A 57,671-nucleotide genomic window follows, 5' to 3' on the forward strand; every position below is an offset into this window, starting at 1 on the left:
TGCGGGTTGCCGACCAGATCGACCGGGCGCGGGGCATCGAGCCGCTGCGCTACGACCTGTTTGATTGACGTCGAGGATTCTGCCATGCCTTCGCCCACTCTCCTCCTCTGCCGTCGGTGGCCATGCTGGGTCTGGCTGCTGGGGGTGGTGATTGCTGGCCTGCTCGTGCTCTGGCTTTGGCCGTGGGCCGACGAGTCGCATGAGTCAACCCACACGTCGGACGCCACCGCTGCGCAGCACCCGGCCGGCCCACCTTGGCGCTATGGACGCACGAATGCGCGCTTCACCATTGTCGAATACGCCGACCTCGAATGCCCCTACTGCAGGGCCTATGACCCCATCCTGCGGCATTGGATCGACCAGCACCCGGAGGTGAATCTGCAATGGCACCACCTGCCGCTAGCCATGCACGAGCCGGCAGCGACCCGACAGGCGCGTCTGGCCGAATGCATCGGCGAGTCCCACGGACATGACGCGTTCTGGCAAGCCATCAGCTGGATCTACCAGCATACCCGTAGCGATGGCCAGGGCCTGCCGCCCGACACCGAGTACCACGGCCAGAATCCAACCGTGCAAGCCTGCCTCGCCAGTAAGAGACCCGACACCATCATCCAGGCGCAGGCCAACGAAGCACGCCACAACGGCGTGAGCGCCACCCCGACCCTGCACCTGATCGACCACCACAGCGGCCAGTCACTGACCCTGGCCGGCCCGGCTGAAGGCGACGCGTTGCTGTCGGCATTGGACCTATTGGTGTCCAACGGTACAGCGCCAAACGCAGCACAACTTCATCACCAAATGCCTGCCGACGTTGTCGGCGACATGCCCAGATAGCCCGCGGTCTTCAAGGCTATGCCGCGGTTTCGACCGCGTTGACTGCACGCCAGTTCGCCACGCATCCCCCGAGCGAACGGTCATCCGCGCAAGCGGTGGCGGATGCCTATCGTCACTGTCTCCGGAGGGTCCGCCCTCCAGGGACGGCTGCCTCCAATTCCTAAAGGAGGTTCCCATGTCCACATCCCTCGCCATGATCAGTGGTAATGCTTCACTCAATCCCGTCGGCACACCGGACGACGACCAAATCATCGAACAGGCGTTGGTCATCCTTGAGCAGCGAGTGTTCACTCGCGGCCCCTCGCTGCAAAGCCCGGAGGATGTGCGCAATTTCCTGCAGCTGAAAATCGCAGCACAGCCGCATGAAGTCTTTGGCGCCGTGTTCCTCGATTCGAAGCATCAGGTGCTGGCCTACGAGCCTTTGTTCCAAGGCACTATCGACAGCGCCAGCGTCTATCCACGGGTGGTGCTCAAGCGCTGCCTGGACCATAACGCCGCCGCTCTGGTGCTCTGCCACAATCACCCTTCCGGCTGTACTGAACCCAGTACGGCGGACGAAACGTTGACCCAGAGATTGAAGGAGATATTGGGACAGGTCGATATCCGTCTGCTGGATCACTTCATCATCGGGAAAGGCGATCCTTATTCGTTCGCCGAACACGGATTGATCTGATCCTCTTCGCGCCAGCTTGCTGACGCTCCAACCCCCCATCGGAAGCGATGCTTTCGATGGGGTATCTGCTGTCCACGAAATACCGCGATTCGTAGGCGCATGGAAACCGGGCACCTCCCATTTCCGATTGTTTGTTGTCGCGTTAAGCGCGATGCGTTGCACTACCGAGGTCATGAACCACCGGATGCTGCGCCATGTTGTGTTCTCTTTCCCCCGGCCCGATCAGGTGCCTGGCCTTGGCCATTGCGCTGTGTGCCTCTGCGGCTAGTGCAATGGATATCTGGGTCATCACCGACCGCCAACATCCCGTGCAAGGTACACCTGACCGACTGATCGAGCTGGATGCACCCGCGCGTATTGAAGCCGAACTGTCGACCGATCTTCCAAGTGATGTCCAGCAAGCGTCACTCTTGGTACAGCAGCGCCTCAAGCACGGCGGCCCCGCGCTGGAGCAGCGTCTGGCCAGGACCTACCAGGACGTGACCGATGCCTGGAGCCTGGGCATTACCACCCTCCCCGCCATCGTTATGGATCAACGCTACGTAGTTTATGGCGAGCCGGACGTCGCCAAGGCGATCGCACGCATCGAGGCCTACCGGAGGACTCAACCATGAAGTGTGCCCGCCTTCGGCGTACCGGCATCGCCACCATTTTATTGGCGACCGCATCGTCATCGTTCGCCCTCAACACCGCGACCATCGTGTCTTCCACTTTGTCCCCATCGTGCCTGGAATACCGAGTGATAGGGATCTGCTATTGGCTGTTCTGTACGCCGTTCGGCTGCTCGGTGCGGACGTCCACCAAGGTGCGCCACTACATTCCGGATGCCGTGGTTTCGAATTACTCCAACACCGGTGAGAACCCGTGGATCGAAGTGCGGGTCATGAGCGCCCCCAACGTGACGGCCCAGGCAGGCGGCGACGGCACGACGAACCATGACAATGAAAGCAACATGGCGAAGTTCAAGAACGCCGACGTGATCGGCCATCCCGGCGGCCATGTGTTCGGCCAATTCGCCAGCACCTCAGGTTACGCCTGCAAAGGTGCCGGCACCGCGTTTATGCCATACCTGCTGAGCACGCTCGACACTATCGCGTGGCGCTACAACATCCCCGAAATGGTGTACCCCGAAGCACTGACGCCCGGCGAGCGCGAGGTCGGCACACGCAGCACGTTCAACCTGTGGGGCGCCGTCTATCCGCGCGGCGGATTTCTGCATCAGGTCGACGATTACAAGGCCGGCGCCGTGGTCGCCCAACGCGCCGGGGACATCGTCACCCGGCGGGGGCAATTGCATGTCTATCAGCCATTGCTCGCGAACTCGCAGCCCGGTTACTGGCCGGCCGGAGCGCTGGAGGAAAGCAATGCCTCGACCGGCAAGTGGCAGGAGCTGACGCCGCGTCTTTCCAACCGCTGCGTGGTGTTCCCCCACAGCGAACCGCTGACCCAGGCCCAGCAAGGTGATTATGCCTGGGCGCTTTGGCGCCCATACAGCTGTTGCGAACGCCGCGGGCAGACGTTCCTCGGCAGTACAGACTTCAACTGAGGGGAAAACAATGAAGCGTCCTGTCACCCTCTTCCACCAATTGCCGTTGCGGTGGCAGGTGGCCCTGCTGGCCAGCGCGCTGGTGCTGGTCAGCAACCTGGTATCGGCCCGAACCGACGGTTTCCAAAACAGCGGCAGCGTGATTGGCGACGACCTCATGTATTCAATTGGTGGCGGCAGCGCGGTATCCATGAGCCGCGCGGCCGGCATGCATTCTCTCGGTGTGGGCGCGGGCTGGAACAGCAATCTGATGTGCGGTGACATGAACATCAGCACCACAATCCAGAACCAGCTCAACGGCCTCACCAATGGCTTTCAGAACATCATGAGCAGCGTGATCCAGAACGCGACGAGCGCGGTCGCATCGTTGCCGGCGCTGATCATTCAGCGGGCAGACCCCGGCCTCTACAACCTGTTGACCAACGGTATTCTTCAGGCCAGGCTCGATTTTGATCGTTCCAAACTGACCTGCCGCGCGATGGCCGAGAAGATGGCCGACACGGCAGGCGGCCAGATGGGCTGGAGCCAGCTCGCCGAGGGCATGGCGTTGCGCCAGGCGGTGGCGAGCACTGACGCGGTGTCGGCCATCGAACAGGCTGAAACCAGCCGGGGCAAGGATGGCGTGCCTTGGGTGGGCGGCGGCAATGCTGGCGGTGCCGGCCAGCCGTCGATCAAAGTGATCAGCGACGTAACGCGTGCCGGCTACAACCTGGTCAATGGCCGCAGTGCAACCGACCCAACATCCATCGACCCGACGAGCTGTAATAGCCTGGCCTGCCAGACCTGGTCGTCGCCGCAAGCGGCCACCGACTGGGCCACACGCGTGCTCGGCGAACAGGAGCAGCGCACCTGCGAGACCTGCACCAAGACCCAAACCGTGCCAGGCGTCGGGTTGACGCCGCTGATTCAGGAAGAGTACGAGACCAAGCTGGAAACGCTGAAGGAATTGATCAGCGGCGCCCGCCATACCACCGTTGAGAACTTGCGTGCAGCCGGCAGTACATCCTTGCCGGTTACCCGCGGCGTTATCGAAGCCCTGCGTGACGAGCCCGACCAAGATGTCCTCGCCCACCGCCTGGCGTCCGAGGTAGCGCTGGCGTCGGTACTGGAGAAGGCTCTGCTGCTGCAGCGCACGCTGCTGACCGGAAAGAAAGAACCCAATGTCGCGGCCAACCAGTTGGCCGTCGATGCGGTCAATCATGAAAGCGACACACTCGACCGCGAGATCCTTAACCTCAAAACCGAATTGGAGATCAGGCGCGAGCTGGCAAACAACTCGCCTATGACGATCATTCAGCGCCATGGCACGCGCGCGTCAGGCTCGCGTGGTATCTACGAGGGCGACCCGGTGCCGGATCGCCTCGACCAGTTACAGCGCTCCCATCCAGGAGGCACGCCATGAACGCAGCATGGCTACGGCCGCGCGGGCTCCTCAACAGCCGCGTCGCCAGGGCATTGCTATGGACGCTGCTGCTCGTTGCGCTGGCAGCGGCGGCCAACATCGCCGGCCTCTATCTGGTCGGCAGCATTGTCGGCTGGGAACGCTGGCTGGCGGACGCGGCTGGCTACTTCCTGTTGTGGCGGCTCTGTCTCTACGGGGCAACCGTCTATGGCTGGGTATGGATGCGCCGTCGGCTGCTGACACGCGAGTCGGATGCCTCGGCACGGCGCCGGCTGCTACGTACCGAGATCGCCGGCCTCATCGTGATCGTCGCACTGGAGGCCGGCCTGCTGATGCAGGCGGTCTAACGGGAGACCTCGAACATGACGCTTTTCACCACTGACTATCTGGAGTATTACCTGACCCTCGTGGGCTGGATCGTCCACAACGGCATCTGGTCGGTGCTGGTCTCCAGCGGCGTGTTTGCCATTCCCTTTATAGCCATTATTATCCAGGAATGGCTCAAAGCACGTACTGAAGGGGCCGACGAAGGCAACAAGGGCGTACTGTCCTCGATGCGCATCGAGAACCGCATCTGGGTGGCCATCGTCGTGCTGATGTTCGCCGGCATCCCGTTTATCGATATTGACCTCGGCACGATCAAGTACGACCAGGCGCGATCGGCACAGTGCCAGGTTAATGTTCCGCAACCTACTGATACCGGCTGGTCGCAGTCATTCAGCACGCTCAACAACCAGAGCGCCAAGGTGCCGGTGTGGTGGGCCTTCATGCATGCGCTCTCGCGTGCGGTGACGGGGGCCTCGGTGGCAGCGATCCCGTGCGGAACAGATCTGCGGCAAATGAGGATGGAGATCAACGCCACGCGCATTAACGACCCTGTCCTTGCGCAGAACGTGGCGGACTTCACCCACGACTGCTATGGACCCGCCAGGGCGAAATTGTTCATGAACCGCCCCCCACTCGACGACGCGCAGATGCATGACGTGACCTGGATCGGCTCGACCTACTTCGTCAACACTGGCGGCTACTATGACACCTACCACTCACGCACGCCGCGCGATGCCTGGCCCTATGACACTGACCGCGACGCGGGCCTTGCGCAGGTGCCCGGCGGGGGCGGCTACCCGACCTGCCAGCAATGGTGGAGCGACAATGGCAATGGTCTGCGGGCACGTCTGCTGGGCCAGGTCGATCCCAGCTTGCTTACACGCCTGGCCGGCTGGGCAGGCTTTCTGAGCCGCAGCGAGGTTGATGACTCGGTCATCCGCGCAATCGCCTCTCCGCGCCAACAGAAGCTCAACCAAGGAACGGTTTACACCGATTATGGTGGCCAGATCGACAAGACCTTGCCGAACATCGTTACCCGCACGGCGGGCGACGTAGGTCTTGCGGTGGGAGCCATTCCTGCATTTCCGGCGATGGACGCGGTGCGCCAGGCCCTGCCGATGGTGTTGTCGCTGCTGAAAATGGCCTTGGTGATCTGCATCCCGCTGGTGCTGTTGATGGGCACCTACGACCTGAAGACCGTGGTCACCGTCAGCGTGGTCCAGTTTGCGCTGTTCTTCGTCGACTTCTGGTTCCAGCTCGCTCGCTGGATCGACAGCACCATCCTCGACGCGCTCTATGGCTCGGGCTGGGGTTGGAACCGGCCCGTCACTAATTTCGATCCGGTGATGGGGTTGAATAATGCCTTGGGCGACCTTCTGCTGAATTTCGTCATGGGGACAATGTTCTTGGTGCTGCCTGCGTTTTGGATGACTGCGTTGGGCTGGGCAGGCTTCCAAGCCGGTGCAATCACTCAGGCCCTCGTAAATGGCAGCAAGGACGCGCAAACGGCAGGCGGAAAAGGGGGTACCTCACTGATGAATGTCGCCAAGAAGTAAAATGAGTTACTCCTACATTTCGTCGTTGGGATCGTGAGGATCGATCCTTGAGCCATCAGGATGGTAAAGGCCAAATCCGAGATTGCCGCTCCGCCATTCAGTTTGCGGCTCATCCCAATCGGTATTGCGGGCCACCCAAGCTGCAGCCACGCCGAACACCAGCAGCAGAGCCAGCCAGAAAGCGGTATAGAGCAGCACAGCCAGCACCGCGAGTTTGACGACCCAGATCAACACAGCCACCGCTGGCGGAGGCACGCCTTGCGCAACCAGCCATCCCGATACCCGCCGTTCTCTGCGCACATAAGCACGCCATCCGCGGCCGAGCCAGCGGCCAAAGCGTTCTGCATTGCTGATGCGAGTTCTTGTGCTCATAGTCATCACCTGCTACGCGCGTTAAACAATTACTCCAGTTTGCTCCAATTCTGCCGGCTGGCAGTTACCAATGCGTCCCAGTCGTCTGGCGGATTTCCACGACCCAGCATCTTCTCAAACACCGCATACGGATCGGACTTGCTCCCCGAGGCACGCAGCGTTTGCTCATCGTTGACCCAAGCGTAGACAATCACTTTCGCCCTCGAGTCATAACGGAAGAACAGCCGAAATCGTCTCCCGATCTTGGCCCTTCGCCAATGGCGGTATTCCGGCCCCAGTGTGTTTCCTTGACGGTACTCATCGCGCGCCGGCTCACCAGGAACGACTTCAAGCACCAGTTGGCTCAGGGCTCGGAACAGCTTGACGTTGGCATTGGATGCAAATCCTATCGGGTCATTCTGCTCCGCGCGCTGCGCGGCGGTATACAACCTCTGCAACTGCTCGATCACACAGTCGTGGAAGAGTAGCGTCCATCCATGCCGCTGCATCAGAGCGCCACTTCGCCGTCAATCTCGTTGGTCAGATTCACGTCATGCCCAGCCTGCATCAGCATGGCGTGAGCCAGTTCGTCCGGCAACCCGCGAACATGCCGGCCAGCCTCGATATCGCGGGCCAGCAGACTCAGAAACGCGCCGATGGCCGGATCTTCATGCTCGGTATTCGCGCGGGTGACGACAATCTGCCCATCCTCGCCCAGGTCGAACGCTACCTTGCCGCCGGTATCGACGCCCAACGCCTGACGGATCGGCTTGGGCAGCGTGATCTGGCCCTTCGATGTGAGCGTGGCTAGTTCATGAATGGCTGGCATGGCGTGCTCCTTGGATGACAGTTTTTCCGATAGTAAGGAATATTCCTTTCCGCGTCAAGACAGATTGGCGAGATCTTCAGACGCCGGTAGGCGGATCGCGTTTACCTCAAAAAAAGGACTGACACCGTGTCGGATAGCTTGTAGAGCGACTCCCCGAGCCGAAGTACATGTAAAGGCTTCGATAAAGGTCAAAGGGCTGGGAAGGGCCAATGGAATGGGCGCAAGGGGAAAGGCTCTAACCGGAAAAGGAAAAGGCTCTCCCGTCCACCGCAACTTCAGGTGACATCATGTTCGAGCTGTTCCAACGAAAACGCTCGGTGTCGGCACCGATGGCGCGCACGGAAGCGGCTGTAAAAGGTAAGGGGCTGACGCGGCCGGAGTCGGCTGCATCGCTGCTGGCGACCCCACGCCGGCAGAAGCTGCTGGAACACATCTGGCAACGTACTTCGCTCTCACGCAAGCAGTTCAGGTCCCTGTATCTCGCACCCCTGGAGCGCTACGCCGAGTTGGTCCAGCAATTCCCCGCGTCGGAAAGCCACCATCACGCCTATCCTGGGGGCATACTTGACCATGGACTGGAAGTCGTCGCCTATGCGCTGAAGCTGCGGCAATCGCACCTGCTCCCTGGAGGTGCCCCTCCGGAAGACCAAGCAGCCCAGTCCGAGGCCTGGACAGCTGCAATATCTTATGCCGCGTTGCTTCACGATATCGGCAAGATCGTCGTCGACCTGCATGTGGAATATTCGGACGGTACAGTCTGGCACCCCTGGCACGGCCCCCTGACCCAGTCGTACCGCTTCCGCTACCGGGACGACCGTGAATACCGGCTGCATGGCGCAGCCAGTGGCTTGCTCTACCATCGGCTGCTCGATAAGAACATCCTTGACTGGCTCAGCGGCTATCCCACACTTTGGGCATCGTTACTGTATGTGCTGGCCGGGCAGTATGAACATGCCGGCGTCCTCGGTGAGCTCGTGGTCCAGGCCGACCGCGCATCAGTGGCCCAGGAGCTCGGGGGTGATCCGACCAGGTTGATGTCGGCCCCACGGCATGCCCTGCAGCGCAAATTGCTCGATGGCCTGCGCTACCTGCTGAAGGAAGAGTTCAATCTGAACCAGCCGGGCCCGTCGGATGGATGGCTGACGGAGGAGGCGTTATGGTTGGTGAGCAAGACGGTCTCAGATAAGCTGCGCGCACATCTTTTATCCCAGGGTATCGACGGCATCCCGGCGAACAACACTGCCGTGTTCAATGTACTGCAGGATCATGGCATGCTGCAGCCTACCGAGGCAGGCAAGGCCATCTGGAAAGCGACAGTGACCAGCGATGCTGGGTGGTCGCATACTTTTACGTTGTTGCGGTTGACCCCAGCCTTGATCTGGGAACCCACCGAGCGCCCCGCTCCCTTCCAAGGCAGCGTGACGGTGGAGACAATGCGGGCAGCGGAGGTCGACGCCAACCCCGCACCCGCCAAGGTCTCTCCCGAGATGGTCGCGCCAGCTATATGCCCACTGCCGGAAACCGGCACCCAACGCGGGACCGAGGGAGATCAGCCAGAAGCCCTGGAAGAGTTGTTGTCGATGATCCGCCCACACGAGATGGAGGCTTCGCCCCCCTCTCCCGACACCTCTACAGTGCCGGAACCAATACTAATCATGCCACAAAGCCCCGCGCCAATGTCCGTTCCGTCAGCGTTCCTGTTGCCGCTTGAGGCCGCAAGATCCACAGCCGAGCACCTCATGACCTGGCTTAAGCAGTCCATCGTATCGCGCCGGCTCATCATCAACGATGCCAGGGCACTAGTGCATACGGTGAGCGGTATGGTCTTCCTGGTCACCCCCGGCATTTTCCAACGCTATGCGCAGGAACACCCGGAAGTTGGCGCGTTGGCGCGCCAGGAAAAACAGCAGGATTGGGAATGGGTACAGAAGCGTTTCGATAAATCCTTGTTACACCGAAAGCAGAAAAACGGTTTGAACATCTGGACCTGTAAAGTCACCGGGCCACGCAAATCGCGACGGCTGCACGGCTACCTATTGCTAGAGCCCAAGCAGCTGTTTGATGAGGTACCTCCAAATAACCCGTATCTGACCGTCATTAACGGAAACGCAAGCTCCCAGATATCGCCAACGCCTTGACCCCTCGTTGATCTTGTCGCGCATCAACGTTCATTGCTGGCGCAGCCCCTTCAGCGACTCACAAGCTGCTCAATTACCCTGGTCGGGCACGCGGGTCAGCTGGCCTGCATAACCTTCGCACATTAGGATCAGCGCGTTTCTTTGATTTACCTGTTGGCGCTGATACGGTTTTGACCCAAGGGGGATGCGGCGGAAATCTTGGACTACCTGGAGGTAGTTCATGTACTCATACGAAGACCGTATCCGAGCGGTCAAGCTCTACATCAAACTGGGCAAGCGAACCGGGGCAACTATTCGTCAGTTGGGCTACCCGACGAAGAACTCTTTGAAGAGCTGGCACGCAGAGTATGAGCGATGCCTCGACCTGCCGCGTGGCTACGAGAACTCGAAGTCGAAGTACTCACTGGCCCAAAGGGAAAAGGCTGTCGGGCACTATCTCGAATACGGTCGCAACATCGCCGCTACCATCAAGGCGTTGGGCTACCCCGCGCGGGATTCGTTGCGTGCCTGGATTTACGAAATGCACCCCGAGTTGCATACGCGTATTGTCGGTCGATCAGACGGGTTAGCCCGGCCGCCAGCGGTGAAGCAGGCAGCCGTCATCGCGCTGTGCACGCGAAAAGAAAGTGCGAAAGCCCTGGCTCAAAAGCTGGGCGTGTGCAGGCCGACCTTGTACAACTGGAAAAACCAGCTACTCGGCCCAGAGGTATCCCCATCCATGAAGTGTCGGCTTGAACCCTCATGGTCACCGGAACGAGAGGAGTTGCAGCGGCAACTCGAATCTCTCCAGCTCAATGTTCGCCGTTTGCAGCTTGAACATGACCTGTTGATGAGGGCGAATGAACTCATAAAAAAAGAGACGGGCATCAACCGGCAAGTCCTGACCAATCGGGAGAAGACATTGCTGGCTGATGCCCTGAGGCAGACATACTCCTTGTCAGAGCTGCTTGAAGCACTGAGCTTGGCCCGAAGCTCCTATTTCTATCATCGAGCCCGAATGCAGGTCGCGGAAAAGTACACCGAAGTGCGTCGTGCCATGGCGGACATATTCGAGCGCAATCATCGTTGCTATGGCTACCGTCGGATGCAAGCTTCGTTGAGCAGGCAGCGTGTGCGCCTTTCAGAGAAGGTGGTGCAGCGCTTGATGAAGGAGGAGTGCCTAGTCGTCGCCAAGCCGAAACGGCGTCGATACGGTTCCTACCTCGGGGAGATCAGTCCGGCGCCGGAAAACCTCCTCAACCGCGACTTCACGGCCCTAGCTCCGAATGAGAAATGGCTGACCGACATCTCGGAGTTCCAGATCCCGGCCGGCAAGGTGTACCTGTCCCCCATGATCGACTGCTTCGATGGGAAGGTCATCAGTTGGTCGATCGGCACGCGTCCCGATGCCGAGCTTGTGAACACGATGCTGGATGCCGCTGTCGAAACGGTGGTCAGCAACGATAAACGGCCTGTTGTTCACTCCGATCGTGGCGCTCACTACCGCTGGCCCGGCTGGTTATCGCGCATCGCTGATGCGAAGCTGATTCGTTCGATGTCGCGCAAAGGCTGCTCACCTGACAACGCGGCTTGTGAAGGTTTCTTCGGCCGACTGAAAACGGAGCTGTTCTATCCTCGCAACTGGCAGTCAACGAGCATCGAGCAGTTCATTCAGGCCTTGGATTCATACATTCGCTGGTACAACGAAAAACGTATAAAGATTTCCCTCGGCGCGCTCAGTCCCATTGAGTATCGTGAAAGCCTGGGCTTCGCGGCATAACCAGTCCAAGTTTTTGTCCGCATCCCCACTGGATCAATTCGGCATCGGCGCCAACACCCAGAACTTACTAGCATCGAAGTCAAAGAACTATTGGCGCGCACTGCGCGAAAAATTGGCGATGCTCAAGATTATCAAAACGAACACTCTCCCCAGTTCGGCTATGGTTGTGTAAATGCAATGAGCGCTGTTCTTCAGGTTCTGCCACCTAAGGATCAGTAGTTTTCACCTGTTTTTTGTTGTTTAACAGCTCTCGAATTGGGGAGGTGCGTATTTCGCTCATCGTGACCGGTCATTTCGCTAACAACGTGACCGGTTTCTCCACCCGATTGCGCGGGGTCTAAATTCTAACCGCATCGGTCACGATGCCGCTTCCTCTTCCGTCTTTTTGCGTCGCAGCGACTCCCCTTTCATCACGATTCGATACGCGCTGTGCACCAACCGATCCAGTAAGGCATCGGCTACCGTTGGGTCGTTGATCCAGCCGTGCCAGTGATCGACCGGCAGTTGACTGGTCAGTACCGTCGACCGGGAGCCGGCGCGGTCGTCGATCACTTCCAACAAGTCGTGCCGGGCATTTTCTTCCAGCGGGGCCAGGGCCCAGTCGTCCAGTAATGTTGAGCTCAACATTATTGGACGACTGGGGCTTGGCTCCGTTTACCGCCGCGCAACGGCGCGACATGCTGGAACTGCTCGACGACCGTTATGGTCACCGCTCAACGCTGGTGACCAGTCAGATGCCGGTGGACAAATGGCACGAGCTGATCGGCGATCCGACCTTGGCTGACGCGATCCTTGACCGGTTGGTGCACAACGCTTACCGCCTCGAACTGAAGGGCGAATCGATGCGCAGACGCTCGACGAAATTGACGACAGCGGGTACTTCAAACTAACAATGCAAACCTGCGTCGCTGCGCTCCGACTGCCCGGCCGGATAAGCGTGGAACAGGTGGCCGGATGCTGGTGGAATGAGTGGCCGGATGGCGTGGAATCCGCAGACAACTACCCGATGTCGATGGGTTTGTGATAATTTCGCGTGCATCTGTACCTTCACCCACCCTATTTAAGGCCGATGTGACGTTGTCGATGGTTATTTTCGAGCCGAGCAGCCTAGATACATCGCTGACGTTTCAGCGTTGTAAGGAAGAGTCCGTGTGAGTATCGCTTTCCCTCCCGCCGTGATTATTAGTCGACGGCGCGTCAAGCTGGGTTCGTTGGCCAGCACACCCGGACGGAGAACTTCTCCCCAGCATCATTTTTCTTTCAATGTATTGAATGAGCGCCAATAAATGGACTTTTTCCCCTGCTTCCTTTCTGTCGTATTTGTTGTTCGCAACCAGTCAAAGCATATTGAAAAATATTTGACCGAAGCCACCGCAATCATTTCCACGCTCGTCAGCGACTACGAACTAATCATTGTAGATAACGCCTCCGATGACGATAGCATCGCCGTACTCAAGCAACTCACTGCGGAAAGTGGGCTGGCCAACCTGCAGGTCTATGCACTGACTAAAGAAGTGGATACAGATACTGCCTCGTGGGTCGGCCTGGAAAATGCGCTCGGCGACTTCGTTCCCGTCATCAATCCCTTACTGGATGACATCAGCTTTATTCCGCAAATCCTCGAAAAGGCTGCCAATGGCGCAGACGTAGTGTTTGCCAATAATGAGCAAAAACCATCGCAAAGCCTGGCCTACCGAGGTGCTAACGCGGCTTTTCACGGGTTATACAACAGGCTTAACGGCGTTAACCTTGCCAAAGAGGCGCCGCAATATCGCATGCTCAGCAAGCGCGTCATCAACTTTATCCTCCAGCACCCGCAACCGGCCATGACCTATCGCCATCTGCCAGCAACCGGCGGATTCGCGAAAGCCTACCTCACCTACAGTGCGGCACCGAAGTCATCACCCCCCAAGCGCCTAGGTGAGAGTATTGATCGAGGCATGCGACTGCTCGTATCCACTACGCGCGCGCCCATGCGGCTTGTCACCTATTTGTCCTTGTTCGGCGCGCTCGCCAACGTGGTGTACTCCATCTACGTGCTTGCCGTGGCCGCCCTGAAGCCTGATGTAGCACCTGGCTGGGTGAGCTTTTCGCTGCAACAATCGGGTATGTTTTTCCTGATTTCGCTGGTGTTGTTGGTACTGGGCGAATACATCCTGAATATGGCCAGCCTGTCGAACGAGGGGCCGCTTTATCATGTTGGCCAAGAGTTCACCAGTGCGCGCATGACGCGCTTGGAAAAACTCAATATCGAAGAAGTTGGCTCCGTACCCGCCAAAACCGACGGCCTCCTATCCTGATGGCAAGCCCACACCCTCAGCAAACGGCAGTAGTAATAGGCGGGGGCTTCTACGGCGCCGCAATCGCCGTGTATCTCGCCAAGCAACGCGGCCTCAAGCGTGTACTGCTGATTGAGCGCGAACCGGCCCTGCTGATGCGCGCTTCGTACAACAACCAGGCTCGCGTTCATAACGGCTACCATTACCCGCGCAGCTTTACCACGGCTTATCGGAGCCGGGTAAACCTGCCGAAGTTTGTACGTGACTGGCCGGACGCTATTAAGCAAGACTTCACAAAGCTCTATGCCATCGCCCGACGCAACTCAAAGGTCACGGCCAGGCAATTCGAGCGGTTTTGCAGGGATATTGGCTCGGCTATCGAACCCGCCGCACCGGAGCTGAAGGCGCTGTTTGAACCGCGCTTGATCGAAGATGTATTCCTCGTCCAAGAGTACGCCTTCGACACCACGAAGCTCGCTGATTGGGCGGAGCGCGAACTTAAAGAAAGCGGCGTGCACGTCCTCTACGAAACCCGGGCAGTCGAAATATCCAGGGCCTCAAAGTCTGCAGTCCAGGTCGTTATCGAAGGAAAAGACGGTCAACAAGAACTGATTGCCTGTGAGTACCTCTTCAACTGTACCTACAGCGGCATCAATCATTTCAATGGTGACTTCACCGGCGTGCAAACGGGCCTCAAACACGAAATTACCGAAATGCCGCTGATGCACATGCCCTCCTCCCTGGAAGGTTTGGGGATCACGGTGATGGATGGTCCGTTTTTCTCGATGATGCCTTTCCCGGCTCGCGGGCTTCATACGTTGTCCCATGTCCGCTACACGCCTCATCAGCACTGGGACGACAAGCGCGGCGTGAACCCTTACGAAAAACTGGGTGCGTATGACAAGGCCAGCCGCGTCGATCGAATGGTCAGAGATGTGGGCAGATACATTCCGGCCGTCTTGAACTCGACCTACGTAGGCTCACTGTTTGAAGTCAAGACCGTGCTGACAAAAAGCGAAGGGGACGACGGGCGACCCATCCTGTTCGAAAAGCACGCCACATTGCCTGGTTGCTACTCCATTCTGGGCGGTAAGATCGACAACATCTATGACGTCCTGGAAAAACTCGACCTCGAAGTTTTCAGCGAAACCGAACCCGACTCTTGAGCAGACAATGACTAACACTATCGAAATCACCATTCCGATTCTGAATGAAGAAGCGACCCTCGCCCAGCAGGTCAAGACCGCTCACGCGTATATCCAGGAACACCTTAACGACCTCGGCATCATCACCATTACCCTCGCGGATAACGGCTCAACCGACACGACTCAAGCGATTGGCGAAGCACTCTCGAAAGAATTTCCGAACGTCAACTATTTGCGCCTTGAAAAGCGCGGTGTCGGCCTGGCCTTGAAGTCGTCATGGACGGCCTCCACCGCTGACATCGTTGGCTATATGGACCTTGATCTTGCCACCGACCTGAGCTACCTGCGGCCAGCACTCAGCAGCCTGATCGCTAAAAAAGCCGATATCGTGACCGGCTCTCGCCTGGCCAAGGGCGCAAAGGTAATCGGGCGCACGCCCTTGCGAAACTTCACCAGTGCGTGTTTTAACCGCATTGTGAAATTCATCTTCCAAACCTCGTTCAGCGATGGCATGTGCGGTTTCAAATTCCTGCAGCGCAGTGTCCTTGCCCCCTTGATGAGTGAAGGCGCCAAAAGTGACGGCTGGTTTTTTGCAACCGAACTGCTGGTCACCGCCGAGCACATGAATTACACCGTGCTGGACCTCCCCGTCACCTGGACTGATGACCCCAACTCCAAAGTTAAAATCATCAAGCTCTCGCTGGAGTATTTGAAGGCAATGTTTGCACTCCGCCAACGGCTACGTCACTCTAAGAGCGCGCCCCATTCATGATCACTCTATCGAATGACGACAAAACGCTGGTGCTCGGCACGGCCCTATGGGGCTGGGGCATAGACGAAAGCAGCGCGCACGAACTGATCGATACCTTTGTTTCCAAGGGGGGCAACACGATCGACACAGCGTCTAATTACCCCATCAATAAGCGTTCGGAAGACTTCGGCCTTGCCATACGCTGGGTTGAACACTGGGTGAAGTCAAACCCTGGCACAGACGTATCCGTCATCGCCAAAATTGGCGCCACTGATAACTCAGGCTCTCCCGACACTGACCTGTCTGCCGCTAACATTCTCTCAACAGCCAATGAGCTCAAAGATCGCCTGGGGCTCGCGTTGTCCTGTGTATCGGTGCACTGGGACAATCGCGGCGGCGAGCAACAGGACTTGGTCGACATCGAAAAGACCCTGGAGGCTATGGCGACCCTGCGTCAACTCGGCCTGGGCATTGGTTTGTCAGGCATCAAGTTTCCCGCCCAGTACTACAAGGCCAAGCCCGAGCTGTCTGAACACTGGCTCATACAGGTCAAGGAAAACTTTACCACTCGCGCCGCTCGTGAAAGCTATTATCCGCATTTTCCCAATGCAAAGTACTTAGCCTACGGGATCAACCTGGGTGGAATAAAAGCAACGCCGGCTGAAAAAAACAGTTCCGCCGAGTTGAGGAAAATAGTCCACTCCACCACCTTGATTGAGAAACTGTCAAATTTCCTCGCGTCGAACACTTCGATTGTTCCGCGCCCCACCACGATGAATGATCTCGCCTTGGCATTCATCTTTGCCAACCCGGCACTGTGCGGCGTGATTATTGGCCCACGAAACAAAGAGCAATTGCTCAGCACCCTGTCTTATTGGGACGCGCTGCGCAACACCTTCAATCATTCGGACCATTCAGCGTTATTAGCCTCGCTGGCCGAACACACTCACCATGGTTGAAGCATGATACAGCTTATAAAATATGCCCTGACAGGCGTTATCAACACCTTGATTGGCTATGGTGTGTTCTGCGTACTGTTCACCCAGTTCAATATACATGCCGAGTATGCGAACGCGGCAGGGTATGGCATTGCGCTGGTCTTTGCATTCCTGCTTAACAAGGTTTTCGTATTCAACACATCGACATTCCACCCTGGCATGGTCCCAAGGTTCATTGTTGCGTTTCTGGTGGCCTTCCTGATCAACCAATTGGTCCTGATCGTATTCCACAGGGTGTTTGGTGTTCGCGCGGAAATCGCTCAAATCCTCGCCATGGGAACCTACACGGTGTTGTTTTACATATTGAACAAGCGCTACGTTTTTAACCAACGCGCTACTTATGAGAAACAATGACTCGACGGTCACACGCTGCGATTACGGCTAACGCTCAGGTTTGACCCCTATCGCGACGTGCGACCACTTCATTCTTGCCCGCTGCCTGACGGCGTAACACACCGGCATCTGGCGGGTACAGGTGCCTGTTTCGAGACGCAATTCTTGCGCGTTACGCCAGGAACCCCGGCCACAAAAAATAATTGACCACTCCGATTGGCGGATAGGAAAAATTCCTACAGCATGGTAACATCGCTTTCATGCGCGCCTTGAAAACAGGCAGTATAGAGGGTCTGGGCAGGTTAACCGCTCGTCGCCAAGAAGCTCCTTTGAGCAAGGTTAAAATAGTCGATGGGCTGATTGTCAGGAAAATCTTGATCGAAGGCGCGGCCGTATAGTCGACTTTACCGCTCGATATTTCAGCAGGTACGCCAGCCACGGCAGACGGACCATAAGAAAAGCTGGATCGGGCTTCCGAGCCCCGAGACGGCATGAGCGTTCGAGGACTTATGAGGTCGACTTTCAACCGGAACTCATTTTCCTCTACACGGTCATCTTGTTGGACAGAGCAGGCGCCACCTTGATTGCACGTCCACTACTAGGTCGAGAGTTCACTCTGATGCAGGAGGCACTCTTTGGTCATGCGCACTGATAGATTGAGCACGGCGAAGGGATGCGGAGCGAAGGTGATTTTGCAAAGCTTTCTAAACAATTAGGATGATAAAATGTCTGCAACAAACGTCAATGCATCGGTACAGGGCTCGACCTCACGCTTCGCCGGGAAAAAAGTTTGGATTACAGGCCACAGGGGAATGCTCGGTTCTGCTGTAGTGCGTAACTTCAAAGGTGAGGATGCCCAGTTGCTTCTGACGTCCAGAGCTGATCTGGACCTTACCAACCAAGCCGCCGTGTACGATTGGATGGAAAAGAATCGCCCAGATTTTATCTTTCACGTCGGCGCCAAAGTCGGCGGCATTCACGCCAATGCAACGTTGCCCGCATCATTCATTTATGACAATTTGATGATTCAAACAAATGTCATTTCTGGGGCACATAAGTTCGGCACTACCAAGTTACTTTTCGTGGCGACTAACTGCACCTATCCCAAAAATGCAGAGCAACCGATTGCTGAATCCGCACTGCTCACGGGTCCGCTGGAAGAAAGTATTCGCGCGTATGCGGTAAGCAAGATTGCCGGCATTGAAATGTGCCGGGCTTACCGCAAACAATATGGCTGCGACTTCGTGTCAATTATCCCACCCAACCTCTATGGCCCTGGCGATAATTACCACTCCCAACACAGCCATGTGGTTGCCGGCATTCTTCGCCGCACGCATGAGGCCAAGGTACTCGAGAAAGACGAGTTTGTCGTATGGGGTGACGGCACACCGCGTCGCGAACTCCTGCATGTCGACGACCTTGCTGATGCAATGAAGTGCGTCATGCTCGCCCCGACCACCGACGACCTCTACAACATTGGCTGCAACCACGACATCGCCATTGCTGACCTCGCGGCGATGATCGCGAAAGTCGTCGGCTATCAAGGCAAAATTGTCTACGACACTGACAAACCCAATGGCACCATGCGCAAACTGCTTGATAGCAGCAAAGTTCGGGCACTCGGCTGGAAGCCGAGTATCAACGAGAAAGTAGGGCTTGAAAGCGCCTACAAAGACTTCTTGGGGCTCCTTGAGTCGCCAACGCCAGATGCACGCATCGATCTCTGATGCAGGGCGAAGCCGAGACGTCGTCTTTTTTAACTCCTACAGTTGGATGCTGTGAAATGAGCAATGATTTCCTTCTGCCCGAGGGCGTATTTGGCCGCTTTGGCGTTGTTAAGCTTTGGCCGGGTATTAAAACCGCAGAAGATGAGTGCATCGCGCGCCTGAAACTGGCCGCTAAAGCCATCGGGGTTGAATGCGTTGAAGTGCATGCCGATGGCGGCCTGATTTCGGCCCCCGACATAAAAGTATCAAAGGCGAATGTCGATTTTGTGATCCATCTGCATTACGACACCCCCAAGCGCTACGATGCCTTCTCCTTTGTAGCACTGTGGAACCCGTTGAAGTTCTACCATGAATGGGGATATCAACGCTGCTCGCGCAACCTGACCACACATGATGACTTCCTCAGTTGCAGCTCCGTTGCAGCCGATGACCATGTAGCGCGTATGGTTCGTGGTTCCACTACGCACTTGCCGGCGCACTTCAAGCTTTACCATTCCACGCCCAAGATCGTCCACGAACCCTCCCTGGGTGACGGCAAACTGTTCTATGCCGGTATCAACTGGGAAGCCATCGTCAGCAGCCGCCAATCGCGCCAGCAAGAAGTACTCAAGCGTCTGGACCCTACCGGCCTGCTGAAAATCTATGGCCCGACCATTTTCCAAGGTGTGCGTGTCTGGGAAGGCTACCAGAGTTATGTCAGGGAGATTCCGTTCGACGGGTTCTCCATGATCAACGAAATCGCCAAAGCCGGCGCCGCGCTGGTGCTGTCTTCGCAGGCCCACCGCGACTCAGAAATGATGTCCAACCGCCTGTTCGAAACCATTGCAGCCGGTACGCTCGTCATCTGCGACGAAAACCCTTTCGCACGCAAATTCTTCGGCGACTCGTTGCTCTATATCGATAGCCGCTCGCCAATGGAACAAATCTACGGCGATATCACCGCGCACCTCAGCTGGATCAAGAACCACCCAGAGGAAGCGCTGGCCAAGATCAAGCAGGCACAAGCCATCTTCAATGAGCATTACTCGCTGATTGGCAACTTGAAGGATCTCTACACCGGGCTGAACGAGCGTAAACAGCAACTGACCGCTCGACACTTGGGCGCGGGCGGCGAGAAGACACAGATCAGCCTCAACTTGCTGATGCTGGACTACTCCACCGCCGCGCTTAAAAAGCACGTCGAAAGTGTCGCCCGCCAAAACTACACCAACTTCACGGCAACCCTGGTAATCGACCGAGTCGCCGCAAGCGATCTCAAATCAGAAATTTCGCGAATCCTGAGTACCTGCCCTACCCCTATCCAGATCAAGGAAGTAGAGGGCTACAAATACGGTATTCATCCTGAAATCAAGGCTAAACGCCTCTTGGGTGAAACGCTCAAGGAGCTGGTTTCAGACGCGGCGCACTCCGATGCAATCGTATTTGTCGCGCCCAATGAGAAGCTGCTCGCCAACCACCTGACCGCTCTGGCCGGCGCACTGCAAAGCGACCCAGAGGTAAACTGTGCGGCAACGGCAGCCATTATGGATGACGGCCACTCCCCGGTGCATACCGTGCATGAATTGATCGACTTTGGTCATGTGGATGCTGCAGGCCCGCCTGGTTACGGTCGCTTCATCTTCCGGACCGCCACCCTTCCAACCGACTTGGATATTGCGCTGCCTTACCTTGACGGACGCCCACTGGCTGCAATGATCACCGGCAAGATCAAGCATCTTTTGCCTGCCACCGTCATCCTGGATATTCGCCAATCATTTCCTGAGAGAGCGTGGGACGAAGCAGCCGAAACCGAGCTCATCAAGGATTTCAATCCGCAGGTGCTCAAAGTGTCGGCAGGCTTCTACATGTCCCCGGCCCCCGCGCCCGTTTACATCGAAGCGCCGAATCGGTCTATCGCCAGGCTGTTTCTTAACAAGACCTGGGTTAAAGCCCAGATCCACGCAATCAGGACCCAAGGTCTTAGCGCGCGTCTTGCAGTATTGAAGCGAAAACTAGGATGAACCCACACGCCCCTGCTCCTATATCGTTGTTTTCCCTGCTCAAGAGCGTTTGGTCGAATTGGAACCTGATCCAACAAATGACCAAACGAGATGTTATCGGACGCTACAAGGGTTCGATGATGGGTATTTTGTGGTCGTTTGCGAACCCGATACTGCTTTTGGTCATCTATACGCTGGTGTTTTCAGTGGTATTCAAGGCTCGCTGGGGAACCGGCGAGCCTGGGAGCAAAAGCGAGTTCGCCATCCTGCTGTTTACCGGAATGATCGTTCACAGCCTGTTCGCCGAGACCCTGACAAGAGCCCCGACGCTGATCCTGAGCAATATCAGCTACGTGAAGAAAGTGGTGTTTCCCCTGGAGATTCTTCCGATTATCGCCATGGGCACCTCGTTCTTCCATGCCCTGGTGAGTATCGGGGTCCTGCTGGCGGCGCAACTTCTGGTGCACGGCACCATCCCATGGACCGTGCTTTTCTTGCCCTTGGTGATTGCGCCGTTGATTGTTCTGTCTTTGGGGCTGGCCTGGATACTCGCGTCCCTTGGGGTGTATTTGCGCGACGTAGCCCACCCAATAGGCTTGCTCATGACCTTGCTGCTGTTTGCCTCCCCGGTGTTTTATCCTATTTCGGCGTTGCCGATAGAGATTCAGCCGTGGTTAATGCTTAACCCCCTGACCTTCATCATCGAGCAAGCTCGCGCGGTGCTGATCGCCGGATCAATGCCCGACTTCGAAGGCCTGGCGATTTACGCGGCAATTGCCGTGAGTATTGCCTGGGCCGGCTATAGCTGGTTTCAAAAGACTCGAAAAGGATTTGCGAATGTCCTCTAATGAATTCGCGATTCGTGTGGAAGCCGTTTCCAAGCGATTCGAAATATTCGAACACCCTCGCGACCAACTCAAGCAATTCATCTACCCCAGGCTGCGCCGACTGTTTCGCAGGCCAAGCCGCAACTACTTCAAAGAATTCTGGGCGCTTCAGGAAATCTTTCTAGAGGTGCGCAAAGGTGAGTCCTGCGCGATTGTCGGCCTGAACGGCAGTGGTAAAAGTACGCTTTTGCAGATCATTACCGGCACCCTGACCCCCACCACAGGCAAAGTCAGCATCAATGGTCGGGTCGCCGCGCTGCTGGAACTGGGGTCGGGTTTCAACCCTGAGTTCAGTGGGCGCGAAAATGTCTACATGAATGGCGCCTTGCTGGGCTTCAACCGCAAAGAAATCGATGCAAAAATCCCCGACATCGAAGCGTTCGCCGATATCGGCGACCATTTTGATCAAGCGATTTCATCGTATTCGAGCGGCATGCAAATGCGTGTCGCCTTCGCCGTATCCACGGCGTTCGAGCCCGACATCCTGATCATTGATGAAGCGCTGGCTGTGGGCGACGCCTACTTCCAACAAAAGTGCTTCCAGCGCCTGGAAAGCTTTCGTGAACGCGGGGGCACCCTGTTGTTCGTGTCCCACGATGCCAACACGGTAAAACACATTTGCAACAAAGCTCTGCTATTAAGTCATGGCAGAACCTTGAGCTTTGGTGCCCCTCGGGACGTGATCGACCTGTATCAAGGCCTGGTGGCGAGAAAGACCGATATGAGCGGCAGCCAGGTATCGGTTGATCAAAGCGTTGCACCCACCTCCGAAAGCCTTGAAGTTATCGAGCATCCGACTGCGTGGACCAAAGCCACGACCATCACCACCAATGGTGATGCGGAACTGATCGATTTTGCTTTGCTGGATGCGGAGAACCACCCCGTCACCTACATTGAAAGTGAGACACAGCTGACCGTCCGTTATGTCGTGAAGCTCAACAAACATTTCGAGCGACCTGCGTACGGTCTTATCGTGAGAGACCGCCTGGGCCGCTCCCTGTTCGAAACCAGCACCTTTGCCCTGCAAATGCCCGACGCCCCCTGCCAGCAAGGCGACCAAGTACTCGTTCGGTTCAACCTCAACTTGAACTTGAAGGCGGGTCAATATTCATTTTCAGTGGGAGTGGCCAATAAAGGTTTTTCCAGAAGCGAATTTGAAGAATACAGCTTGCTGATGCATGACGTAGAGCAGTTACAGGTCACCGAGTCACCACTGGCGGCGTTCTACGGGGGCATTTTTAATATGCACCCAGTCGTATTCGTGGATTTACTGGAAGAAAAGTCAAATGCCTGATCTCGATACGCTGTCCCAACAGCTGGAAGAAGCCCTGAAAGAGCTGAAGGCCCTGACAGAACGCCAGTTGCACTTTGAGACCATTCTGCTGAACAAGGGCCTATCGACTGAAGACGTCGCCGGCTTTAACCCATTGCTGCATCGAAATTTCATCAGCAATGCGGATGCCGCACAGCAAAAGCATCTGATGCACAGCTGGAAGTACAACTCGGCAGCCGTACTGGAACCCACGGAGCTGGCGGACAGCGGGTTCCGCGCTTTTTCGCAAAATGACGAAGACGGTATTTTGCTGCGCCTGTTCACCCATATCGGTTGCACCAACCGTTATGTTGTAGAAATAGGCAGCAATTGCAACGGCTCCGATGTAGGCATTCCTGAAAATCTGTCGACCAATCTGCTGGTCAATCATGGCTGGCACGGCACGATCTTCGAACTCGATGCGACCGAGTGCAACAAGATGCGCTACTTTTTCGCGCGTACCGCCTCCACACGCCACTATCATTGGACGCGCGAGGGCTTAACCGAGTACTACTCACCGGCGATCGTTCAACACGCCATCAGCCCAGAGAACATTAACGAGCTGCTGCTGGCTGCGAACCAGGAGCCGGAGCCCGACCTCTTTATTATTGATATTGATGGCGGTGACTTTGCCGTCATGGAAAATCTCAGCGCGATCAAACCACGCGTCATTGTCGTTGAGTTCGAAAAACGCTTTCGCGAACGCTACAGCGTCGTTCAGCGAGACCGGGAACAGTTTAGCCTCAGGTGGCAGCAATCGGGCGCGGCCAGCCTGACCGCGTGGACTAGCCTGCTGGCGCCAAAAGGCTACAGGCTTTGTGCAGTAGGAACCTGCTGCTTTAACGCTTTTTTCGTACGCGAAGACGTTGCCGAAGGCAAGTTGGCGGCCTTGTCACCAAAGTCAGCATTCGATTCGCACCCGGTATTTTCTGCCATCAACGATGATTTCTGGCTCACGCCTGATGACAGCTGGCAAACATTTTGAATGTGTACTAAGCAACACCACCGTGAAAGAAGATGCCCACCACCCCTGAGTTAGCGCCGGCGCGAGCGACTGTACAGCGCTCGACATTCGCTCAGGGGCGGTGGCGCACAAACACGGTAATCAGCAAAGCGCGCTAACGCTGCGCAAGCAGGCTGCAGTCTTGTGCCTTTGCCGTACACACCGCCGAACGGCCGCGTGGAAAATTTCAGCGCACACATGAGTAAGGATCACTGAGGCATGATAGCTAACAACCCAAAGCACACCGCGCTAACGTTATTATGTTTGATCATTGTACCTTTAGTCATTGCCTACTATGCAATGGGGCTGGACAAGTCAGGTCTCGATTCGCCCTTCATCTATGAACACCTCGATGATATTTGGCAATTCACCTTAACTAAAGTGCTGAAAGAAACCGGCTGGATTCTTTACAACCCTTACCTCGGCGCTCCTGAAGTTGCCAGTTGGCATTATCACTCTGCCGCTCAAACCAGCGCCCTGCACTCTATTATAATGCTGGCGATGAGCCCTTTTTTCGACAGTGCCATCACCCTGCAGCAAACGTACTTCATCTTAAACTTCCCACTGATCGCAATCACTGCCTATTGGGCATGCCGCCTGCTTTGCATAGCTCGCTTACCGGCGATCAGCGCCGCGCTGCTGTTTGCTTTTTGCACCTACCGCTTCAATATTCTTATCTACTCATTTTTGCCTAACTACTTCTGCATCCCCCTGGCGATGGTCGCTATCATTTGGACGTTTCAGGGTAAATTTGACGAGACTCTGACAGCGGCCAAACTGCCGGTCGCGGTGAAAGCGTTACTCAAGAACAAGTCCTTTCTGCTCGGCCTATTCTTTATTATCCTGATCGCCCTGTCCGATGGCTATTACGCATTTTTCTCACTACTGCTATTTGGATGCGCCGGTGCCATTCGACTGATTGTGGGGGGTTGGAAAAAGCCAAGAATCCTTATTCCGGCAATCCTGTACATTGCGGTGCTGGTGGTCGTTTCGCTGTTGATTCAGCTGCCGCTGTATCAATATAAAAAATCCCACCACGACGAGTTCTACCAGAACAACATCGCCGACCCCGTACTGCAAAAGTTCCCGCTCGAGTCCGAAGTTTACAGCAGCAGCCTCAAGTTACTGATAACCCCCAACCAGCAACATCACGTCTCCGCGCTGGGCCATGTGGGCGATCGCTTGGTCGAGAGCAGCAATGCCGCTCGGAAAATTGCTATACCCGCCTCAATTACGCTTGGCATTTTCGGCACCGCCTTGCTGTTCCTGAGTTTCACCTTGTTGATGGTGCCGCAACTACGTCGTAGCGTATTTGCCGACGGCGGTACAACTTCAGAGCACAACAAAAGCTTTATTGGTTTGGGGGACAGCCTTCTAGCGATTATCTTTTTCGTCTTTCTGGCAAGCATCTCCGGTGGACTCGGCACCCTCATCGCATTCGTGTTCCCAACTATCAGGGCCTACAACCGCTTTCCAATATTCATGGAATTTGCCCTCTTGCTCTTGGGCGCGCTGATAGCCAGCCGAGCCCTGAGTACGTTCCGCCGCCCCGCCGTAATAGCGGCAGCCCTTGTCCTCATCACTGCACTGGGCATCTACGACCAGACCCCCGCCAATGTAGCGAACAGATCACCTGACATTCGGCCTCGCGTTGCGCAAGAAACCGCATTCGTCAAACAGTTGGAGTCGGAACTGCCGAAGGACGCGATGGTTTATCAGTTTCCTTACTCCCAGTACCTGACAAACAACAAATACTATGGCTGGGGTTCGTTCAACCATATTCGTCTGTATTTATTCTCTGAGCATATTCATTGGAGCAATGGCGGTTCAAAAAACAGCCCGGCAGATAACTGGAATCGACGCATTTCAAAGTTACCCATCGACGCATTGCTCAATGAAATTCAAGCGGTCGGTTTCAAAGCCCTCGTCATTGACAGGATCGTTGTAAAAGATGATGAGTTCGCAAAAATCAAGTTGGCATTGCAAGCGCTGAAGCTTCTTGTGGTTGAAGACCCGTCCGGGCGGTTTGCACACGTACTGCTGCCACAGGCAAATTTCAAGGTGTCCTACTCTAAAGACTACACGGCCATCGACAGCCTGACGATAAACGCTGCCACGCCTTTTGATAAGAACGCTTACCCAGAACTGATTGATGCTGAGAAGCTTGAACATTTCCTGAACGATAACCGTGCGCCCTTCCCTCTGCGTATAGAGCGCACCCAGCACCCAGAGATTTTTAAAGACGTGACGCTGCTAACTAAAGGCAGCGGCGATTCCGCGATTTTGCCTATAACAGACCTCAACGTCACACTGACCTGCACTGCGCTCGACAAACAACAGCGCGTTGCGATAGACCTTAATAATAATGGAACTTTTAACCTTAGCCTGGGTCAGGGTTCATTCCCGATTAGCGTTGGGGTACACGTAAAAGGCCCAGACGGCAAAATGCTATTATGGGACTCGGGCTATCGGATGGCAGGAGGTTTGGTTGTCAAACCGGGCGAGAAAAAACGGCTTGTGTTCGATCTGAAAGACTATACTGGCGCCAATCAATACACAGCGGACCCTGCCAATTCATTGCAATTTGAACTGGTTCAAGATGGAAATACCTGGTTCTCTAACGCCAGCTGTTCTCCCGCCCCGTGATTGCACACAGTCAATGCTCGAATAGGGTGCAGATGAGTTTGCCAAGTCGTAAGCTCATCGGCACACATTGAGAATTCGGCCTCATTGAGGCAGTATAGGAAATTATCGGCCTGAGTCTGGGCTGAGTCGGTCAATCGTGAGGAATTGCGTTCCTCACTTTCACTTCAAATATACTTTTTAAAAAACACGTCAAGAGAAGCATATGAAAAAAGTTGCGCTTATTACTGGAGTAACAGGTCAAGACGGATCCTACCTGGCCGAGTTGCTTCTCGAGAAAGGCTACGAAGTGCACGGAATCAAGCGCCGAGCCTCATCGTTCAACACCGACCGAATCGACCACCTGTACCAAGATCCACACGACTCCGACCGTCGCCTGGTCCTGCATTATGGCGACATGACTGATTCGACCGGCCTGATCCGCGTCATCAAGCAAGTGCAACCCGACGAAATCTACAACCTGGCCGCACAGTCCCACGTTGCCGTATCGTTCGAAGAGCCTGAATACACCGCCAACTCCGACGCACTGGGTGCACTGCGCATCCTTGAAGCGATCCGGATCCTGGGGCTCGAGAAGAAAACCCGTTTCTATCAGGCGTCCACTTCCGAGCTGTATGGCTTGGTACAGGAAACCCCTCAGAAAGAAACCACGCCTTTCTACCCTCGCTCCCCGTATGCGGTGGCCAAGCTCTACGCTTACTGGATTACCGTCAACTATCGCGAAGCGTATGGCATCTATGCCTGCAACGGCATCCTCTTCAACCACGAAAGCCCGGTGCGCGGTGAAACCTTCGTAACCCGCAAGATTACCCGTGCGCTCGCCCGCATCAAGCTGGGTCTGCAGGACTGCCTGTACCTGGGCAACCTTGACGCGCTGCGCGACTGGGGCCATGCAAAAGACTACGTCGAAATGCAGTGGCTGATGCTCCAGCAGGAACATCCGGAAGACTTCGTTATCGCCACCGGCAAGCAATACAGCGTTCGCGATTTCGTCAATGCCGCGGCAAAACACGCCGAAATCAACATCACCTGGAAGGGTGAAGGCGCTGATGAGAAAGGCTACGACGCCGATGGCAAGTGCATCGTTTCGGTTGACCCACGCTACTTCCGCCCAACTGAAGTGGAAACCTTGCTGGGCGACCCAACTAAAGCCAAGCAAAAGCTGGGCTGGACACCTAAAATCAGCTTTGAAGAACTGGTCACCGAGATGATGACCGAAGACTTGAAGTCAGCCACTCGCGATGAGTTGGTGAAAAAACACGGTTACTCCGTCTACGACTACCACGAGTAATAGCTAGGTGGATAAAAGCGCCAAAATATATATCGCAGGGCACGCCGGCATGGCTGGCTCCGCGATCCAGCGGCGGCTATCCGCCGCTGGGTTCAGCAATTTCGTTACTCGCTCGCACGCCGAACTCGATCTGACCCAACAGGCCGCTGTGGATGCTTTTTTTGCCGCAGAGAAACCTGAGATCGTGTTTTTGGCTGCCGGCAGGGTTGGCGGGATCAAAGCCAACAACAATTTCAGAGCTGAATTTATATATCAAAACTTGATGATAGAGGCGAACGTGATCCACAGCGCCTGGAAACATGGGGTTCAGCGCCTCCTGTTTCTGGGTTCCAGCTGCATTTACCCGCGCGATTGCCCTCAGCCAATCCACGAAGACTACCTGCTGACAGGACCGTTGGAGCAAACCAACGAGTCTTATGCAGTGGCCAAGATCCTTGGCGTCAAACTGTGCGAGAACTACCACCGTCAATATGGCGCTCAGTTCATTGCTGTCATGCCATCCAACCTGTATGGCCCCAATGACAGTTATGACCTGGAAAACTGCCATGTGCTGCCTGCCCTGATTTGCAAAGCCCATGCGGCAAAAATGAGCGGTGCATCGGAGTTGGTGGTTTGGGGTTCGGGCTTGCCAAGACGCGAGTTTCTTTTCGTTGAAGATATGGCCGATGCTTGCGTGCACCTGATGGAGTCCAACATCGAAAGCGGACTTTTCAACGTAGGCATGGGGAGCGACCTGCCCATCAGTGAACTTGCCGAGTTGATTATGGAGGTTGTCGGCTACAACGGTCGGATCGTATACGACCATAGCCAACCCGATGGCACACCTCGCAAGTTACTCAATATCAACCGTTTGAAAGGCCTGGGATGGACGGCCCAAACGCAACTGCGTGAGGGTATAGCTCTGACCTACAAAGATTTTCTCAGCCGTACGGATCACCTCTGAATGTCCCAACCCTTGGTCACGATCGCAGTACCTTCATTCAACCAAGGCCGTTATCTCGACGATGCTTTGAGGTCAATATTCGAACAGGACGTTCCTGTAGAGGTTTTCGTTCTGGATGGCGGCTCTACCGACAACTCGGTGGAAGTTATCCGCAAATGGGAACACAAGTTGGCCGGCTGGCGCAGTCACCGCGATGACGGTCAAGCGGCCGCCATCAATGAAGGCATCCTTCAAGGCAAAGCCCCTTTTGTCTGCTGGCTGAACAGCGACGACTGGTTCGAACCCGTCGGGTTGAAACGACTGATCGAAGCTATTAACGCCGCACCACAGGCATCAGCGGTCTACGGCAAGTGCTGGAACGTCATTCAAAACACTGGCAAGCGCAAGCCTGTATGGGTTGAGCCGTTCAGTGAGCGTCGGCTGTCGCTGCGCTGCATCATTTCGCAGCCCGCCACATTGATCCGCCGATCGGCCTGGGAAACCATAGACGGCGTAGACGCCTCTATGCACATGGCAATGGACTACGATCTCTGGTGGCGACTCTTCAAAGAAGTCGGTCCTCTCACCCATGTGGATGCTTTCGTAGCCGTTAATCGGGAGCACGAAGAGACCAAGACAAAAACCCTACGCCGGCGCCATTACGCGGAAGCGATCGCGGTAGTACGCAGGCATCACGGTAGCGTTCCCTTGAAGTGGTGGCTCTTTCAGCCCTACGCCGTCTGGCTAAAATCCATCTTCCCCTAATCGGAACTTGCCATGCGCATTTTGCATTTTTATAAAACTGCCTACCCCGACACCATGGGCGGTGTGGAGCAAGTTATACATCAAATTTGCCAACAGTCGCCTCGTTTCGGTGCGACCTGCGAAGTCCTTGCACTGTCCCCCCACCCAAGCCCGACAGTACTGGAGCTGGACGGTTATAAGACGCACCAAGTTAAAGAAAACATAAAAATCGCTTCAACGGGCTTTTCGAACCAGGCGTACTCGAAGTTCAAAGAGCTCGCGCAGCAGGCTGACATCATTAACTACCATTTCCCTTGGCCGTTCATGGATGTCATCCATTTCGTCAGCCGGATAAAAAAGCCTAGCGTTGTCTCCTATCATTCGGACATCGTCGATCAAAAGAAGCTGCTAAAGCTTTATCGCCCACTCCAGAACAAATTCTTGAGTAGCGTCGACCGAATCATTATCGCATCGCCCAACTATTTGGAATCCAGCGCCGTATTGCCTGCGTTCCGCGAAAAGATCAGCATCATTCCAATAGGCCTGAATAAGGAGAGTTACCCAATCCCCTCTCCTTCGGTGAAAGCGCGATGGGCGAAACAACTGCCCGAGCGGTTCTTCCTGTTCGTTGGCGTGCTGCGTTATTACAAAGGCCTGCACACGTTACTCGAGGCCATCCAAGGCACTGGGTACCCCGTGGTTATTGTTGGCGACGGACCAAAGAAACAAGAGCTCATGGAACAAGCCGAAACGCTTGGGCTTCAGAACGTGCACTTTTTAGGGAAAGTTGACGATGAGGACAAGGTGGCGTTGATTCAACTTTCCACCGCCATCGTATTCCCTTCGCACCTTCGCTCAGAAGCGTTCGGCGTTGCATTGCTGGAAGGTGCAATGTATGGAAAACCAATGATCTCGTGCGAAATCGGCACCGGGACCACCTACATTAACATTGCCAATGAAACAGGGCTGACCGTCCCACCCGAGAACCCAACCGCCTTTCGCGAAGCCATGCGTTACTTGTGGGATCATCCCCAAGAGGCAGCGGTGATGGGTGAAAAAGCACAGGTACGATACACCGAGATATTTACCGGCGATCAAATGTTGCGGGGATATATGAAGGTTTATCAGGACCTGATGAACGAGCAACGATAAAACCTGCCCGACATCCAGGTCGGGCAGGCCACACTCGCGTTACTTGCCGTTTTCGGCGCGACCGTAGATATCTTCAAAGCGAACGATGTCGTCTTCGCCCAGATAATCGCCACTCTGCACTTCAATCAATACCAAGTCGATAATCCCCGGGTTCTCCAGCCGATGTGTATGGCCGGCGGGAATAAAGGTCGACTCATTGGTATTCAGCAAAAACTCACGATCGTTGTTAACGACGCGCGCCATACCGCTGACCACGATCCAGTGCTCGCTTCGGTGATGGTGCATCTGCAGCGAAAGCGATGCCTGCGGCTTGACCACAATACGCTTGATCTTGAAACGCTGGTCCTTTTCCAATGTCGTGTAAGCGCCCCACGGACGACGGACGGTGGTGTGATCAAGGTGCGCAGAGTGACCACTCTTTTTCAACTGAGCCGTGATCTCCTTGATGTCTTGTGCATGGTCTTTATGGGCGACCAGCAGGGCATCCGGGGTATCGACAATGATCAGATCCTCCACCCCCACCAACGCAGCCAAACGACGCGGGCTACGCACGTAGTTGTTACAGGCGTCATGAAAAATCGCTTCGCCCTCGACACGGTTACCTTGCTCATCCACTGGCGACAGCTCGCTCATGGCATTCCACGAGCCGATATCACTCCAGCCAATGTCACACGGCACTGTGGCTACTTTGCTTGAGCGCTCCATCAGTGCGAAGTCGATGGAAATATCAGGCACCTTGGCAAAGCTTTCAGACTCCAGGTGCAAGCTACGATGGCTATTGCCGGTCATCGTGCCGGAACCGGCCAGGCAAAGATCCACAGCACTGGAGACATCCGGCGCGCACAGTGTCATCTCTTCAATTAACGTGCCGGCGCGGAAACAGAACATGCCGGAGTTCCAGAAGTATTCACCGCTCGCCAAATAGCCTTGGGCAGTTTCCAAGTCTGGCTTCTCGACGAAGCGTTTGACCTTGAAGCCATTACCGAGGGGGTTGTCATTGTCTTTCTGGATATAGCCGTAACCGGTTTCCGGATACTCAGGCTTAACCCCGAAAGTGACCAGCCAACCCTCTTTGGCCAACTTGGATGCCGTAGAAACCGCATCGGTGAATGCCGCTTGGTTATCGATCAGGTGATCAGCTGGCAACACCAGCATGATGGCATCTGGCCCATGGGTACGTGCAACTTCTTGAGCAGCCAGTGCAACAGCCGCTGCGGTATTACGCCCAAAGGGTTCAAGAACAAAACTCAGGTTCGTGAATTGAGGTGCTTGTGCACTGTATTCATCGAGCGTTTTGAAATAGAGGTCACGGTTAGTGATCGTTAGAACTTCGCTGACTCCGTCCAGTGCCAGTGCACGGCCGTAGGTTTTGCGAATCAAATTACCGCCACCCGGCAGTTCGATAAACGGCTTGGGATGTGCTGAACGCGAGACAGGCCACAGACGGCTGCCCGCACCGCCGCAAATAATGACTGGAACAAGTGTCACATTGTAACTCCTTTACGTACTGCCACTTCATTTCGACTGCGGCCTTCGCCCCCTCGATGCAGCAAATTCGAAAGCAAAGTGACGTAGAGTCTTTCAGCTAAAGAAGTCAAATCGCCGAGGCGTCCGGGGGGAGAAACATGGTGTGTTTTCTTACAAACTAGCGTCAACATTCTTATTTAAATGACCATTTATGTCTAGGGAAATCCTTATATGGACGCCTCCCGGAGCTCAATAGGTAGCCATGCTGGCGCGTAGGTAGGAGCAGTCTTATATACGGCCTGTTGTGCAGGCCGAAAAACCTGCTGGCCCTGATGGAATCCGCTGACGAGGCCCTCATCTGAAAATCGAGCTGAAGGCTGTGCCCGTGGCTCATATTCCCTACCAGGTTTACCCCGTCACGGTCTGACCTATTTCGCCATCACGTGCTTACCGCCTGTGCTCCTTGTGAAGTCTGTTGGTTACTGTTTTCAATGCCCCGTAGGGCATGCCGTAAAGAGTTCGGCCCGATACGTAGAGCCCTTGGCCAACACGGCCCAAAGGGTTCTGGCGAGCTTGTTAGCCACTGCGGCGACTGCCACGTTATAAGGCCGCCTGGTCAACAAGCGTTCGACCCACTCTGACCGGTGTCCTCTATTGAGGATCGAGCGAGCGCCATGCATCAACAGCGTTCGCAGATAGGTGTCTCCGCGCTTGCTCAGCCCCAGTTGCCGAACTCTGCCACCGGTGCCCGTTTGTCGAGGAACCAGCCCCAGCCAAGCTGCGAACTGGCGACCAGAATGGAAGGTTTTCGCATCTCCCAGTGAGGCAACAGCGGCTGTAGCGGTCAACAAACCAATTCCGGGAATCTCTGCAATTTTCTGGCAGTCGGAGTTCTCACGTAGGCACTGTTTCAAACGCAGTTCGATTTTTCGAATTTCCTCATCCAGCTGGATAATCCGAGTCCACTGATCGCGTAGGCTGTCCAACAACATGGAAGGCACTTGATGCTCAGCATTGGCAAAGGCCTCCGGAACGGCCTTACTCAGCTGGGTATAACCTTCTGGCAGCACGATTCCGAATTCGTAAAGCAGCCCACGTAAGCTATTGCTCTGCATGATGCGAAATTTCAGCAACTGGGAGCGGATACGGTGTAGCGAGAGGATCGCCTGCTGATCCGCCTGCTTGATTGCCACCAGGCAAGCGCCGGGCTGCTGCACCGCTGTCCAGATGGCTTGAGCGTCAGCCGCATCGGTTTTGTTTCGCAGCACAAAGGGGCGTACCGAACGAGGGGCGAGTAGCCGTACCTCATGCCCCTGCTGTTGAAGCTGACGTGCCCACCAGTGGGCACTGCCACAGGCCTCGATTGCCACCAGGCTGGTCGGATAATTTGCAAAGAACGCCAGCACTTCATCACGGCGCAGCTTGATACGCTCGATCCTCCCAGTGCACTGATCAACGGTGTGCAGCTGGAAAACCTTCTTGGCGATGTCCATGCCAATTACGCTATGTTTCATGGTGGATCCTCCTGCTCAAGTGGTGTTTGTTATCCACTCTCCACTTTGGCACCTAGATGCCGGGGCAGCGAAGATCCTCTATTGATGTAGAGGTGCTGCGGTCGGCCCGCTGCCGGGGGGAGGCGTCCATACCATCTGAAAAAGACTTCCTGATTTGGCAAAATCCCCGGACACCAATCGCCGAGCTTTTCGATGATGAAGCAAATGACCTTCGCCGATGCCGAGTACGCCGGTAAGCGCAAGCAGACCCGCAAGGAGCTGTTCCTGATAGAGATGGATCGGGTCGTACCCTGGGAGGGTTTGATTGCTCTGATCAAACCTCATTACCCAAAGGGCGAAGGGGGCCGTCCAGCCTATCCGCTGATGGCGATGCTGCGGATTCATCTAATGCAGAACTGGTTCGGTTACAGCGATCCGGCGATGGAAGAGGCGCTGTACGAGACGACGATCCTGCGCCAGTTTTCCGGTCTGAGCCTAGAGCGAATCCCGGATGAAACCACCATCCTCAACTTCCGTCGCCTGCTGGAAAAGCATGAGTTGGCCACCGGTATTCTCGGCGTGATCAATGGCTATTTGGGCGACCGTGGCTTGTCACTGCGACAAGGCACCATCGTCGATGCCACGCTGATTCATGCGCCCAGTTCGACCAAGAACAAGGACGGCAAACGCGACCCGGAAATGCATCAGACCAAGAAGGGCAACCAGTATTACTTCGGTGCCAAAGCTCACATTGGTGTCGACGATGAGTCCGGGCTGGTACACAGCGTGGTGGTCACTGCGGCCAACGTCGCGGACGTAACCCAAGTCGACAAACTGCTGCACGGTGGTGAGAACGTGGTCTGCGCTGATGCGGGCTATACCGGTGTAGAGAAGCGTGAAGAGCATGCGGGGCGCCAAGTCATCTGGCAGATTGCAGCCCGGCGCAGCACTTACAAAAAGCACGGTAACCGCAGCGCGTTATACAAAGCGATACGTAAGATCGAAAGAGCCAAGGCCCAGGTTCGCTCCAAGGTTGAGCATCCATTTCGGGTGATCAAGCGCCAGTTTGGTTATACGAAAGTGCGCTTCCGAGGCTTGGTGAAAAACACTGCTCAGATGGTGACGCTGTTCGCCCTGTCGAACATTTGGATGGCGCGTCGACATTTGCTCTCCAATGCAGGAGAGGTGCGTCCGTGAAGAGTGAAGTGACTGCTGCGAGGTGCTTGCAGCGGCAAAAAAGGCTGAAATAGACGGCAGGTTTGACCGGGATTTGAGCGGCTACCGTTTTTTGAAAGTGTCGATGGCGAAGTATCCGGAAAACAGGGGGCTACTTCAGACCATCCCTAGGGTCTGTTCCCGTTTCGTACTAACCCATTGATCTATAAGAGCAAACTCGTATCGTTGTAGTTCTCACACAACACCAATACGAGCTTGCAATGCCCCGATTGATGCTCAGCGATGAGCACTGGTCGAAGCTGCGGGAAATTCTGCTGCACAAGACCATCTACAACAAGCGTGATCTACGGATAACCGTCGAAGGCATGCTGTATCGCATGCGCACAGGCTGTCCCTGGAGAGACTTGCCCGAAGCATTCGGCGGCTGGAGCAAGGTCTACAAGCGCTTCAATGCGTGGTCTGCCTCAGGCAAGTGGCTCAAGGTGTTTCAAGCGCTTGTGGCTGATCCTGATATGGAGTGGGTTTTCATCGATGGCAGCTATGCCAAAGCCCACCAGCACAGTGCAGGGTGTCGGCGCTGATTGAAAACTGACCCACTGGGTCAGTTTTCGGTCAGCGGCAACATCTATGCTCGTTGAGGAGAGGAGTTCTCGCTACTCTTCAAGGTAAAACACGCAGCCATGACAGCCTCATGGAAATTCGCTGACGTAACGGCCTCGATCGGCGTGCGGTCTTCCAGCATTCGGTGAGGATTCAGTAATGCTCGGTAGATCTCCCAGGAATCAGCGTCCTGCAAATGCTTCAGAACAGCCTGCACCAGCCTATGTTTCAGGGGATCCAGGTGCCAATCTGGAACGCGCTGCCCCTGGTTACCCAGTCTCAGCGCAAGCACTTTTCTGGCCTGAATCTCGTAACTGATCCACCGGCGTGATTTACCGGCCATCTCAGCGAACACCGCAGCCGGCAGGTTATGCGGGGCATTGAACATCTCCAGCATTTCCATCCGCTCACGCTGAATATCCGAAAACTCAGGCATTGGTCCCGAAACAGCCGATATGCGCTGAACAGCCGCTGGCAGGGCTGGCATCGTGCTCCCTGGCTTCGTCACCAGCAGGATGGGCGCAGGCGTCATGGCTGGAATCACTTCATCGATTTCACCTGTCAACTGCGGAACACCTTCTAGATGAACCGTGAGGTGCATGCTTGCCGCTTCGATGTGGTACTGCTCAAAAAGATCCAACCGATCAGCCCAATCCTGCATCATCCTGCGGCGCTGCTCCACGTACTCAGCATGGTTGTACGCCGAACTCACTTTGTCAGGATCAGAGTGCGAGAGTTGCGCATCGATCCAAACCTTCGGGTAGCCAATTTCGTTGAGACCGGTGGAAATGGTTCCCCTGATGCCATGACCTGTCAGTTGATCCTTGTACCCGATCCGTTTTAACGCGGCATTAAGCGTGTTTTCGCTGATGCGCTTTTTCAAGTCACTGTAGTGGGAAAATAGGTACCGCTGGGCCGGCTTCACTTGATCAAGCAGGTGGCGAACGACCTCCATGGCCTGCACAGAAAGAGGCACAATGTAGGGCGGGATATCACCGGGACGCTTGCCCTCTTTGCGCAGTTCAAGCTGCAGCTGTTTCACCACTTCAGGGGGGATGATCCAGAGGGCCTTATCGAGATGGAACTGATCCGCCGTCGCCAGCCGCAGCTCCCCCGTACGCACCCCCGTCAAAAATAGCAACCGAAGGCCAAGCTGGGTCTGCAGCTTACCGGGATATTTACGTAGTATTTGGAGCATGGCCGGGAGCTCAGGCATGCGCAGGAATGGATTGTGACGAACAGGTGGCTGAGGCAGCGCGACAACGTCCAGATCAAACGCTGGGTTCAGCGGTAAACCAGGGACGATGATCAGTGCGTAACGGAACATCTGCCGGAACCAGGTACGGACCTTTTCGGCGGTAGTGAGTGCCTTTCTGCGTTCTATCCTTGCCACGACTTCCAACAGATCGGGGCGCTGGACCTCATAGATTGACTGCTTCCCAAGAGTAGGAAGAACGTCTTTGGCAAAGATGCGCTGGATCTGTGAGAGCGTGCTCTGCCGTCCTTCCTTGAGTACGAGGCTACGGTGCTCGACCCACTTCTCAAACACGGCCTTGAACGTGTTCTCGTCCGCAAGGCGGACGGACTGCCGCGTCTGCTTACGGTGTGCTCGGGGGTTGATGCCCTTGGCCAAAAGAGCTCGGGCTTCGTCGCGCAGGGTACGCGCTTCCCGGAGACTGACCTCAGGGTAAGTGCCCAGCGACATGCGTTTCTGCTTACCGGCCCAGTAGTAGCGATAGTGCCACGATTTACCGCCTTCGGGTGCGACTGCCAGGGATAGCCCATCAAGGTCGCCGAGGGTATAGGCCTTTCCGGTCGCTTTCGCTTGCCGGACAGCCAGATCTGAGAGTGCCATGCTCTAGCTCCTGAACTATTGGTCAGGACCAGATACTTGTCGCGTACACCTCGCTCCTCCAGCAACAATCCGGAAACCGCGACACCCGTATTGATGGACTTAAAAGTGGACTTAAAAATCGCGGCTGTCAGTGGTTTCCAGTGGACTCGCTGGAACGAAAAAAGGACCCGAAGGTCCTGATTTCAAAGACTTACAGAACCCCATGGAACTCTGTAGATCGTAATTTGGAGCGGGAAACGAGACTCGAACTCGCGACCCCGACCTTGGCAAGGTCGTGCTCTACCAACTGAGCTATTCCCGCGTCTTGGTGTGGCGCATTCTATAGAATCCAGAAGCCCCGTCAACCCCTTGATTCAAAAAAGTTTTATTTCTTTTCCACGTCAGTCTTCAGATGCGGCCAGGCAGCCCGCAAGTACTGAACCATGGACCACAATGTCAGGCCGGCGGAGACCATCAGCAAGGCGTAACCCATCAAGACCCAGAAGCTGAAATCCGACGGATTGCCCAGCAGGATTACCAGCGCCAGCATTTGCGCGGCGGTTTTCCATTTGCCCAGGTTCGATACGGCCACGTGCGCACGGGCGCCGAGCTCGGCCATCCATTCGCGCAAGGCCGAGACCACGATCTCGCGACCGATGATCACAGCGGCCGGAAGCGTGAGCCACAGGTTGCCGTGTTCCTGGACCAGCAACACCAGGGCGACGGCGACCATGAGCTTGTCGGCCACCGGGTCGAGGAAAGCCCCGAACGGCGTGCTTTGTTCCAGGCGCCGGGCCAGGTATCCGTCCAGCCAGTCAGTGGCGGCGGCGAAGGCGAAGACCGAGGCTGACGCCAGGTAACTCCATTGGTAAGGCAGGTAGAACAGCAAAATGAAGATCGGTATGAGCAGGACGCGTAGAACGGTAATCAGATTAGGGATATTCATCGGCACAACTGGCTACGAGGTGAGGGGGCATTCTACTCGCTGTGCAGATTTGCATAAATCAACTCTGCGAGCTTTTTACTGATCCCGGGGGCTTTGGCGATTTCTTCGATGCTGGCACGAGACAGCTCCTGCAATCCACCAAAATGTTTGAGCAAATCGCGCCGGCGTGTCGGCCCGACCCCTGCAACGCCTTCAAGCGTCGAGGTGCGCCGGGTTTTGCCGCGTCGCGCACGGTGCCCGGTAATCGCAAAACGGTGGGCTTCGTCGCGAATCTGCTGGATCAGGTGCAGCGCGGGGGAATCACCGCGCAAGGTGAATTCGTGGGCGGCGTCGTTGAGGTACAGGGTTTCGAAACCGGCCTTGCGCGTCGCACCCTTGGCGACGCCGAGCAGGATCAGGTCGGGGACCGCCAGCTCGTCGAGCACGTCACGGGCCATCGATAGCTGGCCCTTGCCGCCATCGACCAGCAGGATGTCCGGCAACTTGCCCTCCCCGTCCTTGAGCTTGCTGAAGCGCCGGGTCAGCGCCTGGTGCATGGCGGCATAGTCATCGCCCGCCGTGACACCTTCGATGTTGTAGCGCCGGTAATCGGACTTGATCGGGCCTTCGGGGCCGAACACCACGCACGAGGCCACGGTCGCCTCCCCGCTGGAGTGACTGATGTCATAGCACTCGAGGCGCTGGGGTGGCTCGTCCAGCTTGAGCACTTCGGCCAGGGCCTCGAACCGCGCGGCAACGTGTTGTCGGTTGGCCAGGCGCGCGCCCAGGGCCTGCTCGGCATTGGTCACCGCCAATTGCTGCCAGCGCGCACGCGTACCGCGCACTCGGTGGCTGATGGTCAGTTCGCGACCGCGCAGCTCGTCAATGGCTGCAATCAGTGTCGGAAAATCTTCGTGGACCACATTGACGATCAGCTCGCTCGGCAAGTCGCGTTCAGGGCTGCTGACGTAGTACTGGCCAAGAAACGCCGCCATGACTTCAGACACGTCTTCTTCAATGCCCACCTGCGGGAAGAAGTTCTTGCTGCCCAGTACTCGCCCGCCGCGCACGCTGATCAGGTGAACACAGGCGCCGCCCGGGTTGACGAACGCGGCGATGACATCGACGTCGCCCGTACCGCCTTCCATGCTTTGTTGATCCTGGACCCGGCGCAGCAGCGAAATCTGGTCGCGCAGTTCGGCGGCACGTTCGAACTCGAGGTTGATCGCCGCCTCTTCCATGGCCGCGGACAACTCGTCGCTCAACGCATTGCTGCGACCTTCGAGGAACATCACCGAATGTCGCACGTCTTCGGCATATACCTGTGGGTCGACCAGGCCGACACAAGGCGCCTTGCAGCGCTTGATCTGGTATTGCAGGCAAGGCCGCGTGCGGTTCTTGTAATAGCTGTCTTCGCACTGGCGAACGAAAAAGGTCTTTTGCAACAGGCTCAGGCTTTCGCGAATCGCACCGGCGCTCGGATAGGGGCCAAAATATTTGCCCTTGGCCTTCTTCGCCCCGCGGTGGATGCTCAAGCGCGGAAACTGGCCATCGGAGAGAAAGACATAAGGGTAGGATTTGTCGTCGCGCAGCAGGATGTTGTACGGCGGACGCCACTCCTTGATCAGCGTCTGCTCGAGCAGCAAGGCCTCGGTTTCATTGGCCGTAATAGTCGTTTCGACCTGGGCGATACGCGCAACCAGCGCAGCGGTCTTGGGCGCCAGGCCGGTTTTGCGAAAGTAGCTCGACAAGCGATTCTTGAGGTTCTTGGCCTTGCCGACATAGAGCAGGCGCGCATCGCTGTCGAACATGCGATAGACACCGGGGCGCCCGCTGACCGTTGACAGGAACGCGCTTGGATCGAAGGTTTCAGTCATTTTCAGAGGCTGGCATCAACCATGCCGTGTCGCACCGCCAACAGCGTCAACTCGACATCGCTGCTGATCGAAAGCTTTTCGAAAATGCGGTATCGGTAGGTGTTCACGGTTTTCGGGGACAGGCACAACTTGTCGGAAATGATCTGGACTTTCTGGCAGCCGACGATCATCAAGGCGATCTGGATTTCCCGCTCCGACAGGGCATCAAAGGGCGAGTCGTTGGTCGGCTGGAAAGACTTGATCGCCAGTTGCTGGGCAATTTGCGGGCTGATGTAGCGCTGCCCGGCAAACACCAGGCGGATGGCCTGGACCATTTCCGGCAGCCCGGCGCCCTTGGTCAGGTAGCCCGCCGCCCCGGCTTGCAACAGCCGCGTGGGAAACGGGTCTTCCTCGCACACGGTCACCGCAACGACCTTGATGTCGGGATGGCTGCGCAACAATTTGCGAGTGGCTTCAAGACCGCCGATGCCCGGCATCTTGACGTCCATCAAGACCACATCGGGTTTCAACTCACGCGCCTTGAGCAGGGACTCTTCCCCGGACTCTGCCTGGCCGACTACTTGCAGGCCATCGATGTCAGCCAGCATTCGCGTAATGCCTGTGCGAACGAGATCATGGTCATCGACTACTAGCACCCTAATCAAGCAGACACCTCGCGATATGATCTTATTTGGAATGCCCGCCACCTTAGCAAAAAGCAACTGGCAGACCTAGCGCCAAGCGCTATATAAAAAGTTTCCATTCGTCTTGCAGGGCTTGTCGGCAGCGTGTTTCAGCATGTCGCAAAGCAGACTTCACGCTCCATGCGCAGGAAACACTCGTCTTTGCCCACCACCTTAAAGCCCTTGCGTTCGTATAAGGCCCGCGCCGGATTATTTTCAAAAACGGTCAGGCGCAAGCACTGGCGCCCCTCCCGGCACGCCAGTGCCACTACTTGATCGATTACCCAGGAACCGACCCCCTGCCCTCGAAACGCCTGGCCAACATGCAGTTCGCGGATGTAAAGCGCCCTGGCATCCCGACTGAGACTGACGAACCCCAATTGACGTTCGCCGTGCACCATTACCCGATTGTCACGCCCGGCCCAGGCGACATCGAACGCTTCGTCCAGCCACACCAGATCGTGCTGGATGTAATAGCGCAGCATGTTGACGCACGTCAGGTCCCGGGCGAAATCGAGGTCGCAGTCCATTGCCCGGCGCCAGTCGAGATCCGGCAAGCCGCGGCGAACATCAGGTAATGGCGTCATGCTCGATCCTGGGAGGGTGGGTTGTTTTCAAAAACAGGGAGTGTGTGCCACAAGCGCACGGGCACTCAAGCGATAGAAATCGCCTTTGATGATCGATAGCATTTTCTGATTGAAACCTCGCACCGCCCTCTAGTAAGCTCGGTGCACTCATCGGAGATCGACCATGTTCAATGCCCACCCACCGCTTCGTACCGCCAGCGCCCCGCGCTCGGTTGCGTCTGCCCGGGTGAACGACGCGTGCGCTCCGGCAAGCTTTTATTTTGGGTATTGGTTTAGCCACTGGCGCGCCTGATACCCACACGGCGCCCACTTCAAACGGGTCGCCACCAGAGAATTTTCAACCCCCGGTCGGCCTCCCGACCGGGGGTTTTGTTTTTTGGGCCCGCCACTTATTTAGCGACAAACCGCCATCAAGAGGATTCACGAAATGAACTACGCCACTTATTACCGTCACGACAGTTTTAGCGCCTGGCGATTTACCACCCTCCGCTCGGGACAGCCTGCCGCCTCCGATCGGTCACCCACAGGTGGCAAGCACACACACGCAGCCAATCCGGCCAATTGTCGAACACCCCAGTAGGGCCGAGCGCGCGGGAACAACCCGCCGCCGCCCAGGAAGCCTGAACATGAACTCGTCCGTCTCTGCTCTGCCACTGTCGACCCTCAACCCTGCCAACGAAGCGCTGACCCTGCGCCTGCCAAGCTCGTTGCAACTCAAACAGCAATTGCCACTGAGCAACACCCTCGCCCTCCAAGTCGCCGCTCACCGCCAGGCGGTTCGCGCGATCCTCGACGGGAAAGACTCGCGCCTGTTGGTCATCGTGGGCCCCTGCTCGATCCACGACCCGAAATCAGCGCTCGAATATGCCGAGAACCTGGCCCGCCTGGCCGCCGACGTCAGCGACCAAATGCTCCTGGTGATGCGCGCCTACGTCGAAAAACCTCGCACCACGGTCGGCTGGAAAGGCCTGGCCTACGACCCGCACCTCGATGGCAGCGATGACATGGCCGGCGGTCTGACCCTGTCCCGCGAACTGATGCGTGAAATGCTCATGCTCGGCTTGCCGGTGGCCACTGAACTGTTGCAACCGATGGCCGCCGGCTACTTCGATGACCTGCTGAGCTGGGTGGCCATTGGCGCTCGCACCACCGAATCGCAGATCCATCGGGAGATGGCCAGCGGCCTGGGCATGCCGGTAGGCTTCAAGAACGGCACCGACGGCGGTGTCGGCGTGGCCTGTGACGCCATGCGCTCGGCCGCCCATCCACATCGCCATTTCGGTGTCGACAGCCAGGGTCATCCCGCGATCATCCAGACTCCGGGCAATGCAGACACCCACCTGGTGCTGCGCGGCGGTCATCACGGCCCGAACTACGATCGCGCCAGCATCGCCCGCGTGCACGCCGACTTGACCCGCCTGAAGATCCCGGCCCGGGTCATGGTCGACTGCAGCCACGCCAACAGCAGTAAAGACCCACTGCGCCAACCTGCCGTGTTCAACGATGTACTGGAACAACGCCTGCAGGGTGATCGCTCGCTGATCGGCATGATGATCGAAAGTCATTTGTTCGAGGGCTGCCAACCGCTGGGGCCGTCGCTGAAGTACGGTGTTTCGGTCACCGACGGCTGCCTGGGCTGGAGCGCGACAGAACAGCTGTTGCGCCAGGCGGCGCAGCGGCTGCGGGCACAGGGATAACGCCTGTAGGAGCGAGCATGCTCGCGATGGACTTCCGGGCGACGCGCTCATCCAGACAGTGCGCGTTATCGTTGACGTCCATCGCCAGCAGGCTGGCTCCTACAGGGGATCCAGGTGCGCCCGAAAAAGTCAGGTCGGCTATAAGGCCGCCTCGCTTTGCTTTTGATCGCGGGCGCCCCGTTAACCACGATGGCCGAACGCAGGCATTGCGCAGTGGGGAAACCGGCAGGACGCCGGTTTAGCCGCGCTGGGCCAGGGACGGCCCATCGCGGCGACCCACGGAGCAATGCCGGAGAGAGGGCATGCCGAGCCTAAGCGAGGCACCGAGTGGTGGGACAAAGCCTTTTGCTTCCTTTTTGGCGTTTGAAAAAGGGAGTCGCTGTAAAAGCGAAACCATAAGTGGCCGTTACCGCAGCAATGGATATGTACCCCGACAACCAATTTCACACAGGGCGTCTTGTGACGCCCCGCATCACCGTCGCGCACGGCTCAATTAACGCGTTGTCAGCGGAACGCGGAGCGTCCCTGGCGGCATTCCCACGCAGAGCGAGGGAACGATCAGCGACAGGGGATTCAGGTTCACCCGTAACAGTCGGGTCGGCTTTAAGGCCGCCTCGCTTTGCTGTTGATCGCGAGCGCCCCATTAACCACGATGGCCATGCCGGAGAGAGGGTATGCCGAGCCCAAGCGAGGCACCGAGTGGTGGGGCACAGCCTTTTGCTTCCTTTTTGCTGGGCCGGCACTCCGGCGTTTGAAAAAGGGAGTCGCTGTAAAAGCGAAACCATAGGAGGCCGTTACCGCAGCAATGGATATGCACTCCGACAACCAATTTCCCACAGGGCTTCCTGTGACGCCGCGCATCATCGTTGCGCACGGCTCAATTAACGCGTCGTCGGTGGAACGCAGAGCGTCCCTGGCGGCATTCCCACGCAGAGCGTGGGAACGATCAAACGATCAATGTGCTGCCGCCTTCGCGAGCAGGGGATCCAGGTACACCCGTAAAAATCAGGTCGGCTTTAAGGCCGCCTCGCTTTGCTGTTGCTCGCAGGCACCCCGTTAACTCCTTTAGGAGCGAGCACGCTCCGGGCGGCGTTCCGACGATGGAGGTCAACGATGACGCGGGGAGCCTGACACCCCGCGGTGCTCTCGGGTTTTTCGCGAGCATGCTCGCTCCTACAGTCGAGGTATCAATGCGCCACAGGGCAGTCCAGGAAGCCACCTCCACCTCCGCGCATTCGTACCGTGCCTATGCCGTTTTCCCCAGGCCACCGCGGCTATTTCATGCATCGCGCCGGCATTGGAGTCTTTAAAGTGAGGTCGGAAATCACTTTCTCGAACCCTGGAAAAAGGAATGAACATGCAACGGAATGCAAAGACTCATTATCCAATCCTGTTGGTGCACGGGCTTTTCGGCTTTGAGCGAATTGCCAGCGTGGACCTCTTCCACGATGTCAAGCAGGCCCTGCGGAACGCCGGGGCAAGTGTGTTCGTCCCGTTTGTGTCCGCCACCCACAGCAACGAAGTTCGCGGCGAACAGCTTCTGGCGCAGATCCATCGGGTACTGGAGGGCACCGGCGCCCACAAGGTCAATCTGATCGGTCACAGCCAAGGCGCGTTGGCCGCCCGCTATGCCGCCGCGACAGCGCCAGGCCAGGTGGCCTCGGTAACGTCCGTCAGTGGACCGAACCATGGGTCCGAACTGGCCGATTTGCTGCGCAAGGCATTGACGCCAGGCCACTTGCCGGAAACGGTAGCCGAAATCGTTGTCACCTTGTTCGCCGACCTCATGTCGTTGCTCAGCGGCAAGCGCCGGCTGCCGCAAAATGCCATCGCCGCGCTGGATGCCTTGACCACGCAGGGCGTGGGCGCATTCAACCGGAAGTACCCGCAAGGCTTGCCGCCGTCTTGGGGCGGCAAGGGCCGCGAACAGGTCAATGGTGTCCGCTACTATTCCTGGAGTGGCGTCGTGCAGGGAAAGCGGCGGGATGCCGAACTGGAAACACTGGACCCGTCCCACGGCCTGCTGCGGGCGCTGTCACGTTATTTCACCACCGAGCCCTTGCAGAACGATGGCATGGTCGGGCGCTACAGCTCGCACCTGGGCACCATCATCCGCTCCGACTATCCGCTGGACCATCTGGGCACCCTTCACCAGGCCGGTGGTCATAATGAAAGGCGCATCGACCCGATCGATCTTTACGTACAGCACGCCGAGCGCCTGGAAAAAGCCGGACTTTAAACCAAACCTGCCATCCAGAGCGCTGGCAACGGAACTTTGAGGAGAAATACCCCACTGAATCCGGTAGGCTCAGCATTTTACCGTACATTGAATGGAGAGTTTTCCCATGGCCAAAGCCACTGCCCGTCACATCCTTGTTGCCAGCGAAGCCAAGTGCAACGAACTGAAGGCCCAAATCGAGGCGGGCGCAGACTTCGCTGAAGTCGCCAAAGCCAATTCCACGTGCCCTTCCAGCCGCCAGGGCGGCGACCTGGGCTCGTTCGGTCCAGGCCAGATGGTCAAGGAATTCGACACCGTGGTCTTCAGCGCGCCGATCAACGTGGTGCAAGGCCCGGTCAAGACCCAGTTCGGCTATCACCTGCTGGAAGTGACCAGCCGCCAGGACTGATAACACCCTGGATTGGCTGTGCAACGGCCCGCCTTCTGGTGGGCCGTCGTGTTTCAGATACGTAATACGGCTGGCGAGGGACGCGCCGCTAGCGTACAAATTGTGGTTAACGACCACCCGGCTCTAAGGCTGACAATGCGACTGGCTTTCCCGACTTTATTGTTCACTGCCGTGGCCCTGCTCCTGGGCGCCGCCGGTGTGAATGCCGCACCGCAACATGCGTTGACCGTATATGGCGAACCCGCCAAGTACCCTGCCGGCTTCAGTCATTTTGCCTACACCAACCCGCAAGCCCCCAAGGGCGGGACGATGCGCCGTTCCGCGATCGAGATCGGGCATTTCGATCACGTCCTGCCTTATATAGACAAGGGCATCGGCGTGACGCAGATCGATGGCCTGCTCTACTCCCCCCTGGCGCAGCGCTCGCTGGACGAGCCTTACACGGTGTACGGTCTGGTGGCGCAGCAGATGGAGCGCTCCGACGATGGCCTGTCCCTGCGCTTCTACCTCAACCCCAAGGCGCAGTTTGCCGATGGCACGCCGATCACCGCCCAGGACGTGCGCTACACCTTCGATCTGCTGATGACCCAGGGCAGCCTGCGCTATCGCACGCAGTTCGCCGACGTCAAGGGCGTGGAAGTCGAGTCGCCATTGACCGTGCGCTTCGATTTCAAGAACAACGAAAACCGCACCCTGCCGCTGGACATCGCCACCTTGCCGGTGTTTCCCGAGCACTGGTGGAAGAACCGTGACTTTGCCAATGGCGGCGGTTACGAGCCGCCATTGGGCAGCGGACCGTACAAGGTCGGCAAGGTCGATTCGGGGCGCAGCATCACCTTCGAGCGCAACCCCGACTGGTGGGGCAAGGATTTGCCGGTCAGCCGTGGGCTGTACAATTTCGATCGCTTCAGCATCGAGTACTTCGGCGATACCGATGTCGCGCGCCAGGTATTGCGCGGCGGCGCCTACGACTACAACCGCGAGTTTTCCGCCACCGGCTACTCCATCGGCTACGACAGCCCGGCCCTGAGCGACGGTCGCCTGCAAAAGGCCCACCTGGCCACCGAAGCGCCGCAATCGGCCCAGGGTTTCGTGTTCAATCTGCAAAAGCCGATGTTCCAGGACCGCCGGGTGCGCCAGGCACTGGCGATGCTCTGGGACTTCGAATGGAGCAACCGGCAGATGATGCGCAACCTGTACATCCGCCAGAAGAGCTACTTTTCCAATACCGAACTGGCGGCCCGGCAGCTGCCTGATGCCGGTGAGCTGGCGATTCTGGAACCCTTGCGCGGACAGATCCCCGATGAAGTCTTCAGCCAAGTGTTCGAACCACCGAAAACCGATGGCAGCGGCGTGATTCGCGACAAGCAATTGCAAGCCCTGGGCCTGCTCGAACAGGCCGGGTGGAAACCCCAGGGTGATCAACTGGTGAACGCCGACGGCGAGCCACTGAGTTTCACCTTCCTGGTCAGCCAGAACGGCATGGACCGTTTGCTCCTGCCCTACAAGCGCACCCTGAAACAGATCGGCATCGACATGAACATCCGCCGCATCGATTCGTCCCAGTACGTCAACCGCCTGATGAGCCGTGACTACGACATGATTGTCACCGGCTATCCGGTCACCACCTCTCCCGGCGGCGAACTGCTCAACTACTTCGGCTCGGCGTCGGCCCTTGATCCCGGCGCCAACAACTACATGGCCTTGCAGAACCCGGCGGTGGATACGCTGATCAACGGCCTGCTACGCGCCAGCACCAAGGCCGACATGTTGCACTATGCCCATGCGCTCGACCGGGTGCTGCAATGGAACTATTACTGGATTCCCAATTATTACCCGCCGGGCAGCTCCACCGTGTGGTGGAATCGCTTCGGTATACCGAACGTGCAGGCGAGCAATGACGAAGCCATCGAGAGCTGGTGGGAAATGAGCACCACACCGCTGACCAACCAGCAGATGACCGCCGAGCGCATCCGTCGTGGCAGACCCGGAGGACCGCATTGATGTGGGCTTATATCGTGCGACGCCTGCTGCTGATCATCCCGACACTGGTGATCATTCTCCTGGTCAACTTCGTCATCGTCCAGGCCGCGCCAGGTGGCCCTGTGGAACAGGCCATTGCGCATTTGCAGGGCATCGGCGGAGCCAGTGTCGGTGGTGGTTCGAGCGAAACCATGGGCCATTCCCGGGCCAGCCGCGGTCTCGACCCGCAGCTGATCAAGGACATCGAAAAACAATACGGTTTCGACAAACCGGCACCGCAACGCCTGTGGCTGATGCTCACCAGTTACGCGCGCCTGGATTTCGGCAAGAGCTTCTTTCGCGGTGCCACCGTCACTGACCTGATCCTGGAAAAAATGCCGGTCACCATCTCCCTCGGGCTCTGGGCGACGTTGATCACCTACCTGGTGTCGATTCCCCTGGGGATTCGCAAGGCCGTGCACCACGGCAGTCATTTCGATGTCTGGAGCAGTACCGCGATCATCATCGGCTATGCCATGCCGGCCTTCCTGTTCGCCATGTTCCTGATCGTGGTGTTCGCCGGTGGCACCTCGTTGAACTGGTTCCCGGTACGCGGGTTGGTCTCGGACAATTTCGAATCGCTGTCGACCCTGGGCAAGGTCGTCGATTACTTCTGGCACCTGGTACTGCCGGTGACCGCATTGGTGATCGGCGGTTTCGCGACCCTCACCATCCTGACGAAGAACTCGTTCCTCAACGAAATCACCCGCCAGTACGTGGTCACCGCCCGCGCCAAAGGCTTGAGCGAACGCCGAGTGCTGTACGGTCACGTGTTCCGCAACGCCATGCTGCTGGTGGTATCGGGAATTCCCCAGGCCTTCATCAGCGTGTTTTTTGCCGGCTCCCTGTTGATCGAAGTGATCTTCTCCCTCGACGGCCTGGGGCGCATGAGCTACGAGGCGGCCGTGTCACGGGACTACCCGGTAGTGTTCGGTTCACTGTTCATCTTCACGCTGTTCGGCCTGCTGATAAAACTCGTCGGTGACCTGTGCTACACCCTGGTCGATCCACGGATCGACTTCGCTGCGAGGAACGCCTGATGCTGCAGCTTTCACCATTAGGCCGACGCCGCTTCGAGCGCTTCAAGAAAAACCGCCGCGGCTGGTGGTCGCTGTGGTTGTTCGTCGGGCTGTTCCTGCTGACCCTGGGTGGCGAGCTGATCGCCAATGACAAACCGCTGGTCGTCAGCTACCAGGGTTCGTTGTATTTCCCGGTGTTCAAGCGCTATACCGAGCAGCAATTCGGCGGACAGCTGCCGTTCCAGGCCGATTACCGCAGCGAATATGTGCAGGACCTGATCAAGAAGGACGGTGGCTGGTTGCTGTTCCCGCCGATCCCCTTCAGCGACGACACACCCAACTACGACCTGAACAAACCGGCCCCGAGCCCGCCTTCAGGAGTCAATTGGCTGGGCACTGACGATCAGGCGCGGGACGTGTTGGCGCGGGTGATTTTCGGCGCGCGGGTATCGATCCTGTTCGCCTTGATGCTGACCTTCGTCAGCGCGCTGATCGGCATCGCCGCAGGTGCCCTGCAAGGCTATTACGGTGGCTGGGTCGACTTGCTCGGCCAGCGGCTGCTGGAGGTCTGGTCAGGGCTGCCGGTGCTGTACCTGCTGATCATCCTCTCGGGGTTCGTCGAGCCAAATTTCTGGTGGTTGCTGGGAATCATGGCGCTGTTTTCCTGGCTGGCCCTGGTGGACGTGGTGCGTGCCGAATTCCTGCGCGGGCGCAACCTGGAATACGTCAAGGCCGCCCGAGCCCTGGGCTTGAGTGACCGCAAGGTGATCGTGCGACACATTCTGCCCAACGCCATGAACGCGACCTTGAGCTACCTGCCGTTCATCCTGACCGGGGCCATCTCGACCCTCACCGCGCTGGATTTCCTCGGTTTCGGCATGCCGGCCGGCAGCGCCTCCCTGGGCGAGCTCATCGGTCAGGGCAAACAGAACCTGCAGGCACCGTGGCTGGGGCTGACGGCGTTTTTCACCCTGGCGTTGATTCTTTCTCTACTGGTGTTCATCGGCGAAGCCTTGCGCGACGCCTTTGACCCTCGTTCGTGAAGCGGACTGTTGACATGACCAACCTGATCGAAATCCGTGACCTCAGCGTCGCCTTCAACGGCCAGACGGTGGTGCGCGACCTGTGCCTGGACATCCGCCCCGGCGAATGCCTGGCACTGGTGGGAGAGTCGGGTTCGGGCAAGTCGGTGACGGCGCACTCGATCCTGCAGTTGCTGCCCGAATGCGGCACCGAGACCACCGGCAGCATCCGCTATCGCGGCCAGGAACTGGTGGGCGCCGATACGCGCAAATTGCGCGAACTGCGGGGCAATCGCATCGCGATGATCTTCCAGGAGCCGATGACCTCCCTGAACCCGTTGCACAGCATCGAGAAGCAGATCGGCGAAACCTTGCTGGTGCACAAGGGCCTGGCCGGCAAGGCGGCGCAAGCACGGATACTCGAGTTGCTGCATCTGGTGGGCATCCAGAAACCCCAGGAGCGGCTCAAGTCTTACCCCCATCAGCTATCCGGTGGCCAGCGCCAGCGGGTGATGATTGCCATGGCCCTGGCCTGCGAACCGGAATTGCTGATCGCCGATGAGCCGACCACGGCGCTGGACGTGACAGTGCAGCGCAAGATCCTGTTGCTACTCAAGTCGCTGCAACAGCGACTGGGCATGTCGCTGTTGCTGATCAGCCACGATCTCAATCTGGTGCGCAGCATTGCCCAGCGCGTCTGCGTGATGAAAGCCGGGGAAATTGTCGAGCAAGCCAACTGCGAGACGATGTTCACCGCACCGAAACACCCTTACAGCTGCCTGTTGCTCAACGCCGAGCCCGAAGGCGAAGCCCTGCCCCGGGACGAACGCGAAAAAGTCCTGGAAGTGCACGACCTGCGGGTGCAATTTGCCGTTGGTGGCGGACTGTTCCAACGCAAGACTTACCTCAAGGCCGTGGACGGCATCAGCCTGAGCATCCAGCGCGGCAAGACCCTGGGCATCGTCGGCGAGTCGGGCTCCGGCAAGTCCACCCTCGGCCAGGCGATCCTGCGCCTGCTGGACTCCGAAGGCGCTATTCACTTCCAGGGCCAGGCGCTCGATGGCCTGACGCAGAAGCAGTTGCGGCCATGGCGCAAGGAAATGCAGGTGGTATTCCAGGATCCGTTTGGCAGTCTCAGCCCGCGCATGTCCGTGGCACAGATCATCAGCGAAGGCCTGGAAGTGCATAGCCAGTTGAGCACCGAACAATGCAACGCCGAGGTGATCCGGGCGCTGCAGGAAGTCGGGCTGGACCCACAAAGCCGGCATCGCTACCCCCACGAGTTCTCCGGCGGTCAGCGCCAGCGCATCGCCATCGCCCGGGCGCTGGTGCTCAAACCCGCGCTGATCCTGTTGGACGAGCCCACCTCGGCGCTGGATCGCACCGTGCAAAAGCAGGTGGTCGCCCTGCTGCGTCAACTTCAGGAAAAGCACGGGCTGACCTACCTGTTCATCAGCCATGACCTGGCGGTGGTGCGCGCCCTGGCCCACGACATGATCGTGATCAAGGACGGCAAGGTGGTCGAAAGCGGCGCCAGCCACGACGTGTTCGATTCACCGCAGCACCCCTACACCAAAGAGCTGTTGGCGGCGGCGCATGTGGGGCAGGCATAATCCGGCCAGACCGCGTCGCGGCCTTCGCGAGCAGGCTCGCTCCCACAGGGGATTTGTGAACGACACAGATCAAGTGTGGGAGCGAGCCTGCTCGCGAAGGGGCCGGCACAGGCAACACACAATCAGGATCAGCCCTCATGAACACCACCGAAAGCCTCAAGGACTACCAGCGCGTGCGCCTGCTGGCGATCCGCTCGCTGTTCGAGATCATCGAGCAGTCCAGTGAAGGCACGGTGATCGTCGACAGCGACGCCAACATCGTCTGGATGAACGAACGCTATGCCAAGCGTTTCGGCCTGCCATCGGCTGAAGACGCCATTGGCAAGGCCTGCGAAAGCGTCATCCCCGGCAGCCTGTTGCGCGAGGTGGTGCGCACCGGTCGACCGATTCTGCTCGACATGCAGGACACCCCCAAGGAACCCCTGGTGGTCATGCGCCTGCCGATTCATGACGATGCCGGCGAGGTGATCGGCGCCATCGGCTTCGCCTTGTTCGACGAATTGCGCAGCCTGTCGCCGATGCTCAAGCGCTACATGAGCATGCAGCAAGAGCTTGCTTCCACGCGTTCGCTGCTGCGGGCGCGACAGACCCGCTACAACTTCGCCCACTTCATCGGCACCAGCGCCGCCAGCCTGGAAGTCAAGCGCCGCGCCCGGCGCAGCGCCAGCACCGACTCGCCGGTGTTGCTGCTCGGCGAGACCGGCACCGGCAAGGAATTGCTGGCACAGGCGATCCATAATGCATCGCCGCGAGCCCACAAGGCGTTCGTCAGCATCAACAGTGCGGCGATCCCCGAAGCACTGCTCGAAGCCGAATTCTTCGGCACTGCGCCTGGCGCCTATACCGGCGCCGACCGCAAAGGCCGCGCCGGCAAACTGCAGATCGCCCAGGGCGGCACGCTGTTTCTCGATGAAATCGGCGACATGCCGTTGCCGCTGCAAAGCAAACTGCTGCGGGTGTTGCAGGAAAAGGAATTCGAACCGGTCGGTTCCAACGAGGTGATCCAGAGCGATGTGCGAGTGATCGCCGCGACTTCGACCGACCTGGAAGCGGCGATCAAGCGTGGCGAGTTTCGCGCCGACCTCTACTACCGCCTCAACGTCCTGCCGATCCAGGTGCCACCGCTACGCGAGCGGCTCGACGACCTGCCTGCCCTGAGCGAAGCGATCCTTGAAGAACTGCGCAGCCAGCACGAACTGAACAGCGATGCGCTGGCGCTCCTGGGCCAACACGCCTGGCCGGGCAACATTCGCGAACTGCGAAACGTGCTGGAGCGGGCGGCATTGCTCAGCGACGACCTGCGCCTGACGGAGGCGGATATCCGCGCGGCGATCGGGACTTTTACCCCAGTGCAGCGCGTGGCGCCGTTGGCCATCGAACCGCTGGAGCATGAGACGTTCAGTGCGGCGCGCGAGCGCTTTGACCGGCAATTGATTGAAGCGGCCCTGGCGCAATGCGGGGGCAAGGTGATCGAGGCGGCGGCGCGGTTAGGGCTGGGAAGGTCGACCTTGTACAAGAAGATGGTGGCGTTGGGGATTGCGGAGTCTCAATAGAGAGACATAAATCTCTATTTGTAGATGTAATTTCAGATCAAAAGATCGCAGCCTGCGGCAGCTCCTACATGGGTTTCCAGCGTTTCCCTGTAGGAGCTGCCGCAGGCTGCGATCTTTTCAGGCACAAAAAGTCTCCAAATAGAGACAGCAAGCACTTAATCGCCACTTCGCACAAAATTATATCCTTATATTTCAACAACTTACCCACATGGCACGAAACTCGCTAAAGCCGTCTCCTACAACGTTTCACCCATACAAAAATAACAATCCAGGAGACACACCATGAGTGTGATCATTGCCTTGGCAGCCCTCACGCTGCTGATGCTGGCTGCTTACCGTGGCTACAGCGTTATCCTATTTGCCCCGATTGCCGCCCTCGGCGCCGTCCTGCTCACCGATCCTTCCGCCGTCGCCCCCGCCTTCACCGGGGTGTTCATGGAAAAAATGGTCGGTTTCATCAAACTGTATTTCCCGGTATTCCTGCTCGGCGCGGTGTTCGGCAAACTCATCGAGTTGTCCGGCTTCTCGCGCTCGATCGTCGCGGCGGCGATTCGCTTGCTCGGCACCCGCCAGGCGATGCTCGTGATCGTGCTGGTCTGCGCCCTGCTGACGTACGGCGGCGTCTCGCTGTTCGTGGTGGTGTTCGCGGTCTATCCGTTTGCCGCGGAAATGTTCCGCCAGAGCAACATTCCCAAACGCCTGATCCCGGCGACCATCGCCCTCGGCGCCTTTTCATTCACCATGGACGCCCTGCCCGGCACCCCGCAAATCCAGAACATTATCCCCAGCACCTTCTTCAACACCACCGCCTGGGCCGCGCCATGGCTGGGTTTGATCGGGTCGATCTTCGTGGTCTGCGCCGGCATGCTGTTTCTGCAGCGCCAGCGTAACAAGGCTCAGCTTAGCGGCGAAGGCTACGGCACCGACCTGCGCAATGAGCCGGAAACCGCTGCCGACATCAAACTCCCCAATCCGTGGATCGCCCTGTCGCCGCTGCTGGCCGTGGGCATCATGAACCTGCTGTTTACCCAGTGGATTCCACAGTGGTACGGCAAGACCCACAGTCTCGCGCTGCCGGGCATGGCTGCGCCGGTGACCACCGAAATCGCCAAGCTAACGGCGATCTGGGCCGTTCAGGCTGCACTGCTGGTCGGCATCATCGTGGTGCTGGTGTTCGGCTTCCAGGCGATTCGCGGCAAGTTGGCCGAAGGCAGCAGAAGTGCAGTCAGCGGTTCATTACTGGCAGCAATGAACACAGCGTCTGAATACGGTTTTGGTGCGGTAATAGCATCGCTGCCAGGCTTTCTGGTCCTGGCCGACTGGCTCAAAAGCATCCCTGACCCGCTGGTCAACGAAGCGATCACCGTGACCCTGCTGGCGGGCATCACGGGCTCGGCGTCCGGCGGCATGAGCATTGCGCTGGCGGCCATGGCCAATGACTTCATCGCAGCGGCCCATGCCGCCAACATCCCGCTGGAAGTCCTGCACCGGGTGGCGGCGATGGCCAGCGGCGGCATGGACACCCTGCCACACAACGGCGCGGTGATTACCTTGCTGGCGGTGACCGGCCTGACCCACCGCGAAGCCTACAAAGACATTTTCTGTATTACGCTGATCAAGACCCTGGCGGTTTTCGTAGTGATCGGCATTTTCTACGCCACTGGCATTGTGTGAGGCATTGATGACGACTCTTTCAGGCAAGACCGCACTGGTTACCGGTTCCACCAGCGGCATTGGCCTGGGCATTGCCCTGAGCCTGGCCAAGGCTGGCGCCAATCTGATCCTCAACGGATTTGGCGATGCATCCAAAGTGATTGCCGAGGTTGAACAGTTCGGCGGCAAGGTTGGCCATCATCCCGCCGACGTCAGCGACCCGGCGCAGATCGCCGACATGATCGCCTACGCCGAGCGCGAATTCGGCGGCGTCGATATTCTGGTCAACAACGCCGGCATCCAGCATGTGGCGCCGGTAGACGAGTTTCCGGTGGAACGCTGGGACTCGATCATCGCGATCAATTTGTCATCGGTGTTTCACAGCACCCGCCTGAGCCTGCCGGGCATGCGCGCCAAAGGCTGGGGCCGAGTGATCAACATCGCCTCGGTGCATGGCCTGGTGGGTTCGACGGGCAAAGCCGCTTATGTCGCCGCCAAGCATGGCGTGATCGGCCTGACCAAAGTGGTCGCCCTGGAAACGGCCACCAGCAACATCACCTGCAACGCGATTTGCCCGGGCTGGGTGCTGACACCACTGGTGCAAAAGCAGATCGACGATCGCGCCGCCAAGGGCATCGACCCACAGCAGGCGCAGCATGACCTGCTGGCCGAGAAACAGCCGTCGCTGGAGTTCGTAACGCCGCCGCAACTGGGTGAACTGGTGCTGTACCTGTGCAGCGAGGCTGGCATCCAGGTACGTGGCGCGGCGTGGAATATCGATGGTGGGTGGTTGGCGCAGTAACCACAGATTGATCGTTCCCACGCTCTGCGTGGGAATGCAGCCCGGGACGCTCTGCGTCCCAAGAGCCGAACGCGGAGCGTCCGCTGAGGCATCCCTTCGCGGCGCGTGGGAACGATCTGACGACAATAAGAGGCAAATCATGTCCGAAGTACTATGGCAACCCACCGCCGAACGCATCGGCAAGACTCGCATGGAGGCCTTTCGGCGCTTCGTCAATCAACGGCACCACCTGCACATCGACGACTACCCCGCCCTGCATCAATGGTCGATCGACCAGCGCCCGGATTTCTGGCAGGCCATCGTCGACTTCTTCGACATCCGCTTCCATGAGCAACCCGACGCGGTGCTACTGGAAGGCCGACAAATGCCCAGCGCCCAGTGGTTCCCCGGCGCCACCCTGAATTTCGCTGAACACCTGCTCAGTCGACGCGACGATGCCGTAGCCGTCGTGGCCGTGGCTGAAAACGGCCAGCGCGAACACTTGACCTGGGCCGAATTGGCGGAGCATGTCGCAGGCTTTCAGAAGGGCTTGGTTGCGGCCGGTGTCGGCCTTGGCGACCGGGTGGCGGCCTGCATGCCCAACACCTGGCAAACCCTGGTGGCCATGCTCGCCACCACCAGCCTGGGGGCAATCTGGTCCTGTTCGTCGCCCGACTTCGGCACCCAAGGGGTGATCGACCGCTTCGGCCAGATCGAACCGAAAGTGCTGGTCACCTGCGCTGGCTATCGTTATGCCGGCAAGGAGATCGACCAGCGCGCCAAGGTCAACGAAATCCTCGAACGCCTGCCGTCATTGCAGCAACTGGTGATCGTGCCTTACGCACTCCCCGGAACACGCATCGAAGATTTCCGTACCCAGGCCAATGTGACGCTCTGGGATGATTTCTATGACCCGGGTGGCGATCCTGATTTCGTCGCCGTGCCCTTCGACCATCCGCTGTACATCCTCTACTCCAGCGGCACCACCGGCGTGCCCAAGTGCATCATCCACAGCACCGGCGGCGTACTGCTGCAACACGTCAAGGAACACGGCCTGCACTGCGACCTCGGCCCGGGCGATCGCTTGTTCTACTACACCACCTGCGGCTGGATGATGTGGAACTGGCTGGTCTCGGCCCTGGCGGTAGGCAGTGCCGTGGTGCTGTACGATGGGTCGCCATTCCATCCGAATGCCGAACGCTTGATCGATCTGATCGACGACGAGCGCATCACCGTATTCGGCACCAGCCCCAAGTACCTCGCCACCCTGCAAAGCAGCGGCGTGAAGCCTGGGCAAAGCCATGACCTGGGCAGCCTCAAGACCTTGCTCTGCACCGGCTCAGCGCTGTCGCCGCAGAGCTACGACTATGTCTATCGCGATTTCAAGGCCGACCTGTGCCTGGCCTCGATGTCGGGTGGCACCGACATCGTCTCGTGTTTTGTCAACGGCAACCCCTGGCAGCCGGTGCGCCGTGGCGAAATACAGGGCAAGAGCCTGGGCATGGCCGTGGAAGTGTGGAACGACGAGGGCCGGGCGGTCATCGGCGAAAAGGGCGAACTGGTGTGTACGCGGCACTTCCCGGCGATGCCGATCGGCCTGTGGAACGACCCAAATGGCGAAAAGCTCAAGGCCTCCTACTTCAGTCAATTTCCCGGTGTCTGGGCCCAGGGCGACTACGCCGAACAACTGCCCCACGGCGCGATGATGATCCATGGGCGCTCCGACGCGGTGCTCAATCCCGGTGGCGTGCGCATCGGCACGGCGGAAATCTATCGGCAAGTGGAGAAAGTCCCGCAGGTGCTCGACAGCGTGGCCATCGGTCAGCAATGGCAGGACGACGTGCGGGTGGTGCTGTTCGTGCGCTTGCGCGAGGGCGTGGAACTGGATGACGCGCTGCAGCAGCAGATCCGCCAGGTCATTCGCGCCAACACCACGCCACGTCATGTGCCGGCGAAGATTGTCGCGGTGACCGACATTCCTCGCACCATCAGCGGCAAAATTGTCGAATTGGCGGTGCGTAATGTGGTGCATGGGCAGAAGGTGAAGAATACCGACGCGCTGGCCAATCCCGAGGCGCTCGAGCAATTCCGAAACCGCCCCGAACTCCAGGACTGAAACACACCCCCTGTAGGAGCGAGCATGCTCGCGATGAACCTGTGAGCGCCGCGGGGTGTCAGGTTTCCAGCGTCATCGTTGACATCCATCGCGAGCATGCTCGCTCCTACAGTGGGGCGCGTCAATCCATCAAGCCCCAGTTGCCAGAGCCTGGCGTTGTGTTGGCATGCAACTTCAGCCGCAACCGCAGGTTGTTCACCGAATCTGCATGCTTCAACGCTTCATCCTCGTCGACCACACCTTCTGCGACCAACTCGAACAACGCCCCGTCAAACGTCTGCATCCCCATCTCCGCCGACTTCTCCATCACCCCTTTCAGTTCGGAAAACTGGTTACGCCGGATCAGGTCGCCAATGGTTGGCGTGC

At 57.6% G+C, this 57,671-nt stretch carries 48 protein-coding genes, 1 tRNA gene and 3 pseudogenes (2 of these 52 running past the window's edge); 39 read left to right on the forward strand and 13 right to left on the reverse strand.

What is annotated here, in order from left to right; all coding sequences use genetic code 11:
- The 8 genes from AC1Q8Q_RS04050 to AC1Q8Q_RS04085 all read left to right on the forward strand — a co-directional run.
- Positions 1-68, forward strand: partial view of a conjugative transfer ATPase gene (locus AC1Q8Q_RS04050; protein WP_103406362.1) — the 3' portion only. The gene continues 2,797 nt to the left of window position 1, outside the view; only the last 68 of its 2,865 coding nucleotides appear in the window; the start codon falls outside the window, past its left edge; its stop codon occupies positions 66-68.
- A 16-nt stretch (positions 69-84) separates the two neighbouring features.
- The gene (locus tag AC1Q8Q_RS04055; RefSeq protein ID WP_103406361.1) at positions 85-834 is read left to right on the forward strand and encodes a DsbA family protein; all 750 of its coding nucleotides are present in this window, start codon (positions 85-87) and stop codon (positions 832-834) included.
- A 193-nt stretch (positions 835-1,027) separates the two neighbouring features.
- The gene (gene radC / locus AC1Q8Q_RS04060) at positions 1,028-1,507 is read left to right on the forward strand and encodes a RadC family protein (RefSeq protein WP_231990967.1); all 480 of its coding nucleotides are present in this window, start codon (positions 1,028-1,030) and stop codon (positions 1,505-1,507) included.
- A gap of 194 nt (positions 1,508-1,701) precedes the next feature.
- Entirely contained in the window at positions 1,702-2,121 is a 420-nt protein-coding gene (locus tag AC1Q8Q_RS04065) for a TIGR03757 family integrating conjugative element protein (RefSeq protein WP_103406360.1), read from the forward strand.
- Positions 2,118-3,053 (forward strand): TIGR03756 family integrating conjugative element protein, encoded by a 936-nt coding sequence (locus tag AC1Q8Q_RS04070; protein WP_103406359.1) that lies wholly within the window; start codon positions 2,118-2,120, stop codon positions 3,051-3,053. The genes AC1Q8Q_RS04065 and AC1Q8Q_RS04070 overlap by 4 nt, the downstream gene beginning before the upstream one ends.
- Before the next feature lie 10 nt (positions 3,054-3,063).
- Positions 3,064-4,455 (forward strand): integrating conjugative element protein, encoded by a 1,392-nt coding sequence (locus AC1Q8Q_RS04075; RefSeq protein ID WP_103406358.1) that lies wholly within the window; start codon positions 3,064-3,066, stop codon positions 4,453-4,455.
- On the forward strand, positions 4,452-4,802 hold the full coding sequence (locus AC1Q8Q_RS04080; protein ID WP_103406357.1) for a hypothetical protein: 351 nt from the start codon (positions 4,452-4,454) through the stop codon (positions 4,800-4,802). The genes AC1Q8Q_RS04075 and AC1Q8Q_RS04080 overlap by 4 nt, the downstream gene beginning before the upstream one ends.
- A 15-nt stretch (positions 4,803-4,817) precedes the next feature.
- Positions 4,818-6,338, forward strand: coding sequence for a conjugal transfer protein TraG N-terminal domain-containing protein (locus AC1Q8Q_RS04085; protein ID WP_103406356.1), 1,521 nt, complete (start codon positions 4,818-4,820; stop codon positions 6,336-6,338).
- A 12-nt stretch (positions 6,339-6,350) separates the two neighbouring features.
- Here AC1Q8Q_RS04085 and AC1Q8Q_RS04090 read toward each other — a convergent pair whose 3' ends face one another.
- From AC1Q8Q_RS04090 to AC1Q8Q_RS04100, 3 genes are read right to left on the reverse strand one after another with little or no spacing between them, the layout of a single operon-like run.
- Complete coding sequence (locus AC1Q8Q_RS04090; RefSeq protein ID WP_442961305.1) at positions 6,351-6,716, reverse strand: DUF3742 family protein; 366 nt, start codon at positions 6,714-6,716, stop codon at positions 6,351-6,353.
- Positions 6,717-6,739: 23 nt separating this feature from the next.
- Positions 6,740-7,198 (reverse strand): type II toxin-antitoxin system YhaV family toxin, encoded by a 459-nt coding sequence (locus AC1Q8Q_RS04095; protein ID WP_103406355.1) that lies wholly within the window; start codon positions 7,196-7,198, stop codon positions 6,740-6,742.
- Complete coding sequence (locus tag AC1Q8Q_RS04100) at positions 7,198-7,518, reverse strand: type II toxin-antitoxin system PrlF family antitoxin (RefSeq protein ID WP_103406354.1); 321 nt, start codon at positions 7,516-7,518, stop codon at positions 7,198-7,200. The genes AC1Q8Q_RS04095 and AC1Q8Q_RS04100 overlap by 1 nt, the downstream gene beginning before the upstream one ends.
- 287 nt (positions 7,519-7,805) lie before the next feature.
- Here AC1Q8Q_RS04100 and mobH point away from each other — a divergent pair, with 287 nt between their 5' ends.
- Both mobH and AC1Q8Q_RS04110 read left to right on the forward strand, forming a co-directional pair.
- Positions 7,806-9,656 carry a MobH family relaxase gene (gene mobH, locus AC1Q8Q_RS04105; protein WP_103406353.1) on the forward strand — a complete coding sequence of 617 codons (1,851 nt, stop codon included), beginning with the start codon at positions 7,806-7,808 and terminating at the stop codon, positions 9,654-9,656.
- Between the two features lie 220 nt (positions 9,657-9,876).
- Complete coding sequence (locus AC1Q8Q_RS04110) at positions 9,877-11,415, forward strand: IS3 family transposase (protein ID WP_100773587.1); 1,539 nt, start codon at positions 9,877-9,879, stop codon at positions 11,413-11,415.
- Between the two features lie 357 nt (positions 11,416-11,772).
- Here the strand turns inward: AC1Q8Q_RS04110 and AC1Q8Q_RS04115 are convergent.
- A pseudogene (locus AC1Q8Q_RS04115) lies at positions 11,773-12,027 on the reverse strand (ATP-binding protein); the annotation flags it as partial.
- Between the two features lie 14 nt (positions 12,028-12,041).
- On the opposite strand from AC1Q8Q_RS04115, the pseudogene AC1Q8Q_RS04120 reads away from it, so the two are divergent.
- The 16 genes and pseudogenes from AC1Q8Q_RS04120 to AC1Q8Q_RS04195 all read left to right on the forward strand — a co-directional run.
- Positions 12,042-12,305 (forward strand): annotated as a pseudogene (locus AC1Q8Q_RS04120) (ATP-binding protein); the annotation flags it as partial.
- Between the two features lie 396 nt (positions 12,306-12,701).
- On the forward strand, positions 12,702-13,715 hold the full coding sequence (locus AC1Q8Q_RS04125; protein WP_103406352.1) for a glycosyltransferase: 1,014 nt from the start codon (positions 12,702-12,704) through the stop codon (positions 13,713-13,715).
- Complete coding sequence (locus AC1Q8Q_RS04130) at positions 13,715-14,860, forward strand: FAD-dependent oxidoreductase (RefSeq protein ID WP_103406351.1); 1,146 nt, start codon at positions 13,715-13,717, stop codon at positions 14,858-14,860. Before AC1Q8Q_RS04125 ends, AC1Q8Q_RS04130 begins: the two co-directional genes overlap by 1 nt.
- The gene (locus AC1Q8Q_RS04135) at positions 14,802-15,611 is read left to right on the forward strand and encodes a glycosyltransferase (protein ID WP_256590389.1); all 810 of its coding nucleotides are present in this window, start codon (positions 14,802-14,804) and stop codon (positions 15,609-15,611) included. Before AC1Q8Q_RS04130 ends, AC1Q8Q_RS04135 begins: the two co-directional genes overlap by 59 nt.
- Positions 15,608-16,549 (forward strand): aldo/keto reductase, encoded by a 942-nt coding sequence (locus AC1Q8Q_RS04140; protein WP_103406349.1) that lies wholly within the window; start codon positions 15,608-15,610, stop codon positions 16,547-16,549. Before AC1Q8Q_RS04135 ends, AC1Q8Q_RS04140 begins: the two co-directional genes overlap by 4 nt.
- Positions 16,550-16,552: 3 nt before the next feature.
- Complete coding sequence (locus tag AC1Q8Q_RS04145; RefSeq protein ID WP_103406348.1) at positions 16,553-16,942, forward strand: GtrA family protein; 390 nt, start codon at positions 16,553-16,555, stop codon at positions 16,940-16,942.
- A 704-nt stretch (positions 16,943-17,646) separates the two neighbouring features.
- The gene (locus tag AC1Q8Q_RS04150; RefSeq protein WP_313451297.1) at positions 17,647-18,648 is read left to right on the forward strand and encodes a GDP-L-fucose synthase family protein; all 1,002 of its coding nucleotides are present in this window, start codon (positions 17,647-17,649) and stop codon (positions 18,646-18,648) included.
- Between the two features lie 56 nt (positions 18,649-18,704).
- On the forward strand, positions 18,705-20,648 hold the full coding sequence (locus tag AC1Q8Q_RS04155) for a glycosyltransferase family protein (protein WP_103406346.1): 1,944 nt from the start codon (positions 18,705-18,707) through the stop codon (positions 20,646-20,648).
- A complete protein-coding gene (locus AC1Q8Q_RS04160; protein ID WP_103406345.1) occupies positions 20,645-21,475 on the forward strand; it encodes an ABC transporter permease in 831 nt (276 codons plus the stop codon). Before AC1Q8Q_RS04155 ends, AC1Q8Q_RS04160 begins: the two co-directional genes overlap by 4 nt.
- Positions 21,465-22,808 (forward strand): ABC transporter ATP-binding protein, encoded by a 1,344-nt coding sequence (locus AC1Q8Q_RS04165; RefSeq protein ID WP_103406344.1) that lies wholly within the window; start codon positions 21,465-21,467, stop codon positions 22,806-22,808. The genes AC1Q8Q_RS04160 and AC1Q8Q_RS04165 overlap by 11 nt, the downstream gene beginning before the upstream one ends.
- Positions 22,801-23,811, forward strand: a complete 1,011-nt coding sequence (locus AC1Q8Q_RS04170) for an FkbM family methyltransferase (protein ID WP_103406343.1) — start codon at positions 22,801-22,803, stop codon at positions 23,809-23,811. The genes AC1Q8Q_RS04165 and AC1Q8Q_RS04170 overlap by 8 nt, the downstream gene beginning before the upstream one ends.
- A 237-nt stretch (positions 23,812-24,048) precedes the next feature.
- On the forward strand, positions 24,049-26,475 hold the full coding sequence (locus AC1Q8Q_RS04175) for a hypothetical protein (protein WP_103406342.1): 2,427 nt from the start codon (positions 24,049-24,051) through the stop codon (positions 26,473-26,475).
- A gap of 202 nt (positions 26,476-26,677) precedes the next feature.
- Positions 26,678-27,763 carry a GDP-mannose 4,6-dehydratase gene (gmd, locus tag AC1Q8Q_RS04180; protein WP_103406341.1) on the forward strand — a complete coding sequence of 362 codons (1,086 nt, stop codon included), beginning with the start codon at positions 26,678-26,680 and terminating at the stop codon, positions 27,761-27,763.
- Positions 27,764-27,770: 7 nt separating this feature from the next.
- Positions 27,771-28,706 carry a GDP-L-fucose synthase family protein gene (locus AC1Q8Q_RS04185; protein WP_115284124.1) on the forward strand — a complete coding sequence of 312 codons (936 nt, stop codon included), beginning with the start codon at positions 27,771-27,773 and terminating at the stop codon, positions 28,704-28,706.
- On the forward strand, positions 28,707-29,450 hold the full coding sequence (locus tag AC1Q8Q_RS04190; RefSeq protein ID WP_103406894.1) for a glycosyltransferase family 2 protein: 744 nt from the start codon (positions 28,707-28,709) through the stop codon (positions 29,448-29,450).
- Positions 29,451-29,462: 12 nt separating this feature from the next.
- Positions 29,463-30,581 carry a glycosyltransferase family 4 protein gene (locus AC1Q8Q_RS04195; protein ID WP_103406893.1) on the forward strand — a complete coding sequence of 373 codons (1,119 nt, stop codon included), beginning with the start codon at positions 29,463-29,465 and terminating at the stop codon, positions 30,579-30,581.
- Between the two features lie 39 nt (positions 30,582-30,620).
- Here the strand turns inward: AC1Q8Q_RS04195 and AC1Q8Q_RS04200 are convergent, their stop codons facing one another.
- Both AC1Q8Q_RS04200 and AC1Q8Q_RS04205 read right to left on the reverse strand, forming a co-directional pair.
- The gene (locus tag AC1Q8Q_RS04200) at positions 30,621-32,069 is read right to left on the reverse strand and encodes a mannose-1-phosphate guanylyltransferase/mannose-6-phosphate isomerase (protein WP_103406892.1); all 1,449 of its coding nucleotides are present in this window, start codon (positions 32,067-32,069) and stop codon (positions 30,621-30,623) included.
- Between the two features lie 467 nt (positions 32,070-32,536).
- On the reverse strand, positions 32,537-33,562 hold the full coding sequence (locus AC1Q8Q_RS04205) for an IS110-like element IS1383 family transposase (protein WP_058655491.1): 1,026 nt from the start codon (positions 33,560-33,562) through the stop codon (positions 32,537-32,539).
- A gap of 195 nt (positions 33,563-33,757) precedes the next feature.
- On the opposite strand from AC1Q8Q_RS04205, the gene AC1Q8Q_RS04210 reads away from it, so the two are divergent.
- A complete protein-coding gene (locus AC1Q8Q_RS04210) occupies positions 33,758-34,738 on the forward strand; it encodes an IS5-like element ISPa26 family transposase (protein ID WP_103406890.1) in 981 nt (326 codons plus the stop codon).
- 239 nt (positions 34,739-34,977) lie between these two features.
- A pseudogene (locus AC1Q8Q_RS04215) lies at positions 34,978-35,286 on the forward strand (IS5 family transposase); the annotation flags it as partial.
- Between the two features lie 56 nt (positions 35,287-35,342).
- Here the strand turns inward: AC1Q8Q_RS04215 and AC1Q8Q_RS04220 are convergent.
- The 6 genes from AC1Q8Q_RS04220 to AC1Q8Q_RS04245 all read right to left on the reverse strand — a co-directional run bounded on the left by AC1Q8Q_RS04220 (position 35,343) and on the right by AC1Q8Q_RS04245 (position 41,202).
- A complete protein-coding gene (locus tag AC1Q8Q_RS04220; RefSeq protein WP_103406606.1) occupies positions 35,343-37,172 on the reverse strand; it encodes a tyrosine-type recombinase/integrase in 1,830 nt (609 codons plus the stop codon).
- 225 nt (positions 37,173-37,397) lie between these two features.
- Positions 37,398-37,473: transfer RNA gene (locus tag AC1Q8Q_RS04225), tRNA-Gly, on the reverse strand.
- Positions 37,474-37,536: 63 nt separating this feature from the next.
- Positions 37,537-38,097: a CDP-diacylglycerol--glycerol-3-phosphate 3-phosphatidyltransferase gene (pgsA, locus tag AC1Q8Q_RS04230; RefSeq protein ID WP_020798850.1), complete on the reverse strand. Its 561-nt coding sequence runs from the start codon at positions 38,095-38,097 to the stop codon at positions 37,537-37,539.
- Between the two features lie 32 nt (positions 38,098-38,129).
- Positions 38,130-39,953 (reverse strand): excinuclease ABC subunit UvrC, encoded by a 1,824-nt coding sequence (gene uvrC, locus AC1Q8Q_RS04235; protein ID WP_020798849.1) that lies wholly within the window; start codon positions 39,951-39,953, stop codon positions 38,130-38,132.
- A 2-nt stretch (positions 39,954-39,955) separates the two neighbouring features.
- Positions 39,956-40,597: a response regulator transcription factor GacA gene (gacA, locus tag AC1Q8Q_RS04240; RefSeq protein ID WP_008015884.1), complete on the reverse strand. Its 642-nt coding sequence runs from the start codon at positions 40,595-40,597 to the stop codon at positions 39,956-39,958.
- Between the two features lie 128 nt (positions 40,598-40,725).
- Positions 40,726-41,202: a GNAT family N-acetyltransferase gene (locus AC1Q8Q_RS04245; protein ID WP_020798848.1), complete on the reverse strand. Its 477-nt coding sequence runs from the start codon at positions 41,200-41,202 to the stop codon at positions 40,726-40,728.
- Between the two features lie 626 nt (positions 41,203-41,828).
- Here AC1Q8Q_RS04245 and AC1Q8Q_RS04250 point away from each other — a divergent pair.
- From AC1Q8Q_RS04250 to AC1Q8Q_RS04300, 11 genes are all read left to right on the forward strand, one after another.
- Positions 41,829-42,899: a 3-deoxy-7-phosphoheptulonate synthase gene (locus AC1Q8Q_RS04250; RefSeq protein WP_020798847.1), complete on the forward strand. Its 1,071-nt coding sequence runs from the start codon at positions 41,829-41,831 to the stop codon at positions 42,897-42,899.
- Positions 42,900-44,256: 1,357 nt separating this feature from the next.
- Positions 44,257-45,138 carry an esterase/lipase family protein gene (locus AC1Q8Q_RS04255; protein ID WP_033044464.1) on the forward strand — a complete coding sequence of 294 codons (882 nt, stop codon included), beginning with the start codon at positions 44,257-44,259 and terminating at the stop codon, positions 45,136-45,138.
- A gap of 106 nt (positions 45,139-45,244) precedes the next feature.
- Complete coding sequence (locus AC1Q8Q_RS04260) at positions 45,245-45,526, forward strand: peptidylprolyl isomerase (RefSeq protein ID WP_007984657.1); 282 nt, start codon at positions 45,245-45,247, stop codon at positions 45,524-45,526.
- A 135-nt stretch (positions 45,527-45,661) separates the two neighbouring features.
- The gene (locus AC1Q8Q_RS04265) at positions 45,662-47,530 is read left to right on the forward strand and encodes an extracellular solute-binding protein (RefSeq protein WP_020795418.1); all 1,869 of its coding nucleotides are present in this window, start codon (positions 45,662-45,664) and stop codon (positions 47,528-47,530) included.
- Positions 47,530-48,588, forward strand: coding sequence for a microcin C ABC transporter permease YejB (locus tag AC1Q8Q_RS04270; protein WP_020795419.1), 1,059 nt, complete (start codon positions 47,530-47,532; stop codon positions 48,586-48,588). Before AC1Q8Q_RS04265 ends, AC1Q8Q_RS04270 begins: the two co-directional genes overlap by 1 nt.
- Positions 48,588-49,610, forward strand: a complete 1,023-nt coding sequence (locus AC1Q8Q_RS04275; RefSeq protein ID WP_020795420.1) for an ABC transporter permease — start codon at positions 48,588-48,590, stop codon at positions 49,608-49,610. The genes AC1Q8Q_RS04270 and AC1Q8Q_RS04275 overlap by 1 nt, the downstream gene beginning before the upstream one ends.
- A 14-nt stretch (positions 49,611-49,624) precedes the next feature.
- On the forward strand, positions 49,625-51,202 hold the full coding sequence (locus tag AC1Q8Q_RS04280; RefSeq protein WP_492599165.1) for an ABC transporter ATP-binding protein: 1,578 nt from the start codon (positions 49,625-49,627) through the stop codon (positions 51,200-51,202).
- Positions 51,203-51,339: 137 nt separating this feature from the next.
- On the forward strand, positions 51,340-52,755 hold the full coding sequence (locus AC1Q8Q_RS04285) for a sigma-54 interaction domain-containing protein (RefSeq protein WP_083349216.1): 1,416 nt from the start codon (positions 51,340-51,342) through the stop codon (positions 52,753-52,755).
- A gap of 282 nt (positions 52,756-53,037) precedes the next feature.
- Positions 53,038-54,429: a GntP family permease gene (locus AC1Q8Q_RS04290; RefSeq protein WP_492614844.1), complete on the forward strand. Its 1,392-nt coding sequence runs from the start codon at positions 53,038-53,040 to the stop codon at positions 54,427-54,429.
- Positions 54,430-54,436: 7 nt separating this feature from the next.
- Positions 54,437-55,210, forward strand: a complete 774-nt coding sequence (locus AC1Q8Q_RS04295; protein WP_492614845.1) for a 3-hydroxybutyrate dehydrogenase — start codon at positions 54,437-54,439, stop codon at positions 55,208-55,210.
- 139 nt (positions 55,211-55,349) lie between these two features.
- Positions 55,350-57,305, forward strand: coding sequence for an acetoacetate--CoA ligase (locus tag AC1Q8Q_RS04300; RefSeq protein WP_492614846.1), 1,956 nt, complete (start codon positions 55,350-55,352; stop codon positions 57,303-57,305).
- 121 nt (positions 57,306-57,426) lie between these two features.
- Here AC1Q8Q_RS04300 and AC1Q8Q_RS04305 read toward each other — a convergent pair whose 3' ends face one another.
- Positions 57,427-57,671, reverse strand: partial view of a PilT/PilU family type 4a pilus ATPase gene (locus AC1Q8Q_RS04305; protein WP_492614847.1) — the final stretch only. 853 nt of this gene lie beyond the right edge of the window; 245 of the gene's 1,098 nt are visible here — the last part of the coding sequence; its start codon lies off the right edge, out of view; its stop codon occupies positions 57,427-57,429.

It is taken from the genome of Pseudomonas sp. GW823-FHT06B06 (genome assembly GCF_058795195.1).

Bases quoted from the DNA above. Each gene is read 5' to 3' on its own strand.
- AC1Q8Q_RS04055 (WP_103406361.1), top strand. From the start codon at position 85: ATGCCTTCGCCCACTCTCCTCCTCTGCCGTCGGTGGCCATGCTGGGTC.
- radC (WP_231990967.1), top strand. From the start codon at position 1,028: ATGATCAGTGGTAATGCTTCACTCAATCCCGTCGGCACACCGGACGAC.
- AC1Q8Q_RS04065 (WP_103406360.1), top strand. From the start codon at position 1,702: ATGTTGTGTTCTCTTTCCCCCGGCCCGATCAGGTGCCTGGCCTTGGCC.
- AC1Q8Q_RS04070 (WP_103406359.1), top strand. From the start codon at position 2,118: ATGAAGTGTGCCCGCCTTCGGCGTACCGGCATCGCCACCATTTTATTG.
- AC1Q8Q_RS04075 (WP_103406358.1), top strand. From the start codon at position 3,064: ATGAAGCGTCCTGTCACCCTCTTCCACCAATTGCCGTTGCGGTGGCAG.
- AC1Q8Q_RS04080 (WP_103406357.1), top strand. From the start codon at position 4,452: ATGAACGCAGCATGGCTACGGCCGCGCGGGCTCCTCAACAGCCGCGTC.
- AC1Q8Q_RS04085 (WP_103406356.1), top strand. From the start codon at position 4,818: ATGACGCTTTTCACCACTGACTATCTGGAGTATTACCTGACCCTCGTG.
- AC1Q8Q_RS04090 (WP_442961305.1), bottom strand. From the start codon at position 6,716: ATGACTATGAGCACAAGAACTCGCATCAGCAATGCAGAACGCTTTGGC.
- AC1Q8Q_RS04095 (WP_103406355.1), bottom strand. From the start codon at position 7,198: ATGCAGCGGCATGGATGGACGCTACTCTTCCACGACTGTGTGATCGAG.
- AC1Q8Q_RS04100 (WP_103406354.1), bottom strand. From the start codon at position 7,518: ATGCCAGCCATTCATGAACTAGCCACGCTCACATCGAAGGGCCAGATC.
- mobH (WP_103406353.1), top strand. From the start codon at position 7,806: ATGTTCGAGCTGTTCCAACGAAAACGCTCGGTGTCGGCACCGATGGCG.
- AC1Q8Q_RS04110 (WP_100773587.1), top strand. From the start codon at position 9,877: ATGTACTCATACGAAGACCGTATCCGAGCGGTCAAGCTCTACATCAAA.
- AC1Q8Q_RS04125 (WP_103406352.1), top strand. From the start codon at position 12,702: ATGGACTTTTTCCCCTGCTTCCTTTCTGTCGTATTTGTTGTTCGCAAC.
- AC1Q8Q_RS04130 (WP_103406351.1), top strand. From the start codon at position 13,715: ATGGCAAGCCCACACCCTCAGCAAACGGCAGTAGTAATAGGCGGGGGC.
- AC1Q8Q_RS04135 (WP_256590389.1), top strand. From the start codon at position 14,802: ATGACGTCCTGGAAAAACTCGACCTCGAAGTTTTCAGCGAAACCGAAC.
- AC1Q8Q_RS04140 (WP_103406349.1), top strand. From the start codon at position 15,608: ATGATCACTCTATCGAATGACGACAAAACGCTGGTGCTCGGCACGGCC.
- AC1Q8Q_RS04145 (WP_103406348.1), top strand. From the start codon at position 16,553: ATGATACAGCTTATAAAATATGCCCTGACAGGCGTTATCAACACCTTG.
- AC1Q8Q_RS04150 (WP_313451297.1), top strand. From the start codon at position 17,647: ATGTCTGCAACAAACGTCAATGCATCGGTACAGGGCTCGACCTCACGC.
- AC1Q8Q_RS04155 (WP_103406346.1), top strand. From the start codon at position 18,705: ATGAGCAATGATTTCCTTCTGCCCGAGGGCGTATTTGGCCGCTTTGGC.
- AC1Q8Q_RS04160 (WP_103406345.1), top strand. From the start codon at position 20,645: ATGAACCCACACGCCCCTGCTCCTATATCGTTGTTTTCCCTGCTCAAG.
- AC1Q8Q_RS04165 (WP_103406344.1), top strand. From the start codon at position 21,465: ATGTCCTCTAATGAATTCGCGATTCGTGTGGAAGCCGTTTCCAAGCGA.
- AC1Q8Q_RS04170 (WP_103406343.1), top strand. From the start codon at position 22,801: ATGCCTGATCTCGATACGCTGTCCCAACAGCTGGAAGAAGCCCTGAAA.
- AC1Q8Q_RS04175 (WP_103406342.1), top strand. From the start codon at position 24,049: ATGATAGCTAACAACCCAAAGCACACCGCGCTAACGTTATTATGTTTG.
- gmd (WP_103406341.1), top strand. From the start codon at position 26,678: ATGAAAAAAGTTGCGCTTATTACTGGAGTAACAGGTCAAGACGGATCC.
- AC1Q8Q_RS04190 (WP_103406894.1), top strand. From the start codon at position 28,707: ATGTCCCAACCCTTGGTCACGATCGCAGTACCTTCATTCAACCAAGGC.
- AC1Q8Q_RS04195 (WP_103406893.1), top strand. From the start codon at position 29,463: ATGCGCATTTTGCATTTTTATAAAACTGCCTACCCCGACACCATGGGC.
- AC1Q8Q_RS04205 (WP_058655491.1), bottom strand. From the start codon at position 33,562: ATGAAACATAGCGTAATTGGCATGGACATCGCCAAGAAGGTTTTCCAG.
- AC1Q8Q_RS04210 (WP_103406890.1), top strand. From the start codon at position 33,758: ATGAAGCAAATGACCTTCGCCGATGCCGAGTACGCCGGTAAGCGCAAG.
- AC1Q8Q_RS04220 (WP_103406606.1), bottom strand. From the start codon at position 37,172: ATGGCACTCTCAGATCTGGCTGTCCGGCAAGCGAAAGCGACCGGAAAG.
- pgsA (WP_020798850.1), bottom strand. From the start codon at position 38,097: ATGAATATCCCTAATCTGATTACCGTTCTACGCGTCCTGCTCATACCG.
- uvrC (WP_020798849.1), bottom strand. From the start codon at position 39,953: ATGACTGAAACCTTCGATCCAAGCGCGTTCCTGTCAACGGTCAGCGGG.
- AC1Q8Q_RS04245 (WP_020798848.1), bottom strand. From the start codon at position 41,202: ATGACGCCATTACCTGATGTTCGCCGCGGCTTGCCGGATCTCGACTGG.
- AC1Q8Q_RS04250 (WP_020798847.1), top strand. From the start codon at position 41,829: ATGAACTCGTCCGTCTCTGCTCTGCCACTGTCGACCCTCAACCCTGCC.
- AC1Q8Q_RS04255 (WP_033044464.1), top strand. From the start codon at position 44,257: ATGCAACGGAATGCAAAGACTCATTATCCAATCCTGTTGGTGCACGGG.
- AC1Q8Q_RS04260 (WP_007984657.1), top strand. From the start codon at position 45,245: ATGGCCAAAGCCACTGCCCGTCACATCCTTGTTGCCAGCGAAGCCAAG.
- AC1Q8Q_RS04265 (WP_020795418.1), top strand. From the start codon at position 45,662: ATGCGACTGGCTTTCCCGACTTTATTGTTCACTGCCGTGGCCCTGCTC.
- AC1Q8Q_RS04270 (WP_020795419.1), top strand. From the start codon at position 47,530: ATGTGGGCTTATATCGTGCGACGCCTGCTGCTGATCATCCCGACACTG.
- AC1Q8Q_RS04275 (WP_020795420.1), top strand. From the start codon at position 48,588: ATGCTGCAGCTTTCACCATTAGGCCGACGCCGCTTCGAGCGCTTCAAG.
- AC1Q8Q_RS04280 (WP_492599165.1), top strand. From the start codon at position 49,625: ATGACCAACCTGATCGAAATCCGTGACCTCAGCGTCGCCTTCAACGGC.
- AC1Q8Q_RS04285 (WP_083349216.1), top strand. From the start codon at position 51,340: ATGAACACCACCGAAAGCCTCAAGGACTACCAGCGCGTGCGCCTGCTG.
- AC1Q8Q_RS04290 (WP_492614844.1), top strand. From the start codon at position 53,038: ATGAGTGTGATCATTGCCTTGGCAGCCCTCACGCTGCTGATGCTGGCT.
- AC1Q8Q_RS04295 (WP_492614845.1), top strand. From the start codon at position 54,437: ATGACGACTCTTTCAGGCAAGACCGCACTGGTTACCGGTTCCACCAGC.
- AC1Q8Q_RS04300 (WP_492614846.1), top strand. From the start codon at position 55,350: ATGTCCGAAGTACTATGGCAACCCACCGCCGAACGCATCGGCAAGACT.